Origin of the sequence: Streptomyces sp. NBC_00236 (genome assembly GCF_036195045.1) — a bacterium.
Classification (GTDB): Bacteria; Actinomycetota; Actinomycetes; order Streptomycetales; family Streptomycetaceae; genus Streptomyces.
The window spans coordinates 7,199,376-7,255,423 of sequence record NZ_CP108100.1 but is presented as its reverse complement, the minus strand read 5'-3'; the positions used below and the strand labels follow the sequence as shown (position 1 = coordinate 7,255,423).

The 56,048-nt window shown below is 71.2% G+C and carries 51 protein-coding genes (2 of these 51 cut by a window edge); 23 read left to right on the top strand and 28 right to left on the bottom strand.

Features of this window, described 5'->3' with window-relative positions:
- The 7 genes from OG446_RS32335 to OG446_RS32305 form a co-directional block, all read right to left on the bottom strand.
- On the bottom strand, nt 1-840 hold the start of the coding sequence (locus OG446_RS32335) for a CocE/NonD family hydrolase (RefSeq protein WP_328898484.1). 936 nt of this gene lie to the left of the window's left edge; the window shows 840 of its 1,776 coding nt (coding positions 1-840); its start codon is at nt 838-840; its stop codon lies off the left edge, out of view.
- 271 nt (nt 841-1,111) lie between these two features.
- Nucleotides 1,112-2,056, bottom strand: a complete 945-nt coding sequence (locus OG446_RS32330; protein WP_328898483.1) for a S66 peptidase family protein — start codon at nt 2,054-2,056, stop codon at nt 1,112-1,114.
- 14 nt (nt 2,057-2,070) lie between these two features.
- Nucleotides 2,071-4,059, bottom strand: a complete 1,989-nt coding sequence (locus OG446_RS32325; protein WP_328897337.1) for a S9 family peptidase — start codon at nt 4,057-4,059, stop codon at nt 2,071-2,073.
- A gap of 20 nt (nt 4,060-4,079) precedes the next feature.
- Nucleotides 4,080-5,423 (bottom strand): M20/M25/M40 family metallo-hydrolase, encoded by a 1,344-nt coding sequence (locus OG446_RS32320; protein WP_328897336.1) that lies wholly within the window; start codon nt 5,421-5,423, stop codon nt 4,080-4,082.
- Nucleotides 5,416-6,249, bottom strand: a complete 834-nt coding sequence (locus tag OG446_RS32315; protein WP_328897335.1) for a M55 family metallopeptidase — start codon at nt 6,247-6,249, stop codon at nt 5,416-5,418. The genes OG446_RS32320 and OG446_RS32315 overlap by 8 nt, the downstream gene beginning before the upstream one ends.
- A 106-nt stretch (nt 6,250-6,355) precedes the next feature.
- On the bottom strand, nt 6,356-7,282 hold the full coding sequence (locus OG446_RS32310; protein ID WP_328897334.1) for a ketopantoate reductase family protein: 927 nt from the start codon (nt 7,280-7,282) through the stop codon (nt 6,356-6,358).
- Between the two features lie 55 nt (nt 7,283-7,337).
- The gene (locus OG446_RS32305) at nt 7,338-8,315 is read right to left on the bottom strand and encodes a quinone oxidoreductase family protein (RefSeq protein ID WP_328897333.1); all 978 of its coding nucleotides are present in this window, start codon (nt 8,313-8,315) and stop codon (nt 7,338-7,340) included.
- 104 nt (nt 8,316-8,419) lie between these two features.
- Here OG446_RS32305 and OG446_RS32300 point away from each other — a divergent pair, with 104 nt between their 5' ends.
- The gene (locus OG446_RS32300) at nt 8,420-8,761 is read left to right on the top strand and encodes an ArsR/SmtB family transcription factor (RefSeq protein WP_328897332.1); all 342 of its coding nucleotides are present in this window, start codon (nt 8,420-8,422) and stop codon (nt 8,759-8,761) included.
- A 76-nt stretch (nt 8,762-8,837) separates the two neighbouring features.
- Here OG446_RS32300 and OG446_RS32295 read toward each other — a convergent pair whose 3' ends face one another.
- Nucleotides 8,838-9,839: an aldo/keto reductase gene (locus tag OG446_RS32295; protein ID WP_328897331.1), complete on the bottom strand. Its 1,002-nt coding sequence runs from the start codon at nt 9,837-9,839 to the stop codon at nt 8,838-8,840.
- Nucleotides 9,840-9,968: 129 nt separating this feature from the next.
- Between OG446_RS32295 and OG446_RS32290 the strand changes: the two genes are divergently transcribed.
- On the top strand, nt 9,969-10,859 hold the full coding sequence (locus OG446_RS32290) for a LysR family transcriptional regulator (protein ID WP_328897330.1): 891 nt from the start codon (nt 9,969-9,971) through the stop codon (nt 10,857-10,859).
- Here OG446_RS32290 and OG446_RS32285 read toward each other — a convergent pair.
- The 5 genes from OG446_RS32285 to OG446_RS32265 form a co-directional block, all read right to left on the bottom strand.
- Nucleotides 10,796-11,173, bottom strand: a complete 378-nt coding sequence (locus OG446_RS32285) for a hypothetical protein (RefSeq protein WP_328897329.1) — start codon at nt 11,171-11,173, stop codon at nt 10,796-10,798. The genes OG446_RS32290 and OG446_RS32285 overlap by 64 nt on opposite strands.
- 279 nt (nt 11,174-11,452) lie before the next feature.
- Complete coding sequence (locus OG446_RS32280) at nt 11,453-12,172, bottom strand: class I SAM-dependent methyltransferase (protein ID WP_328897328.1); 720 nt, start codon at nt 12,170-12,172, stop codon at nt 11,453-11,455.
- Between the two features lie 114 nt (nt 12,173-12,286).
- Entirely contained in the window at nt 12,287-14,752 is a 2,466-nt protein-coding gene (locus OG446_RS32275) for an ATP-binding SpoIIE family protein phosphatase (protein ID WP_328897327.1), read from the bottom strand.
- A 157-nt stretch (nt 14,753-14,909) separates the two neighbouring features.
- Nucleotides 14,910-17,348 carry an MFS transporter gene (locus OG446_RS32270; protein ID WP_328897326.1) on the bottom strand — a complete coding sequence of 813 codons (2,439 nt, stop codon included), beginning with the start codon at nt 17,346-17,348 and terminating at the stop codon, nt 14,910-14,912.
- Between the two features lie 188 nt (nt 17,349-17,536).
- A complete protein-coding gene (locus OG446_RS32265) occupies nt 17,537-17,980 on the bottom strand; it encodes an SRPBCC family protein (protein ID WP_148021837.1) in 444 nt (147 codons plus the stop codon).
- A 149-nt stretch (nt 17,981-18,129) separates the two neighbouring features.
- Between OG446_RS32265 and OG446_RS32260 the strand changes: the two genes are divergently transcribed.
- The 3 genes from OG446_RS32260 to OG446_RS32250 all read left to right on the top strand — a co-directional run bounded on the left by OG446_RS32260 (nt 18,130) and on the right by OG446_RS32250 (nt 21,556).
- Nucleotides 18,130-19,179, top strand: coding sequence for an Rv2578c family radical SAM protein (locus OG446_RS32260; RefSeq protein ID WP_328897325.1), 1,050 nt, complete (start codon nt 18,130-18,132; stop codon nt 19,177-19,179).
- Nucleotides 19,180-19,308: 129 nt separating this feature from the next.
- A complete protein-coding gene (locus tag OG446_RS32255) occupies nt 19,309-20,895 on the top strand; it encodes an alpha/beta hydrolase (protein ID WP_328897324.1) in 1,587 nt (528 codons plus the stop codon).
- Between the two features lie 97 nt (nt 20,896-20,992).
- A complete protein-coding gene (locus tag OG446_RS32250; protein ID WP_328897323.1) occupies nt 20,993-21,556 on the top strand; it encodes a GNAT family N-acetyltransferase in 564 nt (187 codons plus the stop codon).
- Here OG446_RS32250 and OG446_RS32245 read toward each other — a convergent pair.
- On the bottom strand, nt 21,534-22,106 hold the full coding sequence (locus OG446_RS32245; protein ID WP_443050245.1) for an adenylosuccinate lyase: 573 nt from the start codon (nt 22,104-22,106) through the stop codon (nt 21,534-21,536). The two genes, OG446_RS32250 and OG446_RS32245, sit on opposite strands and share 23 nt — an antisense overlap.
- A gap of 361 nt (nt 22,107-22,467) precedes the next feature.
- Here OG446_RS32245 and OG446_RS32240 point away from each other — a divergent pair, with 361 nt between their 5' ends.
- The 10 genes from OG446_RS32240 to pssA all read left to right on the top strand — a co-directional run bounded on the left by OG446_RS32240 (nt 22,468) and on the right by pssA (nt 34,125).
- Nucleotides 22,468-24,249 carry a 3-hydroxyacyl-CoA dehydrogenase family protein gene (locus tag OG446_RS32240; RefSeq protein WP_328897321.1) on the top strand — a complete coding sequence of 594 codons (1,782 nt, stop codon included), beginning with the start codon at nt 22,468-22,470 and terminating at the stop codon, nt 24,247-24,249.
- Nucleotides 24,250-24,349: 100 nt separating this feature from the next.
- Nucleotides 24,350-25,165 (top strand): TetR family transcriptional regulator, encoded by an 816-nt coding sequence (locus tag OG446_RS32235; RefSeq protein WP_328897320.1) that lies wholly within the window; start codon nt 24,350-24,352, stop codon nt 25,163-25,165.
- Between the two features lie 56 nt (nt 25,166-25,221).
- Nucleotides 25,222-26,031, top strand: a complete 810-nt coding sequence (locus OG446_RS32230) for a GNAT family N-acetyltransferase (protein ID WP_328897319.1) — start codon at nt 25,222-25,224, stop codon at nt 26,029-26,031.
- 357 nt (nt 26,032-26,388) lie between these two features.
- On the top strand, nt 26,389-27,726 hold the full coding sequence (gene ccrA, locus OG446_RS32225) for a crotonyl-CoA carboxylase/reductase (protein WP_328897318.1): 1,338 nt from the start codon (nt 26,389-26,391) through the stop codon (nt 27,724-27,726).
- Between the two features lies 1 nt (nt 27,727).
- Nucleotides 27,728-29,740 (top strand): protein meaA, encoded by a 2,013-nt coding sequence (locus OG446_RS32220; RefSeq protein ID WP_328897317.1) that lies wholly within the window; start codon nt 27,728-27,730, stop codon nt 29,738-29,740.
- The gene (locus OG446_RS32215; RefSeq protein ID WP_328897316.1) at nt 29,737-30,717 is read left to right on the top strand and encodes an HpcH/HpaI aldolase/citrate lyase family protein; all 981 of its coding nucleotides are present in this window, start codon (nt 29,737-29,739) and stop codon (nt 30,715-30,717) included. The genes OG446_RS32220 and OG446_RS32215 overlap by 4 nt, the downstream gene beginning before the upstream one ends.
- Before the next feature lie 2 nt (nt 30,718-30,719).
- Complete coding sequence (locus OG446_RS32210) at nt 30,720-31,247, top strand: MaoC family dehydratase (RefSeq protein ID WP_328897315.1); 528 nt, start codon at nt 30,720-30,722, stop codon at nt 31,245-31,247.
- A gap of 2 nt (nt 31,248-31,249) precedes the next feature.
- Complete coding sequence (locus OG446_RS32205; protein WP_328897314.1) at nt 31,250-32,455, top strand: acyl-CoA dehydrogenase family protein; 1,206 nt, start codon at nt 31,250-31,252, stop codon at nt 32,453-32,455.
- Nucleotides 32,456-32,636: 181 nt separating this feature from the next.
- A complete protein-coding gene (locus OG446_RS32200) occupies nt 32,637-33,284 on the top strand; it encodes a phosphatidylserine decarboxylase (protein ID WP_328897313.1) in 648 nt (215 codons plus the stop codon).
- Between the two features lie 22 nt (nt 33,285-33,306).
- Nucleotides 33,307-34,125 (top strand): CDP-diacylglycerol--serine O-phosphatidyltransferase, encoded by an 819-nt coding sequence (gene pssA / locus OG446_RS32195; protein ID WP_328898482.1) that lies wholly within the window; start codon nt 33,307-33,309, stop codon nt 34,123-34,125.
- A gap of 97 nt (nt 34,126-34,222) precedes the next feature.
- On the opposite strand, the gene OG446_RS32190 is transcribed toward pssA, so the two are convergent.
- Nucleotides 34,223-35,629 (bottom strand): glycoside hydrolase family 5 protein, encoded by a 1,407-nt coding sequence (locus OG446_RS32190; RefSeq protein ID WP_328897312.1) that lies wholly within the window; start codon nt 35,627-35,629, stop codon nt 34,223-34,225.
- Nucleotides 35,630-36,000: 371 nt separating this feature from the next.
- On the opposite strand from OG446_RS32190, the gene OG446_RS32185 reads away from it, so the two are divergent.
- Nucleotides 36,001-38,373, top strand: a complete 2,373-nt coding sequence (locus OG446_RS32185; RefSeq protein WP_328897311.1) for a discoidin domain-containing protein — start codon at nt 36,001-36,003, stop codon at nt 38,371-38,373.
- A gap of 65 nt (nt 38,374-38,438) precedes the next feature.
- Here the strand turns inward: OG446_RS32185 and OG446_RS32180 are convergent, their stop codons facing one another.
- The 5 genes from OG446_RS32180 to OG446_RS32160 are packed head-to-tail and all read right to left on the bottom strand — an operon-like array spanning nt 38,439 to nt 43,281.
- Nucleotides 38,439-39,689 (bottom strand): ABC transporter substrate-binding protein, encoded by a 1,251-nt coding sequence (locus tag OG446_RS32180; RefSeq protein WP_328897310.1) that lies wholly within the window; start codon nt 39,687-39,689, stop codon nt 38,439-38,441.
- Nucleotides 39,686-40,804, bottom strand: a complete 1,119-nt coding sequence (locus OG446_RS32175; protein ID WP_389259560.1) for a branched-chain amino acid ABC transporter permease — start codon at nt 40,802-40,804, stop codon at nt 39,686-39,688. Before OG446_RS32175 ends, OG446_RS32180 begins: the two co-directional genes overlap by 4 nt.
- The gene (locus OG446_RS32170) at nt 40,797-41,687 is read right to left on the bottom strand and encodes a branched-chain amino acid ABC transporter permease (RefSeq protein ID WP_328897309.1); all 891 of its coding nucleotides are present in this window, start codon (nt 41,685-41,687) and stop codon (nt 40,797-40,799) included. Before OG446_RS32170 ends, OG446_RS32175 begins: the two co-directional genes overlap by 8 nt.
- A complete protein-coding gene (locus OG446_RS32165) occupies nt 41,684-42,487 on the bottom strand; it encodes an ABC transporter ATP-binding protein (protein WP_328897308.1) in 804 nt (267 codons plus the stop codon). Before OG446_RS32165 ends, OG446_RS32170 begins: the two co-directional genes overlap by 4 nt.
- Nucleotides 42,484-43,281 (bottom strand): ABC transporter ATP-binding protein, encoded by a 798-nt coding sequence (locus tag OG446_RS32160; RefSeq protein WP_328897307.1) that lies wholly within the window; start codon nt 43,279-43,281, stop codon nt 42,484-42,486. Before OG446_RS32160 ends, OG446_RS32165 begins: the two co-directional genes overlap by 4 nt.
- A 348-nt stretch (nt 43,282-43,629) precedes the next feature.
- Between OG446_RS32160 and OG446_RS32155 the strand changes: the two genes are divergently transcribed.
- A complete protein-coding gene (locus OG446_RS32155) occupies nt 43,630-44,355 on the top strand; it encodes a helix-turn-helix domain-containing protein (protein WP_328897306.1) in 726 nt (241 codons plus the stop codon).
- Between the two features lie 50 nt (nt 44,356-44,405).
- Here OG446_RS32155 and OG446_RS32150 read toward each other — a convergent pair whose 3' ends face one another.
- On the bottom strand, nt 44,406-45,521 hold the full coding sequence (locus tag OG446_RS32150) for a glycerate kinase (RefSeq protein WP_328898480.1): 1,116 nt from the start codon (nt 45,519-45,521) through the stop codon (nt 44,406-44,408).
- 130 nt (nt 45,522-45,651) lie between these two features.
- Between OG446_RS32150 and OG446_RS32145 the strand changes: the two genes are divergently transcribed.
- A complete protein-coding gene (locus tag OG446_RS32145) occupies nt 45,652-46,143 on the top strand; it encodes an NUDIX hydrolase (RefSeq protein ID WP_328897305.1) in 492 nt (163 codons plus the stop codon).
- Nucleotides 46,144-46,165: 22 nt separating this feature from the next.
- On the opposite strand, the gene OG446_RS32140 is transcribed toward OG446_RS32145, so the two are convergent.
- Nucleotides 46,166-46,366 carry a DUF2191 domain-containing protein gene (locus tag OG446_RS32140; RefSeq protein ID WP_328897304.1) on the bottom strand — a complete coding sequence of 67 codons (201 nt, stop codon included), beginning with the start codon at nt 46,364-46,366 and terminating at the stop codon, nt 46,166-46,168.
- Between the two features lie 68 nt (nt 46,367-46,434).
- Here OG446_RS32140 and OG446_RS32135 point away from each other — a divergent pair, with 68 nt between their 5' ends.
- Nucleotides 46,435-47,178: an SIR2 family NAD-dependent protein deacylase gene (locus OG446_RS32135; protein WP_328897303.1), complete on the top strand. Its 744-nt coding sequence runs from the start codon at nt 46,435-46,437 to the stop codon at nt 47,176-47,178.
- Nucleotides 47,179-47,210: 32 nt separating this feature from the next.
- Here the strand turns inward: OG446_RS32135 and OG446_RS32130 are convergent, their stop codons facing one another.
- On the bottom strand, nt 47,211-47,804 hold the full coding sequence (locus tag OG446_RS32130; protein WP_328897302.1) for a CGNR zinc finger domain-containing protein: 594 nt from the start codon (nt 47,802-47,804) through the stop codon (nt 47,211-47,213).
- 86 nt (nt 47,805-47,890) lie between these two features.
- On the opposite strand from OG446_RS32130, the gene OG446_RS32125 reads away from it, so the two are divergent.
- Entirely contained in the window at nt 47,891-48,808 is a 918-nt protein-coding gene (locus tag OG446_RS32125) for an alpha/beta fold hydrolase (RefSeq protein ID WP_328897301.1), read from the top strand.
- Between the two features lie 233 nt (nt 48,809-49,041).
- Nucleotides 49,042-49,626 carry a TMEM165/GDT1 family protein gene (locus OG446_RS32120; RefSeq protein ID WP_328897300.1) on the top strand — a complete coding sequence of 195 codons (585 nt, stop codon included), beginning with the start codon at nt 49,042-49,044 and terminating at the stop codon, nt 49,624-49,626.
- A 66-nt stretch (nt 49,627-49,692) separates the two neighbouring features.
- On the opposite strand, the gene OG446_RS32115 is transcribed toward OG446_RS32120, so the two are convergent.
- Complete coding sequence (locus OG446_RS32115) at nt 49,693-50,211, bottom strand: methylated-DNA--[protein]-cysteine S-methyltransferase (protein ID WP_328898479.1); 519 nt, start codon at nt 50,209-50,211, stop codon at nt 49,693-49,695.
- Nucleotides 50,212-50,231: 20 nt separating this feature from the next.
- Nucleotides 50,232-51,719 carry an AlkA N-terminal domain-containing protein gene (locus tag OG446_RS32110; protein WP_328897299.1) on the bottom strand — a complete coding sequence of 496 codons (1,488 nt, stop codon included), beginning with the start codon at nt 51,717-51,719 and terminating at the stop codon, nt 50,232-50,234.
- A gap of 228 nt (nt 51,720-51,947) precedes the next feature.
- Here OG446_RS32110 and OG446_RS32105 point away from each other — a divergent pair, with 228 nt between their 5' ends.
- Nucleotides 51,948-52,253 carry a UBP-type zinc finger domain-containing protein gene (locus OG446_RS32105; protein WP_328897298.1) on the top strand — a complete coding sequence of 102 codons (306 nt, stop codon included), beginning with the start codon at nt 51,948-51,950 and terminating at the stop codon, nt 52,251-52,253.
- Nucleotides 52,254-52,332: 79 nt separating this feature from the next.
- Here OG446_RS32105 and OG446_RS32100 read toward each other — a convergent pair whose 3' ends face one another.
- Together OG446_RS32100 and OG446_RS32095 are read right to left on the bottom strand one after the other, a co-directional pair.
- Complete coding sequence (locus OG446_RS32100; protein ID WP_328897297.1) at nt 52,333-52,872, bottom strand: O-acetyl-ADP-ribose deacetylase; 540 nt, start codon at nt 52,870-52,872, stop codon at nt 52,333-52,335.
- A gap of 56 nt (nt 52,873-52,928) precedes the next feature.
- Nucleotides 52,929-54,362, bottom strand: coding sequence for a phytoene desaturase family protein (locus tag OG446_RS32095; RefSeq protein ID WP_328897296.1), 1,434 nt, complete (start codon nt 54,360-54,362; stop codon nt 52,929-52,931).
- Between the two features lie 186 nt (nt 54,363-54,548).
- Between OG446_RS32095 and OG446_RS32090 the strand changes: the two genes are divergently transcribed.
- Nucleotides 54,549-55,361, top strand: a complete 813-nt coding sequence (locus tag OG446_RS32090; protein ID WP_328898478.1) for a nucleotidyltransferase domain-containing protein — start codon at nt 54,549-54,551, stop codon at nt 55,359-55,361.
- Nucleotides 55,362-55,425: 64 nt separating this feature from the next.
- Here OG446_RS32090 and OG446_RS32085 read toward each other — a convergent pair whose 3' ends face one another.
- Nucleotides 55,426-56,048, bottom strand: partial view of an inositol monophosphatase family protein gene (locus OG446_RS32085; protein WP_328897295.1) — the 3' portion only. It continues 205 nt past the right edge of the window; the window shows 623 of its 828 coding nt (coding positions 206-828); its start codon lies beyond the right edge, outside the window; it ends in the stop codon at nt 55,426-55,428.

The window sequence follows — 56,048 nt, the reverse complement described above, 5'->3', positions numbered from 1 at the left end:
GCGCGCGTAGGCGAGCATGGCCGCGGTCCTGTCGTCCGGGTAGCGGCCGGAGTTGAGCAGCCGGATGGTGTCGCAGGCCTGCGCGGCGAAGTGGAGGCAGTTCAGGCTGCCGAAGCGGGACGGGTCGAGGCTGGGCGCGAGGATCGTCTGCCCCTCCCCCATCAGGTAGAAGCCGTTGGTCCACTGCCACTTGAAGACGCCGGCGGTGTCCGAGGAGACGCCTCGGGCCGCGCCGGCGTTGTTGGGGGCGAGCGCGTAGCCGAGGTCGTTCCAGGTGATGAGCGGAACGAGGGCGTCGACGCGGGGGTCGACGGCCGCGGTGGCCATCTGGATGGCTCCGCCGTACGAGCCGCCGATCATGCCGACCGTGGGGTCTCCGGGGCCGTCCTGGGTGACGAAGTCGGCCTTGGTGCCGTCGTCGGCGGCGCGCGTCCCGCCGAGGAAGTCGACGAGGGCGGCCGCCGCCCTGCCGTCCTTCTCCGGGTCGTCGAGCGTGATGAGGCAGCCGGACTTGCCGAAGCCCAGGCCGGAGTAGACGAGCCCGGCGTAGCCGCGCGAGGCGAACGCCTTGCCGATGCCGTCGGTCGAGCCGTCCGACTTGCTGCCGCCGAAGCCGTTGGTGGCGAGGACGGCGGGCACCGGGTGCAGGGCGTCGGCTCCGGCGGGGCGGTAGAGGTCGGCGTCCACGGTGCAGGAGCGGTCGCCCGCGGAGACGGTGAACCTCAGCGGGGTGACGGTGTACGCGGACGCGGCGGCCGTGTCGGCCTGTGCGGTGCCGGCGAGCGCGAGGGGTGCGGCGAGCACGGCCCCTGCGACGAGGGCGAGCGGTTTGCGGGACAGCGACTTCGACGACTTCGACCGGGACCGGAAGCGGGAACCGGGGACAGCACGCGACACGAGGACCTCCACACCGAGGACACCTTACCGACCGGTAAGTATTGGGCCGCGCTCATGCTGTGACACGGGTCATAGCCGTGTCAACGGCCACGACGTCGTTTCCTGAAGGTTGCTCAGCTTCTTCGCATCCCGGCCCCGTTCACGCCGCCGCGGCGGAACGCGGACATGACGAAGGCCCCGGCGCACGCCGGGGCCTTCGCGGTATTCCGTACGCTCAGGCCAGCGCAGGCACCTCGACCGTGAGAGTGGCCCGGCCGCCGTCCGCCGGCGCGTCCAGCACGGCGGGCACGCCGAGCGGAATCGTCAGCCCGGTGGGGCCGTGCCCGAATCCGAGCTCCTCGACGACGGGCACACCCAGCGGACCGAGCCGGTCGGCGAGCACCGCGCGGACCCGCTCGTACGGTCCGCAGCCCGCCCAGGAACCGCAGACCACCCCGGCCACGCCGTCGAGCGCCCCGGCCCGCAGCAGCTGGGTGAGGATGCGGTCGATGCCGTACGGGTCCTCGGTGGTGTCCTCGATGACCAGCAGCCCGCCGCGGGCCGAGGTACGCCCGTGCGGGGTGCCGAGGTCGGCAGCGAGCAGACTGACACAGCCGCCGTACGTGACGCCCCGGGCCCGCCCCGGCACCAGGGCTGTCGCGTCGTCGAGCCCCAGCGTCATGACCGTCTCGGGCTCGAAGAGGGTGGACCGCAGCGAGTCCTGGGTCCGCGGGTCCTTCAGGAAGGTCTCGGTGCCCACCATCGGGCCGTGCAGCGTGGCGAGCCCGGCCCGCAGGGCGAACGCCTCGTGGAGCACCGTGATGTCGCTGTAGCCGACGAACACCTTGGGTCCGGCGGCCCGCATCGCCGCCCAGTCCACCAGATCCACCATGCGGTGCGCTCCGTACCCGCCGCGAGCGCAGATCACCGCGTCGACCGACGGATCGCACCAGGCGTCCTGGAGGTCCCGGGCCCGCGCCTCGTCGGCGCCGGCGAGGTACTCCAACGCACGGTGCACATCGAGCACATGCGGCATCACGAACGGATCGAGCCCCCAGCCGCGCAGGAGGTCGAGGCCCGCCTCCAGCCGCTCGGCGGGCACCGGTCCGCTCGGGGACACCACGGCGACCCGGGCGCCCGCGCGCAGCCGGGCGGGACGGGTCAGAGGCGCCAGGCCCATGCTGCCCTCGGCGGTCACTTCTTCAGCTCCAGCAGCGGAACATCGGTACGGTCGATGCCGAACGTCTGGGCGTACAGGGAGAGTTCCGCCTCCAACGCGCTGATCATGGTCTCCGCGCGCCGGAATCCGTGCCCCTCGCCCGGGTAGGTGAGATAGGCGTGCGGGATGCCGCGCCCCTCGACCTCGGCCAGGAACCGCTCGCACTGCACGGGCGGACAGATCGGGTCGTCCTCCCCCTGGAGGATCAGGAAGGGGGTGGTGAGCCCGTCGGTGCGGTTGATCGGGGACCTGTCGCGGTAGCGGTCGGGGACCTCGGCGAGCGGGCCGACCAGCGACTCCAGGTACTGCGACTCGAAGTCGTGGGTCTCGTCGGTGCCCCAGCCGGTCAGGTCCAGGATGGGGTAGATGATCGTGCCGCAGGCGTAGACATCCGTCCCGGTCAGCGAGGCGGCGGAGGTCCAGCCGCCGGCGCTTCCGCCGCGGACGGCGAGCCTGAGCGGATCGGCGGCGCCCTCGGCGGCCAGCGCCCCGGCGACCGCGGCGCAGTCCTCGACGTCGACGACGCCCCACTGTCCGCGCAGCCGGTTGCGGTAGGACCGGCCGTAGCCGGTGGAACCGCCGTAGTTGACCTCGGCGACGCCGATGCCGCGCGAGGTGAAGTAGGCGATCTCCAGGTCGAGTACGAGCGGGGCATGGCCGGTCGGGCCGCCGTGGGCCCACACCACGAAGGGCGGCAGCTCGTCGTCCGGTCCGGTCCGGTCGGGGCTGTGCGGCGGGTACACCTGGGCGTGGATCTCCCGGCCGTCGGGCCCGGTGAAGGTGCGGACGGCGGGCTCCGGGTAGTACGACGGGTCGACCGCGTCCTCGTGCGGTGCGCCGATGATCCGGGTGTGCCCGGTCGCGGTGTCCAGTTCCACGATCTCGTAGGCGCTGCGCGGGCTCGCCGCGATGCCGATGACACGGCTGCCCTGCACGGCGAGGGTCTCGGCCCATTCGGTCCAGGGTCCGGCGATGTCGACGATCTCGCCCGTCTCCGGGTCGAGGATGCCGAGGGTGGTGGATCCCCTGCCGTGGAGTGCGGCGATGAGCCCGTTGTCCAGCGGGCAGAACCAGTTGAGCCCGATCTTCCACAACGGACCCGCGAACTCCTCCTCGCGGACGCCGAGTTCGTCCACGGTGCCGCGGTCCGGGTCGGCGCGGTAGAGATTCCACCACCCGCTGCGGTCACTGGCGAACAGCAGTTGTCCGTCCGAGGCCCAGCGGACCTGCGGTACGGATTCCTCCGGACCGCCCACGAAACGCCGGGCGTCGTGGAAGGTGCCGTCCTCGCCGATGTCGGCGAGCATCACCTCGGTGCCGTCCCACGGCATCCGCGGGTGGTCCCAGGCGATCCAGGCCGCACGCCGCCCGTCGGGCGAGACCTCGGCGCCCGTGACGAACCGGTGCCCGTCGTCGGAGAGTTCACGTACCGCGGACCGGTCGCCGGCCGCCGATCCGTCCAGTGGCACGGCGGCGATCACCCGGCGCAGTTCGGTGGGGCCCTCGCCGGTGAACTCCTCCAGGACGCACCAGACCTCGCCGGCCGGTCCGCGGTCCGGGTGCGGCCGCGGGTCGGCCCAGCGCAGTCCGCCGCCGGTCGCGGAGACGGGCGTCAGCGGCCATGGCTCGCGGGGGCCGTCGGGGGCGTAGGCGTACAGCCGCTGGTCGTCGAAGTGGACGAAGACGATCAGCGGGCCGCCCTCGGCGCGTACGGTGCCGGCCCACGGCAGTCCGCCGTACTCGATGACGCGGCTGCGGGCGTTCCACGGCGCGGGCAGCTCCGTGGTGGTGCCGTCGGCCGAGCGGCGGACCAGGGCACGCCGGCCGGCCTCGGCCGGGCGCGGCTCCGTCCACCACAGCTCGTCGCCGACCGCTCCGACGTACTCGGGCCGGCCGTCGCGGGAAGCGGCCAGCGCGGCGTCGATCGGTGACGGCCAGCTTCCGTAGGCCTCAGTGGATTTCATGATCGGTTCCCCCGAGTGGTTCAGGCGGTACGCAGGTAGTGGTCCAGGACCCGGACGCCGAAGTGCAGCGCCTCGACGGGGACGCGTTCGTCCACGCCGTGGAAGAGGGCCTGGTAGTCGAAGCCGACGGGCAGCTTCAGCGGCGAGAAGCCGTAGCCGGTGATGCCGAGCCGGGAGAACTGCTTGGCGTCGGTGCCGCCGGACATGCAGTACGGCACGACGTGGCCGTCGGGGTCGAACCGTTCGACGGCGGCGCGGAGCTTGGCGAACGTGGGCGAGTCGACCGGTGCCTGGAGTGGCACCTCGCGGTGGTGGAACTCCCAGTCGACCGAGGGGCCGGTCAGCCGGTCCAGGGTGGTGCGGAACTCGTCCTCGCCGCCGGGGACCATCCTGCCGTCGATGTAGGCGGTGGCGTGGCCGGGGATGACGTTGACCTTGTAACCGGCGTCCAGCATCGTCGGGTTGGAGCTGTTGCGGACGGTCGGAGCGACGAGGTCGGCGGCCGGTCCGATCTTGCCGAGGAGTTCGTCCACGTCGAAGCCGGGGGCATCGAGGTCGGGTTGGATGCCGTGCAGGGCGGCGATCTCGGTGATCGCGGCGCGGACCGTGGGGGTCAGACGCACCGGCCATTCGTGGTCGCCGATCCGGGCGACGGCCGCGGCGAGCGTGCTGACCGCGTTCGCGCGGTTGACCTTGGAACCGTGCCCCGCCTTGCCGTGGGCGGTGAGCTTGAGCCAGCCGGTGCCGCGTTCGCCCGCGGCGATGGGGTAGAGCGGCATGTTCGGCCCGGCGTGGAAGGTGAAGGCGCCCGACTCGCTGATGCCTTCCGTGCACCCTTCGAAGAGTGCGGCGTGCTGATCGGCGAGGAAGCCCGAGCCGTCGTCGGCGCTGGCCTCCTCGTCCGCGGTGTACGCGATCACGATGTCGCGGCGTGGGCGGATGCCGGCCCTGGCCCAGTAGCGGACGACGGCGAGGACCATCGCGTCCATGTTCTTCATGTCGATGGCGCCGCGGCCCCAGACGACTCCGTCGCGCACCTCGCCGGAGAAGGGGTGCACGGTCCAGTCGTCGGCCTCGGCCGGCACGACGTCCAGGTGGCCGTGGACCAGGAGCGCTTCGGCCGACGGGTCGGTGCCGGGGATCCGGGCGACGACGTTGGTGCGGCCGGGGGTGCGCTCCAGCATCGCCGGTTCGAGTCCCGCGGCGGCCAGCCGCTCGGCGACGTACTCGGCGGCGGGACGTTCGCGGCAGTCACCGCCGCCCCTGTTCGTGGTGTCGATGCGGATCAGTTCGGAGGTGAACGTCACCGACTCGTCGAGAGCCAGTTCGTCGACGCCGTCCTGGGTGGTGCTCGCCTCAGCCATACTGTTCCTCCACGGCGGACGACACGATGGTCGTCACCGCCTTGAACGTGCGGATACCTTCGTACATCGTCGCGCTGGTGTAGGCGACACGCCTCTCGCCGGAGGGTGCCGTGCCGGGCACGACCGTGGCCGCCGCGGCCAGGTGTTCGGCGTCGAACTCCAGCTCAACGGTGAACGGGCCGCCGTCCACCGGTGTGTAACGTCCGGCGAGCCCGGCCGCCTCCTTGGCCGCCGCACGGATGTCGGCGGCGGTGCGGGTGGGGGTGCGGCAGACCGCGGCGTAGCGCGACACGTAGTCCTTGACGGCGACCGTCCGCGCGTCGGGGGCGTAACCCCTGGCGTCCACGCAGGTCAGGTCGTCGCCGGTGACGAGGACGACGGGGACGCCGTACTCCGCGGCCACATGGGCGTTGAGCAGGCCCTCGCTCGCCCTGACCCCGTTCACCCAGACGCCGGTGATGGAGTTGGCCAGAAACGTGTGGGCCAGGACGCCCTCCGTGCCGGCTCCCGTGTGGTAGCCGATGAAGGCCACCGCGTCGACGTCACCGTGCTGGATGCCCTCCACCATGCTGAGCGACTTGTGCCTGCCGGTGATCATCTGGACCCGGTCGTCGAGCTGCTCGAGCAGCAGGTTGCGCATGGTCCAGTGGGCCTCGTTGACGAGCACCTCGTCGGCGCCCCCGTCGTAGAAGCCGAGGGCGGCCGCGTTGACGTCGGAGGTGAACAGGGAGCGGCACCGCTCCCACTGGGGTGTACCGGGCAGCACATCGGCCGGCCAGGTCACACCGGTGGCGCCTTCCATGTCGGCGCTGACGAGGATCTTCATGGTGCCACACGGTACGCGCCACAGAACGTGCAGGCCAGAGCGGCCCTGGCCTCCAGAGGTCCACTCCTTTGAAGGGGCGTGGGTCCGGTGCGCGGGTCCGGGGGCCTCAGACGGCGGAGCCGGTGCGGAGCTCGTGGACGCGCAGGTTCAGCGTGACGAGATCGAGCAGCGGGGTGGCGACGGACAGGCGCCGGGCCCGGTCCACGAGATCCCCGAAGACCTGCTCGGCCTCGGTCGGTGCGCCCAGGGTCACGTCGCGGTACAGCGAGGCGGTGAGCGGCGATCCCTCCGTGGTGAGCATCTCGGCCACGGCGTCGAGTTCCGTCTCCCGCACGGGATGCCCCGCGGCGGCCGCGACAGCGGCGCACTCGGCCAGGAGGGCGGTGACGAAACCGGGCCCGCCGGGGACGGCCCGGACATCGCCCACGGTGCCGCGCATCAGGCAGGTCAGACCCGCCAGGGTGCTGATGAACACCCACTTGCCCCACATCGCCCCGATGACGTTCCTGGACCGGCGCGCCTCGATGCCCGCGACGCCGAGGACGGCGGTGATCGCCTCGGCCCGCTCCGATGTGCCGCCCTGCTGCTCGCCGATCGTCAGTCCGGCGACCGGCGCGAGCCGCACGATGTCACCTTCGGCGTTCAGCGTGGTGATGACCCTGGCGACGCCGCCCAGCACCGCCTTCTCACCGAACCGGTCGCCCAGCCGCGCGAGGTGGGCCATGCCGTTGAGCAGCGGCACGATCGCGGTCTCCGGCCCGACGGCCGGCGCGATGTCGTCGAGGGCCGCGTCCAGGGCCGTGGCCTTCACCGAGAGCAGCACCAGGTCGTAGGGACCGGAGAGTTCGTCCGCGGTGACGAGCCGGGGCGTGAGCCTCTCCTCCTCCCCCAGTCCGGTGATGCGCAGACCGCGCTCACGGAGGACCGCGGCGCGGCGCGGACGGACCAGGAAGGTGACGTCCCTGCCCGCCTGTGCGAGCCGGGCACCGAAGTAGCCACCGGTGGCTCCTGCTCCTACGACCAGAATCTTCATCTGCGTGCACCTTTCGGGGTCCGTGATCAGGGGGCGGGGCGAGGGACGGGACCGCTCAGCCGCCGATGCGCAGGACCAGCTTGCCGGTCGATGTGCGGCCCTCCATCAGCAGGTGCGCTTCGGCCGTCCTCGCCAGGGTGAACTCGGCCGTCACGGGAAGGTCGACGTGCCCGTCGGTCACGGCTCGGAAGGCGCGTTCCGCGACGGTACGCAAAGTGGCGGGGTCGCTCGCGGCCAGCTCCAGGATCGAGAAGCCGGCCACCGACCTGCTGCCCGGGTAGAGCTCGCCCTGCCCGACGCTCCAGGGCTGTGCGCCGCTCGCGTTGCCGAAGGAGACCAGGCGCCCGAAGACGGCGAGCGCGTCGACGCCGCGGCGCAGCGTGTCCCCGCCGACCGGGTCGAGCACCAGGTCGACGCCCCGGCCGCCGGTGGCGCGGCGAACCTCGTCCGGGAAGGTGTCTCCGACGAACACCTCGTCGTAGCCGTGGTCGAGGGCGTACGCGGCCTTCGCGGCCGAGGACACCACGCCGTACACGGCTCCGGCCCCCGCGGATCTGGCCAGTTGCCCGGCCACCGTGCCGACTCCGCCGGCCGCGCCCTGCACCAGCACGCTCTCGCCGGCCCGCAGCCGCCCGACCTCGTGCAGCAGGGCGTGCGCGGTCGGCAGCACGGTGGGGAGGGTGGCACCCGTGCGCAGGTCCACACCGGCGGGGAGCGGGAAGACGGTGTCGGCCGGGGCCGCCACCACGTCCGCGTATCCGCCGCCGTCGAGGAACGCGGCAACCTCCTGCCCGGGGCTCAGGCCCTCGACCCCCTCACCGACCGCCCGCACCCGGCCCGAGACCTCCAGGCCCGGGACGAAGGGCAGTCCGGGCACCCGGTATCCCACGGATCTGGCCTTGAGATCGGCGAAGTTGACGCCCGCGTAGGCGACGTCGATGGTGACCTGCCCGGGGCCGGGCTCGGGGGCGACCCTCTCGACGAGGGTCAGCACCTCGGGGCCGCCGTACTCCTTGAACTCGATCGCACGCATGGCAGAACCGTCCCTGGGGAGATGTGTTCAACGAAAAGCGAACACTCGGACTGTACGATGTTCATCGAACACTCGGCAAGAGCCACGGACACGAGGAGCGGAACATGCCCAACCAGCCTGCGGGCAGCGGACATCGCGCGACTCCGGTCCACACGGACCCCGCGGAGGTCTCGGTTCTCGAAGCCCTCTCCGCGGTGGCCGACCCGGTCCGCCTCCAGCTGGTGCGGGAGCTGGCGGGCTCCGAGGACTGGACGCGCAGCTGCGGCAGCTTCGACGTGCCGGTCGGCAAGGCCGCACTCAGCCATCACTTCTCGGTGCTGCGCGGGGCGGGCCTGGTGGAGCAGCGCGACATGGGCGCCAAACGGGTCAACCGTCTGCGCCGCGAGGAGTTCGAGGCCCGCTTCCCGGGCCTTCTGCACCTGCTGCTCCGGGCGGACGACACCTGAGACGGCGGCCCGCACAAGGGCATCACGAAAGGGGCCGGCGCCCCGCAAGCGGAGGTGCCGGCCCCTTCGTGGTGATTCAGCGGCGCTTCGCGCCCTTCAACAGCTTCTCGATCCCGGCGAGTTCCTTGTCGCTGAACTCCAGGTTGCGGATCGCCTCGACGCTGTTCTCCAGCTGGGCGACGCTGCTCGCGCCGACCACCGCTGAGGTGACCCGGCCGCCGCGCAGCACCCAGGCCAGTGCCATCTGGGCCAGCGACTGGCCACGCGCGGAGGCCAGTTGGTCCAGTTCGCGGAGACGGCCGACCAGCTCGGGCGTGACCGAGTCGGCCGAGAGGAACGGGCTGCTGCCCGCCGCCCGCGAGCCCTCCGGGATACCGCGGAGGTAGCGGTCCGAGAGGATGCCCTGCTCCAGCGGCGAGTAGGCGATGGAGCCGACACCCAGCTCGTCCAGGGCCGTGAGCAGGCCGTCCTCGACCCAGCGGTCCAGCATCGAGTAGCGCGGCTGGTGGATGAGCAGCGGGGTGCCGAGGTCCTTGAGGATCCGGGCTGCCTCCCTCGTCTGCTCGGCCGAGTAGTTGGAGATACCGACGTAGAGCGCCTTGCCCTGCTGCACCGCCGAGTGGAGCGCCCCCATCGTCTCCTCGAGCGGGGTCTCGGGGTCGGGCCGGTGGGAGTAGAAGATGTCGACGTAGTCGAGGCCGAGGCGGCCGAGGCTCCGGTCCAGCGAGGAGAGCAGGTTCTTGCGCGATCCCCACTCCCCGTACGGACCGTCCCACATCAGATAGCCGGCCTTGGTGGACACGATGATCTCGTCGCGGTGCCGGGCGAAGTCCGTCGCCAGCGAGCGGCCCATCGCGGTCTCGGCGGAGCCGGGCGGCGGTCCGTAGTTGTTGGCCAGGTCGAAGTGGGTGATGCCGAGGTCGAACGCCCGGCGGAGGATCTGCCCCTGCGACTCCGGTGTCCGGTCACCGCCGAAGTTGTGCCACAGACCGAGCGAGAGGGCGGGCAGCTTCAGACCGCTGCGCCCGGTGCGCCGGTACGGCATGTCCTGGTAACGGCCGGCGGACGGGATGTACATGCGGGGCTCCACGGGAGAGATCGTTCCGGTTCACGACGGGATACGGCGTGCGGGGTCCAGGCTCGCGCACAATGATCCAGCAGTCCAACAGTAGATTCCGCTGGGATTCAGCACCTATATTTCTCAATCATGGAGTTGCGCCAGCTGGAACATTTCGTCGCCGTCGCCCAGGAGCAGCATTTCACCCGGGCCGCCGAGCGCGTCGCCGTGTCGCAGTCCGGCCTCTCAGCCTCCGTCCGGGCCCTGGAGCAGGAGCTGCGGACGCCGCTGTTCAGCCGGACGACCCGCAGTGTGCGGCTGACCGAGGCCGGGCGCGCGCTGCTGGTGGAGGCGGAACGCACCCTGGCGGGCGCGCGGGCGGCGAAGGACGCCGTCGACGCCGTACGGGGACTCCTGCGCGGGACCCTGTCGGTGGGCGTGGAGCAGTGCGTGGCCGGGCTGAACCTGCCGCGGCTGCTCGCCGCCTTCCACCGCGAGCACCCGCACATGGAGATCCGGCTCCGCCAGGAGGGGACGACGAACCTGGTCGACGGGGTGTCCGGCGGCCGGCTCGACATCGCCTTCGCCGCCACCGTCTCCCCCGTGGAGTGGCGGGGCGAGCTGGTCCCGCTGGCCCGTGAGCCCATGGTCCTGCTGTGCGCGCCCGGTCACCGGCTGGCCTCGGCGCACCGGGCCGGATGGGACGAGCTGGCCGGGGAGGCGTTCATCGACTTCCATCCGGACTTCGGGCCCCGCCGTGCGGCCGACGAGGCGTTCGCGGCCGCACGAGCGCGCCGCACGGTGGCGCTGGAGGTCAACGACGTACACACCTTGCTGGAGCTGGTGCGCGAGGGGCTCGGCATCGCGGTGGTTCCGCACCACTTCTCGCGCAAGCCCGAGGCCGCGAGCCTGGTGGCGGTGGCTCTCGACGGGGCGGACCAGCCGTACTACGAGAGCGTCGTGGTGCTTCCCGCCGCTCAGGCGCTGAGCCCGGGAGCACGGGCGCTGATGGCGCTCGTACGGGAGGGGACCGGGCACTGAGGCACGGCGGTCAGCGACTGAGCGCCTCGGCGAACGCCCTGTCCTCCCGTGCGACGCCCGCTGCGCGTGACGCTCGCCGTCGACGTGTCCTCACCGGTGCGCACCCGGTCGCGGAACGTCGCCCGGAGCAAGAGCGCGCCGACACCGTGACGCCGGGCGAAGGAAGGCAGGGATGCCGCGTCTGCCAGGGTGAGGGCCTCCCCGGCCACGTCGTTGACACCGATCGTCACGGTGATGTGCAGCGCCCGCGCACCGCCGAAGGCGACCCGGACGTCCCTGCCGGAGGCGGTGAGCGCCACGACGCGTGAGGCCACCGCACGGTCGGTGGCCTTCGCGCTGCCGCCCCGGAGCGGGGTCCAGGCGTCTTCGTCGACGATCCGGAAGGCATTGAAACGTTCCGGCGAACGGCGGCTCTGCCGCTCGGCAGCAGCCGGTTCCCGTTCGGTGCGCCGTGGCCTTCCTCGGCGCGGCCGTGGCTCGCCTCGGCTGGGTCGAGGACGTCGCGGCGAATCGGAAGCCGCAGCTGCTGCCATGAACGACGCCACCGGCCCCGGACGGCTCCCCGCCGGGGCCGGGGCCGGGGCGCGCCCGGATCAGCGGGCGGCCAGGACGAACCACCGCGCCGGCAGGTCGATCCGGGTTCCGTCGGGCAGGTACTCCGTCTGCGGCAGGGCCGTGTCCCCGCTGTCCAGGGTTGTCAGCCCGGCCGCCCGCAGCACCCGCGGCACCTCCTCCTCGGTGGCACTCGCCGGTTTCAGCCCGTGGTCGAAGACCCGCCGCAGCTTCTTGGGCGGACCGTCCGGGCCCTGTGCCGCCTGCCGCAGCACGTCCTGGGAGGCCGGGGTCAGTTCGGCGACGAACGCCCGGCCCCGCTCCCCCAGCAGCGTCGCCACGGCCGCCGCGACCGCGGGCCTGGCCTCGGGCTCGCTCTGGTGGATGACCGCCCGCATGTACACGTTCGTATCGCCGATCCGATCGTGCAGGGCCCGCACCGCGTCACCGTCGACGAGGTCCAACTGGACGAACTCGGCGACCCCTTCGGGGTCCGCCCGCCGGGCGTGGCCGATCGCCGCACGGGAGAGGTCCACACCGATGGCACGGGCGAACCGGGTGGCGAGATAGCGGGTCTGGGTGCCGTTTCCGCAGCCGAGGTCGACCACGGGGAGTGCGGCATCGGCGTGCGGCAGGAGCAGCTCACTGTGCGGTGCGGCGCTCAGCGAGGGGTCGGCGTCCCAGATCGCCTCGCCGGGTACGTCCGAGGTGGCCGCCCAGAACCCTTCCCACGACTCACGGTATCGCTGTGACACATCCATGCGCACTCCCAAGTCCGGTGGTACCGAGCCCATTTCGCTCAGCACCGGACTACCGCCCCACGGCCTCCGGGGCAAGGGTGTGCACCACATCGACATCCCCGGTGAAGACGTCCTTCACCAGGCTGTCGACCGGGGCCCCGGGAGGCGGGAGAGCGCCAGCTCGAACCAGACGGTCTTCCCGCGCGCCGTGGTGCTCGTGCCCCACTCCCGGGCGAGGCTGCTCACCAGAACCAGCCCGCGGCCGGACTCGTCGTCCGCGGTCGCGTCCAGGAGCGTGGCAGGGGCGGGCTCGTCGTCGGTGACCTCGCAGAGCAGAGCTCCGGTGCGCACCAGCCGGAGCCCGATGTGATGGGTACGGCCGTACTTGACGGCATTGGTGACGATCTCACTGACCATCAGCTCGGCCGCCTCCACCGCGTCCGGCAGGTCCCAGTCGAGGAGCCGGCCGCGGACCAGCCGGCGGGCCCGGGCCACCTCGCGCGGGTCCAGGGCCAGTTGCCATGCGGCGACGTCTCCGTCCGGGATTCCGTTGAGGCGGGCCATCAGCAGGGCCACGTCGTCCTTGCGGCCGCCTCTGGGGTTCAGGGCCCGGATGATCGCGTCGCAGGCGTCGTCCATGGACGCGGCGGGATGGGCGGCGGAGGCGCAGAGGGCGGCCAGCCCCGCACCGATGTCCTGGCCGCGCACCTCGACCAGGCCGTCGGTGCAGAGCACCAGCCGGTCGCCGGGACGCACCCGCACGGTGGCGGTCTCGAAGGCGACCCCGCCGACACCGATCGGGGCTCCGGTCGGCAGGTCGAGCAGTTCCGCCCGGCCGTCCTCCGCCCGGACCAGCACGGGCGGGATGTGTCCGGCGTTGGCGATCTGCAGCTCGGAGCGGATGGGGTCGTAGACCGCGTAGAGGCAGGTCGCGAGGTACTGCTCACCGAGCCGCTGGGCCAGGTCGTCGAGGTTGCGCAGCAGCTGGGAGGGAGGCATCTCCATGGTGGCCATGGTGAGCACGGCGGTCCGCAACTGACCCATCATGGCTGCGGAGTTGAGACCGTGGCCCATGACGTCGCCGACGATGAGCGCGGTCCGGGAGCCGGGGAGTTTCACCGAGTCGAACCAGTCACCGCCGACCCTGCCGAGCCGGGCGCCGGGCAGGTAGCGGGTGGCGATGTCGCAGCCGGCCATGCGTGGTTCGATCTGCGGCAGCATGCTGTCCTGGAGGGTCTCGGCGACGTTCTCCTGGTACGTGTACATGCGGGCGTTGTCGAGGACGAGCCCGGCCCGGGCGGCGAGTTCGGCGCCTGTGGTGCGGTCCATGTCGTCGAAGGGTTCGCGGCCGGGGCGGCGCATCAGCACCATGAAGCCGAGCACCACGTCACGGGCCTTGAGCGGGACGATGAGCAGCGAGCGATGCGCGATGAGGGGCCGGAGGTCGCGCTTCTCGAACTCGCCGGAGATCCGGTTGCTCAACTCCTCGCTGACGTAGGGCACGATCACGGGTTCGCCGGTGACCATGCACTGGAAGAACGGGGTGTGCTCGGGGAAGGCGATGGATTCGCCGACCGGCACGGTGTCGTCCCAGCGGCCCGGTTCGTCGTTGTGCTCGACCCAGACGCGGTGCCAGATGGTCGTGACGTCGGGCGGCCCGTCGGGGAAACCCTCGCCGGCCAGGACCGCGGCGCGCAGATGTGTACCGGCGAAGTCGGTGAAGCGCGGGACGGCGGCGCTGGTGACCTCGCGGATGGTCCGTTCCAGATCGAGGGAGGTGCCGATACGGCCGCTGACCTCGTTGAGGAATTCCAGCCGCTCACGGACCGCCGCGTACTCGAGGTCGAGTTCGGGGCGAGGTGCGGCGTGTGCGGCCGGCGCATCACCGGAACGGTCCTGCGGGCCGCCCGCGGCACGCCGTCCGGCACGCTGCGGCGCACCCCAGTCGGGCGTCACCGGGATCCGGTCGTGTCGGCTGAACTCCAGTACGGGATAGCCCAGTTCGAGTACCTGGGAGACGATCCTGGTGGCCTCACGGACGCTCATGCTGGGCAGGATCTCGGGCAGCCGCGCGGAGAGCTCCCGATAGCCGGGGAAGTCGGTGTGCAGGGCGAATCCGGGGGCGACCGTCTCACTGCCCTGCACCTCGCCCTCGCCGTCGCCCCGCAGCGGCTCGGCGTCCGCGGCGAGCACGAGCAGCCGCTCCGGGCCCGGGCCGACCAGCGGATAGGCCCACCACAGCACGTCGATGCGGCCGCGGTCCGGTTCGTCCACGCGGGCCCGGCCCGCCGCCGGGTAGGCGACGGTCCCGCTGAGGGAGCTGTCGAGCTCGGGGCCGAACTCGGCGTACGCGCTGTCCGGCAGCGGGTCACCGCGCCGCCGTAACGCCCCGCTCACCGGCAGGAGTTCACCTGCGGGGCAGCCGACGGCGTCCTTGCGGGAGACCCCGAAGAGTTTCCTCGCACCGGCCGACCAGTGCGAGACCAGGCCGTCCGCGTCGACGACGACCACGGCGAGCGGCACGCGGCCCGCCGCGGCGTCACGCGGCTGTGCCGTCCTCTGCGGTGGTGGTGTCCTCTGCGGCGGCACACCGAGGTCCATGGGCGGAAGGCTCCTTCCCCACCGCAAGGTTCTGCGGTGCGTGCGTCCACGGTACGGCCCCGCGTCCGGCGCCGCGGGTCATCGGCGGAATCACCCCCGAGGGGGTGGTGCGCCCCGCGTACCCACGTGATCCGGACGGCACACGGAACACCGTGCGTCAGTCCTCGTGGCCCAGCTGGAGATCCCGTTCCGTGCGCCCGCCGCCCGCGACCTGGAGCACGGTGGCGACCGGCGGATATCCCGCGGCGATCACGGTGTACTCGCCCGTGGACAGGTCCACGAAGCGGAACGAGCCGTCGGGGCCGGTGGTCAGCGTGTCGACCACGTTGCCCGCCGCGTCCAGGAGCGTCACCCGGGCGTCCTCGACGGGCCGCCCGCCACTGGCCCGGACGATCCCGCGCAGCACGGCGCCGCCGGCCAGTTCGATGTCCTGCCGGGTCTCCCTGGCCGCCTGCACGCTGACCGGCAGAGCGGCGGGCCGGAAGGCGGGTGCGGAGGCGGCGAGGGTGTACTCGCCCGCGACCAGCTCCGTGATCACGTACCCGCCCTCGCGCCCGCTGCGGGTGGAGGCGACGACCTCGCCGCGTACGTCGGTCAGGGTGACGGCCGCGTCGCGTACGGGGACACCGTCCGCGGTCACGACGGTCCCGGCCAGCCGTCCGGCGCCGCCGAGCACCACGTCCAGCTCCACCGGCCGTTCGCCGACCGTGACGCTGACGGCCTGCGGCTGGTGGCCGCCCGCAGCGGCGATGAGCACGTACGAACCGGCCCCGGGCACGCTCAGCGCGTACCGTCCCTCGTCCCCACTGGCGCCCCTGCCGACCTGCTGTCCCTGGACGTCGATGAGGGTGAGGGCCGCGCGTGGGACCTTCGTGCCGTCGGGATGCTGGACGCTGCCGCAGACCGGCACTCCGGATAGGTAGCCGGCGGGGTCGGTGCGGGCGGAGGGGATCGTGGTCGCGGGCTCGGCTGCGGTTTCGGGGCTGTGGTGGGACACCAGCGGTTTCTCCTTGAGGAAGAAGGCGAAGAACAGGCCGAGCACGAGGACCGGCACGAGGTAGAGGAAGATCCGGGGCATCGCGTCGGCGTACGCCTGGATGTAGGCGTCGCGCAGCGCGGGCTCCATGGCGTGGACCAGCTGCGGCGTGATCGACTCCGGGTCGGGCAGACCGGCCCCGGAGGGCAGCCGCACGGCGAGCGCGTCGGCCAGCCGTCCGGCGAAGAGCGTGCCGAACACGGCGGCTCCGACGCTGCCGCCGATCTGCCGGAAGTAGTTGTTGGCACTGGTGGCGGTGCCGAGGTCGGCGGGGCGTACGGAGTTCTGGACGGCCAGGACCAGCACCGGCATGATCAGCCCGATCCCGAGGCCGAGGACCGCCTGCGCGATGCTGTATTCGAGGCGCGGGGTGTCGGTTTCGAGCCGGGACAGCAGCCACATGCCCACCGCCGAGACGGCGCTGCCCGCGATCGGGTAGACGCGGTAGCGGCCGGTACGCGAGATCAGCTGGCCGGAGACGACGGAGGCTCCGACGATGCCGCCCATCATCGGGAGCATCAGCAGCCCGGACTCGGTGGCGGTGGCCCCGTCGACCATCTGCAGGAAGGTCGGCAGATAGCTGGCGGCGCCGAACAGCGCCACCCCGACGACCGCGCCGACCAGGGCGGTGACGTTGAAGATCGAGTCGCGGAACAGCCGTAGCGGGATGATCGGTTCGGGCGCGCGGTGCTCGACGGCGAGGAACAGCAGAGTCGTTCCGGCGGCTCCGGCGGCCAGCCCCAGAATGGTGCGCGACCCCCAGGCGTACTCCGTGCCGCCCCAGCTGGTCAGCAGAACGAGGCAGGTGGAGGCGGCGGCCAGCAGCGCGGCGCCGAGGATGTCGAGCCGGGGCCGGACGGTGGGCTTGGGCAGCTTCAGCACGACGGTGATGACGACGAACGTCACGAGGCCGAACGGCACGTTGATGTAGAAGCACCAGCGCCAGGAGGCGTGGTCGGTGAAGAAGCCGCCGAGCAACGGGCCCGCCACGGACGCCAGTCCGAAGGCCGCACCGATGAGCCCCATGAACCGGCCGCGCTCCCGGGGCGGTACGACGTCGGCGATGATCGCCTGGACGCCGATCATCAGCCCGCCGCCGCCGACGCCCTGGATGGCACGGAAGGCGATCAGTTCGTCCATGGTGCGCGACCAGCCGGCCAGCGCGGAGCCGACGACGAAGACGACGATCGCGAACTGGAAGACGCTCTTGCGTCCGAAGAGGTCGCCGAGCTTGCCGTAGATCGGGAGACCGATGGTCGAGGCGAGCAGATAGGCGGTGACCGCCCAGGACATCTTCTCCAGGCCGTGCAGCTCACCGACGATCTTCGGGAGCGCCGTCGCCACGATCATCTGGTCGAGCGCCGCGAGCAGCAGCGTGAGCATCAGCCCGACGAAGACGAGCCGGATGCGCCGGGGGTCCGTGGCCCCGTCATCGGCGGGGGCCGGGGCGACAGGCTCCGTCGCGACGGGCGGTGGCGGAGGCGCGACGGCCATGGGCACCGTCTCGGTGTGCTCCGTACCGCCCGGCTCGTCCTTCACCAGCGTGATCCCACCCACCACGTGCCGCTCCCCTCATCGCACTGCCGCCGCCCATTTCTCGCATTGCGCGACAAGTGAGGGCAAACGCGACGAGGGGGCGCTGACGGCGCACTCGGGGGGCTTATCCCCCGGTGGGAGCCACTACGGCGCACAACCAACGCGCCGAAAAAACCACCCGAACCGGTGAGGCCGGGCGGCTCCGCCGGAGACTACTTCTCGACCTCGGCGGCGAGGTTCTGCAGCAGCTCGTCGTAGATGCGGCCAAGTCCCTTGGGGGCGAAGGTCTTCTCGAAGAATCCGCCGATACCGCCGGCACCGTTCCACACGGTGGAGACGACGGCCTTGGACCGGCCCTCACCGGCCGGGGTGACGGTCCAGGTCGTGACCATCGAGGAGTTGCGGTCCTTCTCCACGAGCTGCCCGTCGGTGGGCTCGGTGACCTCCAGCAGGCAGTCGCGCACCCGCTTGCTGGTGGCCTGGAGCTTCCAGTGGACGAGGGTGCCCTCGCCGTCGCCGCCCTCACGGACCTCGTACTCGCTGAAGTGGCCGGGCAGCACCTTGCCGCGGACGTCCTTGTAGTCGGCCAGCGCGTCGAACACCGCTTCCGCGTCCGCCGCGATGATCCGCTCTGTCGTGGCCTCGACCTGCGCCATGGCTGTTCCTCCAGCACTCGGTTGTTCGGGGGTGTGCTGAGCCAACCACCTCGGCAGCCCCGCTCAAAATCCGGTCCGGGACGAAGGGGAGAAAACGATCAAGGGAACAAGTGTTCTATTCTCGGGGCAGTGCTACCGAGGAGGCGTCCATGCGCTGGGACAATCTGGCCGATAACCCTGCCGAAACCACCAAAACCGGTACCGGCGCGCTCTTCGCCGCGGACGCGGTGACGACCCGTACCTTCGACACTCCGGAATTCCGGGGCATCACCTTCCACGAAATACGGGCCCGCTCGATCGTGAACCGGGTGCCCGGCGCATCCCGGATGCCGTTCGAGTGGACCGTCAACCCCTACCGGGGCTGCACCCACGCCTGTGTCTACTGCTTCGCCCGCAAGACCCACAGCTATCTGGACCTCGACACCGGGCTCGGCTTCGACTCCCAGATCGTGGTCAAGATCAACGCTCCGGAGCTGGTGCGCCGCGAGCTGGCCTCACCCCGCTGGCACGGCGCGCACATCGCGATGGGCACCAACGTCGACTGCTATCAGCGGGCCGAGGGCCGCTACGGCCTGATGCCCGGCATCCTCACCGCCCTGCGCGACCACGCGAACCCCTTCTCCATCCTCACCAAGGGCACGCTGATCCTGCGCGACCTGGAGCTGCTGCGGCAGGCCGCCGAGGTCACCGAGGTCGGCGTCTCGGTCTCCGTCGGCTTCATCGACCCCGAACTGTGGCGGACCGTGGAGCCCGGCACCCCCTCCCCCGAACGACGCCTCGACGTCGTCCGCACCCTCAGCGAGCACGGCATCGGCTGCGGGGTGCTGATGGCCCCCGTCATCCCGTACCTCGGCGACCGGCCGGACCAGCTGCGGGCGACCGTCCGCGCGATCGCCGCCGCCGGCGCGACCTCGGTGACCCCGCTCGTCCTCCATCTGCGCCCGGGCGCCCGGGAGTGGTTCATGGAATGGCTCGGCCACCACCATCCCCACCTGGTGCGCCGGTACGAGCGGCTGTACGCGGACGGCGCGTACGCACCCACGTGGTACCAGCGCCGCATCACCCGGAACGTGCACGAGCTGGCGACGGAGTACGGCATCGGCCCCTCGCACCACGGAACGCCCCGCGGCTTCCGTGAGCGCGGCGAGCAGCGGACCCCGCCGCCCGCCGCCGAGCCCACCCAGCTGACCCTGCTCTGACCCGGGCCGCAGCCATGGGAGCAAACGGGTCATCTCTCACCGGAACAGGTCCTTCCGACCCGGAATACGGGGAGCATGCGGCGGGGGCTGCGCCGCGCGCAGCCGTGTTCCCCCACCACGGGAGGCCATATGACGAACCGTTCAGCAACTCTGTTCGCCGTCGGGGCGACGGTCGCCGGTCTGGTGACCGCCGCGCCGTCACCGGCGAGCGCCGACGGCGGCCCGCAGCGCGCCGCCTCGATCCGGTGGACCGACTGCGGCACCCAGTCGTCCCCGACGCTCCAGTGCGCGACCGTGCGCTCCCCGCTCGACCATGACGAGCCGTCGGGCCGCCAGGTCACCCTCGCCCTGACCCGGGTCCCGCACACCGCGAAGACGTTCCAGGGGCCGCTGCTGGTCAACCCGGGCGGCCCGGGCGGCAGCGGACTGTCCATGGCCGGCTTCGTCGCCGCCTCGCTGCCGAAGGCGGTGGCCGCCCAGTACGACGTGATCGGGTTCGACCCACGCGGCGTCGGCAGGAGCCGCCCGGCCCTGGACTGCGTACCGAAGTACTTCGACCCGGTACGGCCCGACCCGGTGCCGCACTCCGTCCGGGACGAGCGGACCAACCGCAACCGCGCCCGCGACTTCGCCGCCGCCTGCGGGAAGAAGTACCCGGACCTGCTCCCGTTCATGGACACGGTCAGCACGGCCAAGGACCTCGACGTGATCCGGCGTGCGACCGGCTCACGACAGCTCAACTACTTCGGCTACTCCTACGGCACCTACCTGGGCGCGGTGTACGCCAAGCTGTTCCCGGAGCGCGTCCGGCGCCTGGTCCTCGACTCGAACGTGGACCCGGACGGGGTCTGGTACGACGACAACATCAGCCAGGACTACGCGTTCGACACCCGCCACAAGGCCTTCGCCGCCTGGGTGGCGAAGTACGACGCCACGTACGGGCTCGGCAGTGACCCGGCGGAGGTCGAGGCCGCCTGGTACCGGATGCGGGACGCGGTGAAGAAGCACCCCGCGGGCAAGAAGGTCGGCGCCGGCGAGCTGGACGACACCTACCTGCCGGGCGGCTACTACAACGGCTACTGGCCCGATCTGGCCGAGGCGTTCGCCGCCTACGTCCACGACAAGGACGAGCAGGCCCTGGTGAAGGCGTACGAGCGCTTCGCCGCGGTCGACGCGGAGGGCGACAACGGGTACTCGGTCTACTCGGCCGTGCAGTGCCGGGACGCGCAGTGGCCGAAGGACTGGAACGTCTGGCGCAGCGACAGCCGGCGGGTCCACGCCAAGGCCCCGTTCATGACCTGGGGCAACACCTGGTACAACGCCCCGTGCGCGGACTGGCCGGTGGAGCCGCTGAACCCGGTGCGGGTCTCCAACCGCGAGCTGCCCCCGGCGCTGCTCTTCCAGGCGACGGACGACGCGGCCACCCCGTACGAGGGCGGCGTCACGCTGCACCGCAAGCTCAAGGGTTCCAGCCTGGTGGTCGAGGAGGGCGGCGGCAACCACGGCGTCACCCTGAGCGGGAACGCCTGCCTGGACCGATACCTGGCGGACTATCTGGCCAAGGGCACCGTGCCGCGCGGGAAGGGCGGCGACGTGGACGCGGTCTGCGCGAAGACGCCCGACCCGAAGCCGGCGACCGCCAAGTCCGCGCGCCCTGCCTCCCGTACGGACGCGAGCGGCGGCGCGCTGCACGGACTGCTCGGTTTCCGGGGCTGACAAGCTTCCGGGGCTGACGAGTTACCGCGGCTGACGAGTTTCCGCGGCTGACAAAAGGACGTTGCCGCAGTTCGGGGGCGTGCCCGAGGATGGCCGGATGACTACCGGTCCCGTCCTCGCGCACGCCTCCCGGCCGATGGTCCGGGACATGACCATCGACGACTGCGAAGCCGTCGCGAGGATCCGGGTGCGGGGCTGGCAGAGCGCCTACGCCGGCCTGATGCCGCAGGCGCATCTGGACGCGATGGACATCGCCGCGGACGCGGAGCGCCGCCGGGGCTTCTTCACGGAGGCCCGCGCCGTCGTCAACGTGGTGGCCGAGCGGGCAGGTCTCGGCGTCGTCGGCTGGGCGGCGTACGGGCCGTACCGCGAGGACGGCAGGCGGCTCCCCCGCGGTGAGGTGTACGCGATCTACGTGCTGCCGGAGCAGACCGGGACCGGTGTGGGCCGGGCCCTGATGGCGGAGGTGCTGACCCGCGGCGCGGCGGCCGGCCACCCCGATGTCGCGCTCTGGGTACTGAAGGAGAACGCGCCGGCCCGCCGCTTCTACGAACGTGCGGGGTTTCGCCCCGACGGCGCCGAGGAGCCCTTCGACGTGGACGGCGTCGCGGTGCCCGAGGTGCGCTACGTACGCCCCCTCAGCCCGCCGGCAGACTGCTGAGCGCAGCCTCGGCCGCGCCGCCGAGACGCGGGTGCGGCAGGGCCGCCTCCAGGACCGGGCGGGCCCGTACGTCGCCGAGCCGCCCGAGGCCCTCGACGCAGGCGAGGGCCACCCGCCAGTGCGGCTCGTCCGGCCCCAGCAGCCGGGACAGGGTGCTCATGAGGGCGGGCACGGACTCCGGGGCCTTCAGCTCGGCGAGCAGGCGGACCGGGTGCAGGGCGTAGGCGGTGCGCAGCGAGTTGGTGGCGAGGGCGGCGGCCGCGCGCGGCGTGCGGGGGTCGCCGAGGCGGGCCAGGGCGTGGGCGGCGCCGACGCAGCGTTCCGGGTCGCGGTGGTTGAGCAGCAGCACCAGGGTCTCGAAGGCACGGCGGTCACCACCGCAGCCGAGCCGGTAGGCGGCGATCTCCCGCGCCCAGAGCGGGCGTTCGCGCTCGATGAGCACCTGGGCCAGTTCCTCGTCGTCATCGGTGGCGAGCAGTCTGCGGTAGTCCGCCGACTCCCCTGCCTCGTCCGCCAGCCGGTGCGTCAGTGACCGGTACTCCTCATCCATGACCGTCAGCTTATCGGTGGACACGCAGCGTGCCGACGACGGCGCCGGATGTGAGGGGAGCCACAACAACCGAGGACTGGCGCGCTCGTTACTCGCCGGTTAACCTCATGTGAGCGGGACACTCCCCCCGCCGGCTCCGGTGGCCTGGTGACGCAGCCACCCGGAGTGTTTGTCGGTTCGGCAGCTTGTGAGACGTGACTCCGGGACAGAGTCCGTCGCCCTTCCCGGTCCCGGCGTGCGGTTCGCGCCGGGGACCTGAGCACCACGACAGGCAATTCCCGCACGCCCCACGCCGGTCGGGCCCTCATCGGCCGCGCGCCGCGTGCGTCCCTCAGTCGTCACTCATCCCTGGAGTCCCGTGATGGACACCCCGTTCAGCACCATTGCCGTCGTCGGCCTCGGAACCATGGGCACCGGCATCGCCGAGGTCCTGGCCCACGCCGGCCGCGAGGTCATCGGCATCGACATCGACGACGCGACCGCCCGGCGGGCCGTCGCCTCCCTGGAAGCGTCCACCGCGCGCGCCGTGCGGCGCGAGCGGATGACGGAGGAGGAGCGGCGCGGCACCCTCGCCCGGTTCCGTACCTTCTCCGACCTCCAGGCCGCGGCCGAGGCGGATCTGGTCATCGAGGTCGTGCCGGAGACGTACGAGATCAAGCAGCAGGTCTTCCGCGAGCTCGACGCGATCGTCTCCCCCACCGCCATCCTCGCCACCGGCACCAACGCCCTGTCGGTGACCCGGCTCGCCGCGGAGTCGCAGCACCCGGAGCGGGTCCTCGGCCTGCACTTCTTCAATCCGGCGCCGGCGATGAAGCTGGTCGAGGTGGTCTCCTCGGTGCTGACCGCGCCGCCGGCCGTGGAGGCCGTCACCGCTCTCGCCCGGGAACTGGGCAAGGAGCCGGTCGCGGTCGGTGACCGGCCTGGCTTCGTCGCCGACGGCCTGCTGTTCGGCTACCTCAACCAGGCCGCCGCGATGTACGAGGCGAACTACGCCTCCCGCGAGGACATCGACGCGGCGATGAAGCTGGGCTGCGGCCTGCCGATGGGCCCGCTCGCCCTGCTGGACCTGATCGGCATCGACACCGCCCGCACCGTCCTGGAGGCCATGTACTCCGCCTCGCACGACCGGCTGCACGCCCCGGCACCCGTCCTGGGCCAGCTGAGCGCGGCCGGGCTGACCGGCCGCAAGGCGGGCCGCGGCTTCTACACCTACGCGGAGCCGGGCAGCCAGACCGTCGTGCCGGACGCGCTGACTCCGGCCGAGGACGCCGGGGCGGGCGCGGGCCGTGCGGTGCGTTCGGTCGGCGTCGCGGGCTCCGGGACGATGGCGTCGGGGATCGCGGAGGTCTTCGCGAAGGCCGGGTACGGCGTCGTGCTCGCCGCGCGCAGCCAGGAGAAGGCGGACGTCGCCAAGGTCCGGATCGCCAAGTCGCTGGAGCGCTCGGTCGCCAAGGGGCGGCTGACGGCCGAGGCCCGGGACGAGACGCTCGCCCGGATCACCGCGGCGGGGTCGCTGGACTCCTTCTCCGAGGTCGACCTCGCCGTCGAGGCGGTCGCCGAGGACCTGCTGGTCAAGCAGCAGCTGTTCGCCACGCTGGACAAGGTGTGCCGGCCGGGCGCGGTGCTCGCCACCACCACGTCCTCGCTGCCCGTCGTCTCGATCGCCCGGGCCACCTCGCGGCCCGAGGACGTCATCGGGATGCACTTCTTCAACCCGGCGCCCGCGATGAAGCTGGTCGAGGTCGTCCGTACGGTCCTCACCGCGGACGATGTGCACGCCACGGTCCGCGAGGTCTGCGGGAAGGTGCGCAAGCACCCGGTGGACTGCGGGGACCGGGCCGGGTTCATCGTGAACGCGCTGCTGTTCCCGTACCTCAACAACGCGATCAAGATGGTCGAGGAGCACTACGCGACCCTCGACGACATCGACGCCGCGATGAAGCTGGGCGGCGGCTACCCGATGGGGCCCTTCGAGCTCCTGGACGTCGTCGGGCTCGATGTGTCGCTCGCCATCGAGAAGGTGCTGCACAGCGAGTTCCGCGATCCGGGCCTCGCCCCGGCGCCGCTCCTGGAGCATCTGGTGGCCGCGGGCTGCCTCGGCCGCAAGACGGGGCGCGGCTTCCGCGAATATGCCCGCCGCTGAGCCGTCCGGGCCGGGCGCCCGCTGGGGCGGGCTGCTCGGCCCTTCGGGCGGCCCGCACCCACAGGCGCGCTCTCCTGCACCGATGCAGTACGTTCACACCATGTCCCAGCCCGCCAGGTCCCCCCGTGTGTCCGCCGCGCCCGACGTCCCGGAGAGTGCCGCAGGCACCCGTGCCGCCGCCCAACGGCTCAAAATGCGCCGTGAACTGGCCGCGGCGGCGATGGAGCTCTTCGCCACGAAGGGGTACGAGGCGACGACCGTCGACGAGATCGCGGGCGCGGCGGGCGTCGCCCGGCGGACCTTCTTCCGGCACTTCCGGTCCAAGGAAGAGGCCATCTTCCCGGATCACGACGACACGCTCGTCCGGGCCGAGGCGGTCCTGAACGCCGCACCCGCGCACGAGCACCCGCTCGACACGGTCTGCCGCGGCATCAAGGAAGTCATGCGGATGTACGCGGCGAAGCCCGCGGTCTCCGTGGCCCGGTACAAGCTGACCCGCGAGGTGCCCACCCTGCGGCAGGCCGAGATCGCCTCGGTGGCCCGCTACGAGCGGCTGTTCACGCGCTATCTGCTGGGCCACTTCGACGAGCGCGACCACCACGCGGGCAACGACGATCCGCTGCTGGCGGAGGTCGCGGCGTCCGCCGTGGTCACCGCGCACAACCATGTGCTGCGCCGCTGGCTGCGCGCGGACGGCCAGGGTGATGTGGAGACGCAGCTGGACCTGGCGTTCGCCATCGTCCGCGACACGTTCGGAACGGGGATCGGCGCGGGCCGGACCGCCGGCACCGAGCCGGCGAAGCCTCCGGCCGCGTCGGTGAGCACGGAGGGCGAGGTGCTGGTGGCCGTGGCACGGACGGACGCGCCGCTGGACGAAGTGATGCGCACGATCCAGCAGGCCCTCAAGGAACGCTGACCGGGGCGCGCCGAAACCCGGTTGCCGCGGCAGTGCCCCGGTGCTGTGGTGTGCGGATGAACGATCAAACGACTGCACACCGTGAAGAACTGCTGGCCGTGTTCGACCGCGAGATGCGCGAGGGGGCCAGGCCGGACGGCCCCGGTGTCCGCGTCGAACGCACCGACGGCGTCGTACGCCAGGTGGGCACGGACCACGACTGGAACGGGGTCGTCTGGTCGTCGCCCGATCTGGACGCCGCAGGGGCGGACGCGGCGATCGCCGCGCAGGTGGCCCACTGCACGGCCCACGGCTACGGGGAGTTCGAGTGGAAGCTGTACGCCCACGACCGGCCGGCCGACCTCGGGGCGCGGCTGCTGGCGGCCGGCTTCGTACCCGACGAGCCGGAGACCCTCCTCGTCTCGCCGGTGGCGGACCAGCCCATGACCGTCCGGCTCCCGGAGGGCGTCCGGCTGCGCACGGTGCGTGACGAGGCCGATGTGGACCTGATGGCCCGGGCTCATGAGCAGGCGTTCGGCTCGGACTGGTCCCGGCTGCGGCATCAGGTGCTGGCCCGGCTGAGGGAGGACCCGGACCACTTCGTGGGGGTGCTGGCCATGGCGGGCGACGAGCCGGTGAGTTCGGCCCGCATGGAGCTGTACCCGGGCACGGGCTTCGCCGGGCTGTGGGGCGGCGGCACGGTCGAGGCGTGGCGCGGCAAGGGCGTCTACCGGGCGCTGATCGCCTTCCGGGCCCGGATCGCCGCCGAGCGCGGCTACCGGTACCTCCAGGTCGACGCGACCGAGGACAGCCGCCCGATCCTCCAGCGCCTCGGGTTCACGGCACTGGGCACGACGACTCCGTACGTCTACCGCCCCGCCTCCTGACCACGCACGTGGGGCAGATGGCGGCAAATCGCCCGCCGTGTTGCTCATGCGTGGCACCCGGATGACAATTGAGGGAAATTGCTGGCACCCAGTGCCTTGCCAGCTGTCACGGAGTGCCATACGTTGAAGTCGTCCGGGCGGCCGGCGTGCTGAGACCTCACGTACGCCGGCTGTCCCCGCAAGCCACGTGCCTGCGCGCCCGGACGCCTGCGTCACAGGCAAACCCTTCTGCTCCACCGAGCAAACAGCCGAAGCACCACCCGCCGAACCGACGGCACACCTCCACGCAACACCGCTCCCCCTGCTCCGCAGGACCCTCAAGCGTTCCCTCAAACGCCGCACCGCCGGAGGCACACCGTGAAGGAAATCCTGGACGCGATCCAATCGCAGGACAGCAGCGCCGCAGACTTCGCGGCCCTGTCCATCCCCGAGTCGTACCGCGCGGTGACCGTGCACAAGGACGAGGCCGAGATGTTCGCCGGCGTCGCCAGCCGCGACAAGGACCCGCGCAAGTCCCTCCACGTCGAGGACGTCCCGGTGCCCGAGCTCGGTCCGGGCGAGGCCCTCGTGGCGGTCATGGCCAGCTCGGTCAACTACAACTCCGTCTGGACGTCGATCTTCGAGCCCGTCTCGACCTTCGGCTTCCTGGAGCGGTACGGCAGGCTCAGCGACCTCAGCAAGCGCCACGACCTGCCCTACCACGTCATCGGCTCCGACCTGGCCGGCGTCGTCCTGCGCACCGGCCCCGGCGTCAACGCCTGGAAGCCCGGCGACGAGGTCGTCGCACACTGCCTCTCGGTCGAGCTGGAGTCCTCGGACGGCCACAACGACACGATGCTCGACCCCGAGCAGCGCATCTGGGGCTTCGAGACCAACTTCGGCGGCCTGGCGGAGATCGCACTCGTCAAGTCCAACCAGCTGATGCCCAAGCCGGACCACCTCAGCTGGGAGGAGGCGGCGGCACCCGGACTGGTCAACTCCACCGCGTACCGCCAGCTCGTCTCCCGTAACGGCGCCGGCATGAAGCAGGGCGACAACGTCCTCATCTGGGGCGCGAGCGGCGGACTCGGCTCCTACGCCACGCAGTTCGCCCTCGCCGGCGGCGCCAACCCGATCTGTGTCGTCTCCAGCGACCAGAAGGCCGAGATCTGCCGGAAGATGGGCGCCGAGGCGATCATCGACCGCAACGCCGAGGGCTACAAGTTCTGGAAGGACGAGCACAACCAGGACCCGCGCGAGTGGAAGCGCTTCGGCAAGCGCATCCGTGAACTGACCGGCGGCGAGGACGTGGACATCGTCTTCGAGCACCCGGGCCGCGAGACCTTCGGCGCGAGTGTCTACGTGACCCGCAAGGGCGGAACGATCGTCACCTGCGCCTCGACCTCGGGCTACAACCACGAGTACGACAACCGCTACCTGTGGATGTCGCTCAAGAAGATCGTGGGCTCGCACTTCGCCAACTACCGCGAGGCGTGGGAGGCCAACCGCCTGGTCGCCAAGGGGAAGATCCACCCGACGCTGTCGAAGGTCTACTCCCTGGAGGACACCGGCCAGGCCGCGTACGACGTCCACCGCAACCTCCACCAGGGCAAGGTCGGCGTCCTGGCGCTGGCGCCCACCGAGGGCCTGGGCGTGCGCGACGGGGAGCTGCGCGAGCAGCACATCGACGCCATCAACCGATTCAGGAACATCTGACATGAGCGGCCGTCAGAAGGACCGCCCGTGGCTCATGCGGACGTACGCCGGTCACTCGACCGCCGAGGCGTCCAACGAGCTCTACCGGCGCAACCTCGCCAAGGGCCAGACCGGTCTGTCGGTCGCCTTCGACCTGCCGACCCAGACGGGCTACGACCCCGACCACATCCTCGCCCGCGGCGAGGTGGGCCGGGTCGGCGTGCCCGTCTCCCACATCGGTGACATGCGCCGGCTGTTCCAGGACATCCCGCTGGAACAGATGAACACCTCCATGACGATCAACGCCACCGCGATGTGGCTGCTGGCGCTCTACCAGGTCGTGGCCGAGGAGCAGGGCGCCGATGCGGACAAGCTCCAGGGCACCACACAGAACGACATCGTCAAGGAGTACCTCTCGCGCGGGACGCACGTCTTCCCGCCCGGGCCCTCGCTGCGGCTGACCACCGACATGATCACGTACACGGTCAACCGCATCCCGAAGTGGAACCCGATCAACATCTGCAGCTACCACCTGCAGGAGGCCGGGGCCACCCCCGTCCAGGAGATCGCCTACGCCATGTCGACGGCGATCGCCGTGCTCGACGCGGTCCGCGACTCCGGACAGGTGCCCGAGGAGAAGTTCGGCGACGTGGTCGCCCGGATCTCCTTCTTCGTGAACGCGGGCGTCCGCTTCATCGAGGAGATGTGCAAGATGCGCGCCTTCGGCCGCATCTGGGACCGGGTCACCCGCGAGCGCTACGGCGTCACGAACGCCAAGCAGCGCCGCTTCCGCTACGGCGTCCAGGTCAACTCGCTCGGCCTGACCGAGGCGCAGCCGGAGAACAACGTCCAGCGCATCGTGCTGGAGATGCTGGCCGTCACCCTCTCCAAGGACGCCCGCGCCCGCGCCGTGCAGCTGCCCGCCTGGAACGAGGCGCTGGGGCTTCCCCGGCCCTGGGACCAGCAGTGGTCACTGCGCATCCAGCAGGTACTCGCCCACGAGAGCGATCTGCTGGAGTACGAGGACATCTTCGCCGGTTCGCACGTCATCGAGGCCAAGGTGGACGAGCTGGTCACCGACTCGCTCGCCGAGATGGACCGGATCGAGCAGATGGGCGGCGCCATGGCGGCCGTCGAGTCCGGCTACCTGAAGTCCGAGCTGGTCTCCTCGCACGCCGCCCGGCGCGCCCGGATCGAGGGCGGCGAGGAGAAGATCGTCGGCGTCAACATCTACGGGACGACCGAGCCGAACCCGCTCACCGCCGACCTCGACGCCGCGATCATGACGGTGGACCCCGCGAACGAGGCCAGGGTCGTCGCCGCGCTCCACGAGTGGCGCGACAACCGCGACGAGCCGCGCGCCACCGAGGCGCTGGCCGCGCTGAAGAAGGCCGCGGCGGGCACCGAGAACATGATGGAGGCGACCGTCGAGTGCGCCCGTGCGGGCGTCACCACCGGCGAGTGGTCCTGGGCCCTGCGCGACGTCTTCGGCGAGTTCCGCGCACCCACGGGTGTGTCGTCCGCCCCGGTCGCGGTGACGGCCGAGGCGGGCACCCCGCTGGCTCTCGTACGCGAGAAGGTCGCCCGGACCGCCGAGGACCTGGGAGCGGGCCGGCTGCGGCTGCTCGTCGGCAAGCCCGGACTGGACGGGCACTCCAACGGCGCCGAGCAGATCGCGGTGCGCGCCCGTGACGCCGGTTTCGAGGTCGTCTACCAGGGCATCCGCCTCACGCCCGAACAGATCGTCTCGGCCGCCGTCGCCGAGGACGTGCACTGCGTCGGTCTGTCGATCCTGTCCGGCTCGCACGCCGAGCTGGTGCCGGACGTACTGAACCGGCTGCGCCGCACCGGAGCGGGCGACATCCCGGTGATCGCGGGCGGGATCATTCCCCCCGCCGACGCCGAGGCCCTGATCAAGGCCGGTGTCGCCGCCGTATTCACCCCGAAGGACTTCGGCATCACGGAGATCATCGGCCGTATCGTCGACGAGATCCGGAAAGCGAACAAGCTCGACCCTCTGGAGGTCCCCGCATGACCACGCCCAGCCCCTCGTCTCCCGTGAACCGGCTGCGCCCGCGCCGCTCCTGCCTGGCCGTGCCCGGCTCGAACCCGCGGTTCCTGGAGAAGGCCCAGGGCCTCCCGGCCGACCAGGTCTTCCTCGACCTGGAGGACGCCTGCGCGCCGCTCGCCAAGGAGGGCGCCCGCCACCACATCGTCGACGCGCTGAACAACGGCGACTGGACGGGCAAGACCCGGGTCGTGCGGGTCAACGACTGGACGACGCACTGGACGTACCGCGACGTCATCACGGTCGTCGAGGGCGCCGGCCCGAACCTCGACTGCATCATGCTGCCGAAGGTCCAGGACGCCCAGCAGGTCGTCGCACTGGATCTGCTGCTCACCCAGATCGAGAAGACGATGGGCTTCGAGGTCGGGAAGATCGGCATCGAGGCGCAGATCGAGAACGCCAAGGGCCTCGTGAACATCGACGACATCGCGGCCGCCTCGCCCCGCCTGGAGACCCTGATCTTCGGCCCGGCCGACTTCATGGCGTCGATCAACATGAAGACCCTGGTCGTCGGTCAGCAGCCGCCCGGCTACGGCGCGGACGCCTACCACTACATCCTGATGCGCATCCTGATGGCGGCCCGTACGCACGACCTCCAGGCGATCGACGGCCCGTTCCTCCAGATCCGCGACGTGGACGCCTACCGCGAGGTCGCCGGCCGTGCCGCGGCTCTCGGGTTCGACGGCAAGTGGGTGCTGCACCCCGGTCAGGTCGACGCGGCCAACGAGGTGTTCTCCCCCTCGCAGGAGGACTACGACCACGCCGAGCTGATCCTCGACGCCTACGACTGGTGCACCTCCGAGGAGGGCGGCAAGAAGGGCTCCGCGATGCTCGGCGACGAGATGATCGACGAGGCCAGCCGCAAGATGGCCCTGGTCATCGCGGGCAAGGGCCGCGCGGCCGGCATGCAGCGCACCTCCAAGTTCGAAGCTCCGGAGGCCTGATCATGCAGTTCGGACGCACGTACGAGGAGTTCGAGGTCGGTGCCGTCTACAAGCACTGGCCCGGAAAGACCGTCACCGAATACGACGACCACCTGTTCTGCCTGCTGACCATGAATCACCATCCGTTGCACATGGACAGCAACTACGCAGAGAAGACGACCGACTTCGGCAAGAACGTAGTCGTCGGCAACTACATCTACTCGCTGTTGCTGGGCATGTCGGTCCCGGACGTCTCCGGAAAGGCGATCGCCAACCTGGAGGTCGAGTCGCTGAAGCACGTGGCGCCGACCTTCCACGGCGACACGATCTACGGCGAGACCACCGTTCTGGACAAGACCCCGTCACGGTCCAAGACCGACCGCGGAATCGTTTATGTGGAGACCAAGGGCTACAAGCAGGACGGCACGCTCGTCTGCGTCTTCCGCCGCAAGGTCATGGTCCCCACCGAGACGTACATCAAGGAGCGGGGCGGCGAACAGCCCGGCCGCCCGGAGCTGAAGCAGCCTTCGCCGAAGAACGTGGAGAAGTAGCCATGACGCGACTCGCCCAGACGGCCGGTCTCAACGAAGTCCAGCAGGAAATCCTTTCCACGGTCCGGGCTTTCGTCGACAAGGAGATCCTTCCGGTCGCGACCCAGCTGGAGCACCGCGACGAGTACCCTACCGAGATCGTCGAGGGCCTCAAGGAACTCGGTCTGTTCGGACTGATGATTCCCGAGGAGTACGGCGGTCTGGGTGAGTCGCTTCTCACATACGCGCTGTGTGTGGAGGAAATCGCCCGCGGCTGGATGAGCGTGTCCGGAATCATCAACACGCACTTCATCGTGGCGTACATGCTCAAGCAGCACGGCACGCAGGAGCAGAAGGACACCTTCCTGCCCCGGATGGCGCTGGGCGAGGTCCGCGGCGCCTTCTCGATGTCCGAGCCGGCGCTCGGCTCGGACGTCTCGGCGATCAGCTCCAAGGGCGTCAAGGACGGCGAGGAGTACGTCCTCAACGGTCAGAAGATGTGGCTGACGAACGGCGGCACGTCCTCGCTCGTCGCCGTGCTGTGCCGGAGTGACGAAGGCCACCCCGAGGGCACGCCGCCGCACAAGTCGATGACGACCTTCCTGGTGGAGAAGGAGCCCGGATTCGGCGAGGTCCGGCCCGGTCTCACCATCCCGGGGAAGATCGACAAGATGGGTTACAAGGGCGTCGACACCACCGAACTCATCATGGACGGACTACGCATTCCGGCCAATCGTGTGCTGGGCGGCACCACCGGCCGAGGGTTTTACCAAATGATGGACGGCGTGGAGGTGGGCCGCGTCAATGTGGCTGCGCGTGGCTGTGGCGTCGCACAGCGTGCATTCGAACTGGGCGTTTCCTACGCGCAGCAGCGCCACACCTTCGGAAAGCCGATCGCCCAGCACCAGGCGATCCAGTTCAAGCTGGCCGAAATGGCCACCAAGGTCGAGGCCGCGCATGCGATGATGGTAAATGCAGCGCGCAAAAAGGACTCCGGGGAGCGGAACGACCTGGAGGCAGGGATGGCGAAGTACCTCGCCTCCGAGTACTGCAAGGAAGTCGTCGAGGACGCCTTCCGTATCCACGGCGGTTACGGCTTCTCCAAGGAGTACGAGATCGAGCGCCTCTACCGTGAGGCCCCGATGCTGCTGATCGGTGAAGGTACCGCCGAGATCCAGAAAATGATCATCGGGCGCCGACTCCTCGAGGAGTACCGTTTCCAGGGTTGATTGTCCCATTCGAGGCGATTTAGCCGCGAAGAAGATCACACCCTGTCATCCTCATCCGGTGCCTTCCAGACGTCCGACTCGGCTGCTGGCTTGCCCAGTTGCGGTCAGCAACCGATAACATCGCCGGAAAAGCCGCCGTCCCCCGTTGCCAGCGCGGCATCATCCGCTACGAAGGTCATCCATGCCCGACAGCCATACCTCTGCACCACGCGGCGGGGTCCGCCTTGCACGCGGAGCTTCGCCGTGGCTCCTGCCGACCGTCGCCACCGCCGCACTCAGCCTGACCCGGGCCCGCAGGTCCGGGCGCTGGGCGGCCTTGGCCGTGCCCACCACCGCGCTCGCGGCGGGCATGCTGTGGTTCTTCCGCGACCCCGAGCGCGAGATCACCCAGGGGCGCGTCATCTCACCGGCCGACGGCGTGGTGCAGAGCATCATGCCGTGGAAGGACGGACGCACCCGCGTCGCGATCTTCATGAGCCCGCTGAACGTGCACGTCAACCGCGCGCCACTGGCCGGCACGGTGACATCGGTCGAGCACATCCCCGGTGGGTTCGTCCCGGCGTTCAACAAGGAGAGCGAGAACAACGAGCGCGTTGTCTGGCACTTCGACACCGAGCTCGGTGACATCGAGATGGTGCAGATCGCGGGTGCGGTCGCCCGCCGCATCGTCCCGTACGTCCCGCAGGGCACGAAGGTGGAGCAGGGCGAGCGCATCGGCCTGATCCGGTTCGGCTCGCGGGTCGACATCTACCTTCCGGAAGGTATCGATGTCGCGGTCGAGGTCGGCCAGGCCACCACCGCGGGGGTGACTCGCATTGACCGTGATTGATCCGGACACACAGGCCGGCTGGGTGCCGGAGGCCGAGGCCGAGGACGACGCCGAGGACATGCCGCTCTCGATGCGGCTGTCGATAGCGGACACCCTCACTCTCGGTAACGCCACGTGTGGATTCATGGCGGTGTACTTCACCACCACGGGGATCCTCATCCCGCACCTCACGGGCAGCGACGAGAGCGGCATGGCGCGGCACTCCGCGGCCACCGCCGTGATCCTCATGCTCATGGCGGCGATCTTCGATCTGTTCGACGGGCTCGTGGCGCGCAAGCTGCGGTCCTCGCCGATGGGTGCCGAGCTGGACAACCTCTCGGACCTGGTCAGCTTCGGGCTCGCCCCGGCGTACTTCGTCCTCGTGTACGGCATGGTCGCGGACGACGCACACCAGCGGGTCTCGGCGCTCGCGGCGATCGTGGTGCTGCTGGCGGTGGTGCTCAGGCTTGCGAGATTCTCCTGCGTGACCCTGAAGGACGGCATGTTCCAGGGCATGCCGAGCCCCTTCGGAGCGCTCACGGTCATCTCGATCGTGCTCCTGGAGCTGCCCTTCGTGCCGACGCTGCTGGCGATCGTCGGAGTGGCGTGGCTGATGGTCAGCCGGGTCGAGTACCCGAAGCCGCGGGGCGTGCTCGCGGTGGCGATGCTCGGCTGGATCGTGGCCGCGATGGGGCTCCTGGCCGCGTGGGCGTTCGACGCCCCCGGCGGTCAGCTGCTTCTGCAGACCGGCTGCGCGCTCCAGGTGGTCCTCGGTGCGGTCATCCCGCTCTTCGCGACCGCCCGCCGGGTGAACACCTTCCGCGACAACCGGCGCGAGGCACGCGCGGCCCAGCTGCCGTAGCCCGCACAGCACAGCAAGGACGAGGGCCCGGATGCTCCCCAGCATCCGGGCCCTCGTGCGTGCCGTCGCCCGCCCCGGCCTCGACGGGCCCGGCGCCTCAGCCGGAGCCGTACAGGTCCGTGAGGCTGATGCCGGTGGTGCTGCCCTCGCCGCCGAGCGGGGTCTGGTGGTCGAGGCTCACGAAGGCGCCGTCCTCCTGCCACAGGGCCGGCTTCAGCAGGGCGTACTTCGCCTCGTCCCAGGTCGCCCAGTCGTAGCCGAGCAGGCCGCCGGTGTCGCCGGAATTCGGGTTGAGGCACCAGAAGGTCTGGCTGATCCGGTTCTCGACGATGACGTCACGCAGGGCGTTCATCCACTTCTCGTTGGGACCGCCGTCCAGGAAACCGCCCCACTCGCCGATCAGCAGGGGCGCCGTGCCGCTCTTGTGGAGGTAGAGCCAGTTCGGGTCCCAGACGTCCCGCTCCAGCGTCGTACGGCTCCACTCGCCCTGGAACCAGGGCTGGGCGAAGACCAGCGGTCCGTAGTCGTGCGGGGAGTAGACGAGCTGGTCCTGCTGGGCTCCCAGGTCCACGGGGTGCTCCGCCGCGCCGCGCAGGTTGCCGCCCCACCAGGTGTGGTCGTAGTCCGACGCATCGGTGGAGGACCAGTTTGTTCCGTCCCGCGGGTAGACCTCGATTCCCTCGCACAGGATCAGTACGTGCGGGTTGACGGCGAGAATCCGCTTTCCGGCGGTCTCGCACGCGTACTTGAAATTGTCCTGGTCGGTGGAGCCGTCCCATTTCGCCCGGGGGCTGTCGCCCTGCTTGCCGTGCGGCTCGTTCTTGATGTCCATCGCCACCAGCGTGTCGTCGGACTTGTAGCGGTCGGTCACCCATTCCCATGCCGTGTAGAACTGCTCGGTGGTGATCGAACCCTTCCACCAGACGGGGTGGATGTGCCCGGAATTATCCGCCTCGGCACTGTGCACATCGAGCATGACCTTGATGCCGTACTTGTCCGCCACATCGAGAAAGGCGTCGAATACCTGAAGGCTCGTCTTGTCCTTCAGTTCAGGATTCGCCCAGGAATTGACCGCACTCGGTACGGTCGCCTGCCCGTTCTTCCATTCGAGGAGCAACTGGGTGGAGATCGGCACCCGGACGATATTGATTCCGCGTTGCGCCATCTGCCGAGTGAGCGTGTCCAGATTGGCCGACCAGAGGCCGTGGAAGACCCGCTCGGTGGCATTGAACCCGAACCAGTTGACGCCGGTCAGCCATACCTGGTGACCGTTCTCATCGACGATCCGATTGCCGTCGGTGTGCAGCCAGTCCGTGCCGGTCGCGGCCTGTGTACGGGATTCCGCCCGGGGTTCCGCTTGGGCCCCCTCCCCCGCCTGTGCGGCCGCCCCGCCGGCAGCCCGTACCGGCTGCGCGTCAGCCGTACCCGATAAAGCGAACAACGTGACGGCGGCCAGCCCCGCGGCCACCAGGGTTCCCTTTCGCCCGCGCCTGAACGACTTCATTCGTTTTCGCCTTTCGACCGAAGAACACGAAGGTGTGGGAGCGCTCCCAAGCATGAAGCCAGCACGCCGCCGCGCTGTCAATGGGTCGCGGCGACATCCGCGGCAAGCCACCGGCGGGAGATCCCGACTTTTCCCGCCAGGGCACACCTTCTCCACCCCGGCCGCTTCCGGGCACCGAGCACCACGACCTCGGGCCACAGGCCCGGCCGGACCGACCAACCCGCCCAGAACACCTGATTCTCACAGTGATCCGTCGCAAATTTGAGCACCAAAGACGGAATCTTGCGCAGCAGCGTGGACTTCCTTGCGTCACTGCTCCTAGCCTGTGGGGCGTCCGAAGAGCCCCCACGAGCCGCAAGGACGACCGAGACGTGACCCCACCACCCCGACGCCAGTTGCTCAGACGATCCATATCCGCCTCCCTCGCGCTGGCCATCGCCGCGTTCGGCACCGCCGCCGCCGTGGTGCTGTCCAGCGCCCCGACAGCCGCCGCGGCGGGAGTCCCGGCCCCTTCCCCGCTGGCGGTTCCCGGTCGCGGTGCGACCGTTCCGTTCAAGGAGCAGGAAGCCGAGTACGCAGCCACCAACGGCACCCTGATCGGCCCGAACCGCCTGTACGGCACGCTGCCCTCCGAGGCGTCGGGCCGGCAGGCCGTGACGCTGGACGCGGTGGGTGAGTACGTGGAGTTCACGCTCACCGCACCCGCGAACGCCATGTCCTTCCGGTACTCACTGCCGGACAACGCCGCCGGATCGGGCCGGGACGCCTCGATCGACGTGACGGTGAACGGCGCCTCGCCCAAGGCCGTGCCGGTCACCTCGAAGTACGGCTGGTACTACGGCGGCTACCCGTTCAACAACAACCCGGGAGACACCAACCCGCACCACTTCTACGACGAGGCCAGAACCATGTTCGGGTCGACCCTCGCGGCCGGCACGAAGGTCCGGCTGCAGGTCTCCTCCACCGCCGCCTCACCGTCGTTCACCATCGACCTGGCGGACTTCGAGCAGGTGGCCGCGCCCATCGCCAAGCCCTCGGGCGCCCTCGACGTCGTCGCCGACTTCGGTGCCGACCCGACCGGGTCCGCCGACTCGACCGCCAAGATCCAGGCGGCCGTCGACGCGGGCAAGGCGCAGGGCAAGGAGGTGTACATCCCGCAGGGCACCTTCCAGGTCCGCGACCACATCGTCGTGGACCAGGTGACGCTGCGCGGCGCCGGTCCCTGGTACTCGGTACTGACCGGCCGCGATCCGTCGAACCGCAGCAAGGCCGTCGGCGTCTACGGCAAGTACGCCGCACAGGGCGGCAGCCGCAACGTCACGCTCAAGGACTTCGCCATCATCGGCGACATCCGGGAGCGCGAGGACAACGACCAGGTCAACGCCATCGGCGGGGCGCTGTCCGACTCGACCGTCGACAACGTCTGGATGCAGCACACCAAGTGCGGCGCCTGGATGGACGGCCCGATGGACAACTTCACCATCAAGAACAGCCGCATCCTGGACCAGACCGCGGACGGCGTGAACTTCCACTACGGCGTCACGAACTCCAAGGTCACCAACACCTTCGTCCGCAACACCGGTGACGACGGTCTGGCGATGTGGGCGGAGAACGTCCCGAACGTGAAGAACAAGTTCACGTTCAACACCGTGATCCTGCCGATCCTCGCCAACAACATCGTCACGTACGGCGGCAAGGACATCACCATCTCCGACAACGTCATGTCGGACACCATCACCAACGGCGGCGGCCTGCACATCGCCAACCGCTACCCGGGCGTCAACTCCGGTCAGGGAACCGCCGTCTCCGGTACGACCACGGCGGCGCGCAACACCCTGATCCGTACCGGGAACAACGACTACAACTGGCAGTTCGGCGTCGGAGCGATCTGGTTCAGCGGGCTCAACGAACCGATCAACGCCACGGTCAACATCTCCGACACCGAGGTGCTGGACAGCTCCTACGCCGCGATCCACCTCATCGAGGGTGCGACGAACGGGCTGCACTTCGACAACATCAGGATCGACGGCGCCGGCACCTACGCGCTGCAGATCCAGTCGCCGGGCACAGCCACCTTCAACAACGTCGTGGCCACGCACATCGCGCAGTCCAACCCGATCCACAACTGTGTCGGCAGCGGCTTCCGGATCACCCGGGGCACCGGGAACTCCGGCTGGTACGCCGATCCGCCGGCCTGCACCGGGACCTGGCCGGCCCCGGTGTGGACCAACGGCGGGGTGCCGGGCGGCGGCAGCGGTCCGACGGACCCGCCCACGGACCCGCCGACCGACCCGACCGACCCGCCCACCGATCCGCCCGCCGAGACGGGCAACCTCGCCCAGGGCCGCACCGTCACCGACTCCGGCCACGCCGACGTGTACAGCGCCTCCCGGGCCGTGGACGGCGACGCCAACAGCTACTGGGAGAGCACCAACCACGCCTTCCCGCAGACCATCACCGTGGACCTGGGCGCGGCGAAGGCGGTCAAGCGGCTGGTCCTGAAGCTGCCCCCGGCGGCCGCCTGGTCCACTCGTACGCAGACCCTGAGCGTGTCGGGCAGCACCGACAACAACACGTTCAACTCGCTCAAGGCCTCGGCGGGTTACACCTTCGATCCGTCGAGCGGTAACCGGGCGACCGTCACCCTGCCCGGCACGTCCGCCCGCTATCTGCGGCTGACGTTCACCGGCAACACCGGCTGGCCGGCCGCCCAGCTCTCCGAACTGGAGGCCTACACCAGCTGACGCTCGGACACCCCGGGGCGGCACGCTTCACGCGTGCCGCCTCGGGGCCCTGTGCTGCTGCCGGTCTACTTCAGCGTGTACGACTTCGCCGCCGCGGCCGCCTCCGCGGGCCTGACGACCTTGAGACCGCCGGGCGTCTTGGCGTCCGGCTTCATGATCACGCTCTCCCGGGTGGAGGGAGCCGCCGGGTCGGAGAAGTCATGCGGCATCCCGAAGTCGCTGCCGAAGTCGGTGATGGTGAGCAGGGCCTTGTCGATGCCCTCACGGGTGAGGTCCTTCGAGGCGCAGGCCTTCTTCAGCGCCTCACCGAACAGACTCGCCGCGTTGTATCCCGCGATGACGCCGTTGTCGAGGCCGTCCTTCGGGTACTCGGCGCCGTACTCCTTGGCGAGCTTCGCCGGGCCGGTGCCCGGGTCGCCGATCGGGAGGGTGGAGGCGGCGACGTAGTAGTCGGCCGCCAGGGCGGGACCGGCCTGGGTCTTCAGCAGCTGCGGGGCGAACGCCGAGTTGTTGCCGACGACCGGGACCTTGAAGCCGGTGGCGGCGGCGACACCGACCAGGGAGGCCGCCTGACGCGGGCCCGCACTGACGATGACGGCCTTGACGCCGGCCTGCTTGAGCGCGGCGACCTGGGCAGTCATGTCGTTGTCGGTGGGCTTGATCTTCTGCTCGACGACGGTCAGGCCCGCCTCCTTCGCCGCGTACTTCGAGCCGGCCAGGGCGTTCTCGCCGTAGTCGCCCTCGAAGTAGACATGACCGATCTTGTCGCCCTTGGCGATGCGCTTCTCGGCGAGCAGGTAGTCGATCAGGTTGATCGTCTCGACGTCGTACGTGGCGCCGATGACGCGGATGTACTTGCTGCCCAGCAGGTTCGCCGACCAGGCCTGCGGCAGGACGAGACCCTTGTCCTGGCCGTCGATGCGCTGCTCGACCGCGGCCACGAACGGCGAACCGATGAACTGGACGAAGCCCAGCACCTTCGGCGCCAGTTCCGTGTAGCCGGCGATGGCCTTCTGCGGGTCGTATCCGTGGTCGCGCACGGTCAGTTCGACCTTGCGCTCGCAGATGCCGCCCGCGGCGTTGGTCTGCTTGACCCACAGTTGCTGGGCCTGGGTGACGCTCTTGCCGAGCGAGGCGTAGACCCCGGTCATGTCGGTGAGCGCGCCCAGCGAGATCACCTTGTCGGTGACGCCCTGGCCGGTCTTCACGCCGGCCTTGTCCTGGGTCCCCTCGTCGGAGGACTTGGCCTTCTCGCTGCAGCCCACGAGGGTGAGGGTGAGGGCCGCGCACACGGCCCCGAGCACACGCAGTTTCATTTCTTCTCCCCTGAATTCTTCATCAGACGTGTCAGGCCGCCGGGCAGGAACAGGACAGCCGCGACCACCGCGGCGCCGTACAGATAGCGCGATGCCTCGCCCGGAGCCAGACCGCCCGTACCGGGGGCGGAGACCAGGGGCAGAGAATCGCTGTAGTGGGTGAGCAGTTGCGGCAACAGCGAGACGAAGGCGGCCCCGACGACCGCTCCCGCCACGGTGCCGAGCCCGCCGATGACGATCATGGCGAGGTATTCGAGGGACAGGACCATGCCGAAGTACTCGGGCACGGTCCGCTGGAAGACCAGCGCGAGCAGGACGCCCGCCAGTCCGGCGTACATCGAGGACAGGACGAAGACGCCCGCCCGGTAGCGGGCCACGGGAACGCCCATCACACCTGCCGCGATGCGGTGGTCCCGGATGGCGTTGAGCGCCCGGCCCGGCCGGCCGCGCAGCACGCCGCGGGCGAAGAGGCCGCTCAGGAGCAGGGCGAGCAACGCCGCGTACCAGAGCTTCTCGGAGGACTGGAACGGCACCCCGGCCACGAGGACCTCGGTGTCGTCGAAGCCGAAGCCGAAGAGCGAAAGCGGTGGGACGGCACGGCCGTTGAAGCCGCCGGTGAGGGAGCCTGCGTTGAACAGCACATGCTGGCCGATGAAGATCAGGGCCAGCGTGGCGATGCCGAGATAGGCGCCGCGCAGCCGGCTCGCGATGGGGCTGAACAGTCCGCCGGCCGCTCCCGCGAGGAGGACCGCGAGCACGGCGGCGAGCCAGCTGGGCAGGCCGAGCCCGGAGAGCTCGTGCCCGTTCTCCGTACTGCTCTCCCCCGCCAGGACGCAGTAGCCGTAGGCGCCCACCGCGAGGAAGAAGGCGTGTCCCATGGAGAGCTGGCCGGTGGCGCCGGTGAGGAGGTTGAGCCCGATGGCGCCGATGGCCGCGGCCATCGCGAAGAGTCCGGCCTGCAGCCAGAAGCGGTCCAGGTAGAACGGGAACGCGAGGAGCAGCACCGAGCCGATGGCCCAGAGGTAGGTACGCGGGTGGCGCAGCCGGGCGGCGAGGTCCGTCCCCGGCGTGGTGAGGCGGGTGCCCGCGGTCTCGGTGGTCGTGGTCTCAGACACGGGCGAGCTCCTTCGTACCGAAGAGTCCCGCGGGCCGCAGGAGCAGCACGATCACCATCACCAGATAGGGGGCGAGGTCGCCGATGCCGCGGCCCAGGAAGGAGAGGTCGCTCTGGTAGCCGGTGGCGAGCGATTCGGTGACGCCGACGATGAGGCCTCCTGCGAGTGCCCCGGTCGTCGAGTCGAGTCCGCCGAGGATCGCCGCGGGGAAGGCCTTGAGTGCGGCCAGTGAGGTGGCCCGCTCCAGTCCGGGTGTGGGGAAGACGGTGAGGAAGAGTGCGGCCACCGCGGCGAGTGCTCCGGCCACCGCCCACGCGGCGAGCGAGACCCGGCCGAGCTTGATCCCCATCAGGGCCGCGGTCTGCGGGTTCTCGGCGGCGGCCCGCATCGACACACCCCACGAGGTGAAGCGGAAGGCCAGGAGGAACGCCGTGATGAGCAGAGCGGCGGCGAGGAACGCGGCGATCCGCGTCTCGGCGAGGGTGACGCCGCCGATGGTGACGACACCGTTCCCCCACGGGTCGCCGAGTGCCAGCACGTCCGTGCCCATGCGCCGGGTGAGTTCGGTGGTGAGGAGGATGTCGACGCCGATGGTGACGATGGCCAGGACGCTGTGGTCGCTGCCCCGGTAGCGGCGCATCACGAGGAACTCGATCGCCGCTCCGACGACGGCCGCTCCCGCGATGCCGACGGCGAGTGCGGGCCAGAAGCCGATGTCGTCGTGGAGGACCGCGGTCACGTAGCCGCCCGCGAGCAGCAGGGAGGCGTGGGCGAAGTTGACGACCTCGGTGGCTTTGAAGATGACGACGAAGCCGAGCGCGATCAGTGCATAGACCGAGCCGATGGAGAGGCCGCCGAGGAGGAGTTCGATGAAGGTGGTCATTCCTGTGCCCCCAAGTAGGCCTGGACGACGGCCGGATCGTTCTGGACCTCGGCGGGGGTGCCGTCCGCGATCCTGCGTCCGAAGTCGAGTACGGTCACGGCGTCCGCGAGCCGCATCACCACTCCCATGTCGTGTTCGACGAGGACGATCGAGATGCCGAGGCTCCTCCGGACCCCGGCCACGACCGCCGCGGTGCGCCGCCGTTCGTCGGCGGTCATCCCGGCGACGGGTTCGTCCAGGAGGAGGACCTGCGGCTCCATGCACAGCGCGCGGCCCAGTTCGACGAGCTTCTGCTGTCCGTACGGGAGCGCACCGGCCGGCCGGTCCAACTCCTTCTCCAGGCCGATGAACTCGGCGATCTCGCGCACCCGTTCCAGATGGCGGCGGGCCTCGCGTGCGGCGGACGGCAGACGCAGTCCGCTGGCGACGAACCCGGCTCGGGTGAGCCGGTGGCGGCCGAGGAGCAGGCTGTCGGTGACGGTGGCGTGCGGGGGCAGCGCCAGGTTCTGGAAGGTACGGGCGACGCCGAGTTGGGCGATCTTGTGCGGGGCGAGTCCGGTGAGTTCCGTCGTGCCGAGGTGGACGGTGCCGGATGTCGCCCGGTACACCCCGGACAGCACGTTGAAGGTGGTCGACTTCCCTGCCCCGTTGGGGCCGATGACGGCGTGCACGCTGCCCGGCTCGACGGTGAAGGAGACGCCGTCGAGTGCGGTGAGTCCGGCGAAGCGGACGGTGACGTCACGGACGGCGAGTGCGGCCGGGGCGGTGGTGACCGGGGCTGCTTCCTGGGCGGTGGTCATGCGGACCACCTGCTCAGACTGCGTACGGACCCGGCGGCCCGGTCCGCGTCCTCGGCGGCCGTCTCGTCGACGACGCCCAGGTAGCGGCGGCGCACCTCGTCGGAGGCGGCGAGTTCGTCGGCCGGCCCTTCCAGGGTGACCTCGCCGACCTCCAGGACGTAGGCCGTGGAGGCGAGCCGCAGGGCGATCGCCGCGTTCTGCTCGACGAGCAGGACGGAGGTGCCCGAGGCGTTGATCTCCTGCACCGTCTCGGCGATGCGCTGCGCCATCAACGGGGCGAGCCCGAGCGAGGGTTCGTCGAGCAGCAGCAGCCGGGGCCGGGCCATCAGGGCCCGCCCCATCGCCAGCATCTGCTGTTCGCCGCCCGACAGCAGCCCGGCGCGCTGGTGCGCCCGCTGGGCCAGTACCGGGAACAGCTCGTGTACGCGGGTCAGCGCGCCCGCCGACGCCTTGCGCCCGCCGCGGGCTCCGAGGGCGCCCGCCCGCAGGTTGTCGGCCACCGTCATGCGGGCGAACACCTGTCGTCCTTCGGGCACCTGGACCACTCCGGCGGCCACCACCTGGGCGGGCCTCAGCCCGTCGAGGGGGCGTCCGTCGAAGCGGACGGTGCCCGTACCCGTCCCGCGGTGGAAGCCGAGGGTCCGCGAGATGGCCCGCAGCAGCGTGGTCTTCCCGGCCCCGTTGCCGCCGAGTACGGCGGTGATCGCGCCGGCCGGCACATCGAGGGAGACGTCGCGCAGGGACCGTACCGGGCCGTAGCCCACGGACAGTGCGCGGATCTCGAGCGTTGCCATGCGTCCTCCTCCTTCCGCCTTGTCTTGGAATCGACGTGTCGATTCGTGGTGCGCAGGGGTTCCGGTCCGGTCGTGGCCGGCGGTGTCCGCCTGGGCCTGCCCTGCCCTGCCTGTGTCTGTGTGGGGCCACAGACCAGCAGCGGGCGGGCCGTGCGTCCACGGTCACCGGCCGAAACGCTGCGGGTGCCCCGTGCGGAAGGCGGCCGGTTGTGCACGCGCACAGAGGCGGGGCGTGTGCTGTCGCCCCCGGCCCGGACCGGTGTCATCCTCACGACGGCGGTCCGGCGGAGCGGGCCGGGGCCCGGGCAGGGAATCGGCCCCCAGGGGCGTGCGGAGAACGGAGCGGGTATGCGGCAGCGCGGGGACGAGCGGGGGTGGGCGCTGCTCGACGCGCTGCTGGACGACGAGACCGGGCAGGACCTCGCGGCGCTCGCCGGTGCGGTACTGGGGCTGCCGGAGCGGGGCCGGTACGCGGTGGCGGTGGTCGCGGAGCGCGGGTGCGCCTGGGACCGTCCGGCCGACGCGCACGGGATGCGGCTGCTGTGGCGGTCGCGCCCGGACCGGGAGATCGCGGTGGTGGAACTGGGCGAGGCGGACCCGGCCGCCGTCGCCGTGCTGTTGTCCGGGACGGGCCCCGGCCCCGGTGGGGTCAGTCCGGTGGTGGACGGCCTGTCCGCCCTGGGCGCGGCCCGCAGGCTGGCCGATGCGGCGCTGCTGACGTGCGGGGAGGGCGGGGAGGGGGTCGTCTGCCTGGACGGCAGGGTCCCCGAGGCCTTGGTGGCGGGCCAGCCGGCCCTGGCGAGCTACCTGGCCACGGACGTGTTCGGGGCGCTGCTGGCTCGCGACCCGACGGACCGGGCGCTGCTGGTGTCGACGCTCGACGCGTGGGTGGAGTGCGGAGGATCGGCCGGGCGCACGGCGGTACGGCTGTGCTGCCACCGGAACACGGTGCTGAACCGGTTGCGGCGGCTGGAGGAGCTCACGTCACGGTCGTTGTCGCGGCCGCGCGAGCTGGTGGAGCTGATGCTGGCGCTGGACGCGGTGCGGCTGGGTTTCAGCCCGCCGGGCGAGTGAGGGGCGTGGTCCGGTCGCTGAGCTCCCGGACCACGCCCCTCCTCGTCGTCTCAGCGCAGGAAGTCCCGCGCGATGGACTCCGCCACCCGTTCCAGGAGCGGCCCCGCCTCGGCCATGCAGACCGCGGGGTCCGGCTCCAGCTCCGTGAGCGCGTACGCGCGGCGGATGCCCGCGCCGCCCAGGGCCTCCGGTGCGAGCGCCAGGCGTCCGCACACCGCGACGACCTCGATGCCGGCCGCGCGGGCTGCCGCGGCGACGCCGGCCGGGGCCTTGCCGTGCAGCGTCTGCGCGTCGAGTGAGCCCTCGCCGGTGATGACCAGCGTCGCCCGCTCCAGCGCGGGGGCGAAGCCGAGGACGTCGAGCATCACCTCGATCCCGGGCCGGAACCGCGCGCCGAGCGCGACGAGCGCCCCGTACCCGATGCCACCCGCCGCCCCGGCCCCGGGCAGGTCCGCCTGCTCCGGCCCGAGCACGGAGGCGTAGTGGGCGAGCGCCGCGTCGAGCACCGCGACGTCGTCCTCGGTCGCGCCCTTCTGGCGGCCGTACACCTCGGGCGCGCCCTTGGCCCCGGTGAGCGGGTTGTCGACGTCGCTCGCGAGGATCAGGTCGACCTCGCCGAGCCGAGGGTCGAGCCCGGACAGGTCGGCCGTGGCGAGATCGGCGAGGCCGCCGCCGCCGGGGCCGACGGGCTTGCCGTCCGCGTCCAGGAAGCGGGCTCCGAGTGCGGCCAGCATGCCCGCCCCGCCGTCCGTGGTCGCGCTGCCGCCGACGCCGAACACGATGGTCCGCGCGCCCGCTTCGAGGGCGGCGAGCAGCAGCTCACCGGAGCCGTACGTGGTGGCCGTGAGCGGGGCGAACACGCCCGCCGGCAGGTGCTGGAGGCCCGAGGCCTCGGCCATCTCGACCACGGCGGTGGTGTCGCGCACCGCGTACGCGGCGGTCACGGGGTCGCCCAGCGGCCCGGTGACCCGCGCCTCGCGGCGCTCGAATCCGGCGGCCACCGCGGCCGCCACCGTGCCGTCGCCGCCGTCCGCCACGGGCAGGGTCTCGACCCGTACCTCGGGGGCGACGCGCCGCAGCCCGGCCGTCACCCGCTCCGCGACCTGTACGGCCGTGAGCGAGCCCTTGAACTTGTCCGCCGCGACGAGCACGCGTGCGGTCTCCATCACTGCTCCGTCCGTCACCTTGATTCCCTTTGCTTTCGAACAGGCAGTCGCGCCGCCCCGACCCTATCCGCAGCACCCCCTCCCTGCCCATGGGTGTCCGGGCCCTGGACCCGGCCACTACGCTGCCGACGTGACCACCAATGACTACGCCGCGTACATCGCCGGTCTCCCGAAGGTCCTGGCCGGTGCGGCCTGCCTCTTCCGTGACGCGCGGGGCCGGGTGCTCCTCGTCGAACCGAACTACCGGAAGGGCTGGGCGCTGCCCGGCGGCACGATCGAGTCGGCGGACGGCGAGACTCCGCGGCAGGGGGCCCGACGCGAGTCGGCCGAGGAGATCGGCCTCGACCTGGAGCCGGGCCGGCTGCTCGCGGTGGACTGGACGCGCGGCACGGCGCGTCCGCCGATCGTGGCCTATGTGTACGACGGCGGGGTGCTGGACGAGAAGCAGCTGAAGGCGGTCCGGGTCCAGGAGGAGGAGCTCCTGTCGTGGAAGCTCGTCGAGCCCGCGGACATCGGCCAGTACCTGCTCGGCAACCTGCGCGGGCGCGTGCGTGCGGCACTGAATGTGCTGGAGTCCGGCGCGGGAACGGTGGAGCTGGAGGACGGCAGCCCCGTCGGCTGACGAGCCGGCCCGGATCCGCCGGTCAGCCCTGCTGCTCCGGCGGCTTGATCCCGTCCTCGCGCACGGTCTCCTCGCGCGCCGCCGTCCGTGCCTCCGTGCGGTGGCCCCGCGCGATGTAGTCGCGTACGACGAGTTCGACGGCGTCCTGAGGGCTGCCGACGCCCGCGAGCACCATCACTTCGACCACGAGTTCCGCGTCCAGACTGACCGATACCTTCGCCATGGCGGGGGACGTCAGCAGTACGCGATATCGCCTCGCGCGGTGCGGCGTACGCTGCGTACGCTCCCCGCATGACACTCGTGGCGATCCTCAGCGGCGCCGGCATCTCCACGGACTCCGGCATCCCCGACTACCGCGGGCCGAACGGCCTCTGGCGCAAGGACCCGGAAGCCGAGAAGCTCGTCCGGTACGACCTGTACATGGCCGATCCGGAGATCCGCCGCCGTTCCTGGCAGATGCGCCGCACCACCGCGGCGTGGAACGCCGAGCCGAACGCGGCCCACCGCGCGGTGGCCGAGCTGGAACGGTCGGGCGTGGCCGTACGTGTCATCACTCAGAACGTCGACGGTCTGCACCAGGCGGCCGGTCTCTCCGCGCGCAAGGTCTTCGAACTGCACGGCACCGCACGCCAGGTGGTGTGCACCCGCTGTCACGCCCGCTCGACGATGGCCGATGCCCTGGCCCGGGTGGAGGCGGGGGAGCCCGATCCGCCGTGCGGCACGTGCGGCGGGATTCTCAAGGCCGCCACGGTCATGTTCGGTGAACGGCTCGACCCGGTGGTGCTGGGCAACGCGATGGCGGTCGCGAAGGGCTGCGAGGTGTTCATCGCGGTCGGTACGACGCTCCAGGTGCAGCCCGCCGCGTCACTGGCCGGGACGGCGGCGGAGCACGGGGCGCGGCTGATCGTGATGAACGCCGAGCCGACGCCGTACGACGCCCTGGCGCAGGAGACGATCCGCGAACCGATCGGCACGGCACTGCCCGCACTGCTCAAGCGGCTGACGGACGAGGCCGGCACCGCTTCGGGGGCCTGACCTCCGGGAGACCTCGTGCCGCTCCGGTCCCCCTACCGCGGGACGTCCGGCCCCTCCCCCTTGTGGCGCCGGTAGTAGCGGGCCACCCGCGCACGGTTGCCGCAGCGCGCGGCGGAGCACCAGCGGCGGCGGGGGTGGGCGGGCACGAACAGCATCGTGCAGTCCTCCGCCTCGCACTCCCGGATGCTCGCGAGCGCCGGACCCGCCAGCAGCTCGGCCGCCTCCTCGGCCAGGACCGCGGCCACCCGCACCCCGAGCGGGCCGGAGCGGCGGGCCGGCGCCACGACGCTCTCGCCGTTCCATTCCGCGTACCGCACGGCGGGGGCGGCGAGCTGGGCCTCGTTGAGTCCGCGCAGTGCCGTTTCCGGCGGGCGCTCGCCGCGCCGGGCCGCCGCGACGGCCGCGGCCGCGGCCGCCCGGACCGCGCGTACCGCCCCCAGATCGTCCGGGGTCGCCTCCCGCGCCCCGGCGGCCCCGGGCAGCCGTTCGCCCTCCAGCGCCAGCCAGGCCAGCAGACCGGCCGTGTCGGCCAGGTGATCGACCGGGGGGCCCTGGGCCGCGTGCGGCAGCGTGTTGAGGAGGTCCAGGGCGAGCAGCTCGCCGGTCAGGGGCTCATCACCGTTCATGTCGCTAACGCTAACTCACGCTCTTGACGCATTAGAACCCTCCGGCGTAGAACTAATGCATCGGGCCAACCAGGAGGCATGTGAACATGGCGATTCAAGCTGTTCCGCACATCCGTCACCGGCACATCGAGGTCGACGGAGTCCGTGTCTTCTACCGCGAGTCGCTGCCCGTGGGTGCGACGGACGACGCCCCCGTCATGCTGCTGCTGCACGGCTTCCCGTCGGCCTCGCACCAGTTCCGCCGGCTGATGGACGCGCTGGGCGCCCACTACCGGCTCATCGCCCCGGACTACCCCGGGTTCGGCCACAGCGACGCCCCGGCGTCCTCGACCACCGGCGGCCCGTTCACGTACACCTTCGACCGGCTCGCCGACATCACCGAGGGCTTCGTGCGGGAGCTCGGACTGTCCCGCTTCGTGATGTACGTGTTCGACTTCGGCGCCCCCGTCGGCTTCCGGCTCGCCGCCCGCCACCCGGAGTGGATCGCCGGTCTGGTGGTGCAGAACGGCAACGCGTACGCGGAAGGGCTGTCGCAGCAGGCCCGCGACTTCATCGCGCTGCGCCCGGAGGTCCCCGGCGCCGCCGACACCGTGCGGTCCCTGCTGACCCTGCCCGCGACCCGTGGCCAGTACGAGGGCGGCACGGCCGACCCCGAGCTGGTGGCGCCGGACGGCTGGACGCTGGACCAGCACTTCCTGGACCTGCCGGGCCGCACCCGGCCGCAGCTGGACCTGGCCTTCGACTACCACTCCAATGTGGCGCTCTACCCGCAGTGGCAGGACTGGCTGCGCAAGCACACCCCGCCGGCGCTCGTCGTCTGGGGCACGGGCGACATGTTCTTCACCGAGCCCGGCGCCCGCGCCTATCTGCGCGATCTCCCCGACGCCGCACTGCACCTCTTCGAGACCGGGCACTTCGCCCTGGAGGACCACCTCCCGCAGATCGCGCCGCTGATCGCGGACTTCCTGGACCGCACCTGGGAGGCCGAGGCCGGCGTGCGGTAACGTTGACGGCTGCGAAGGGGAGTAGCCCTGCAAACCGGTCGTCGACACACTGGAACCTCCGGGTTCCCGGTGGCCGGGCTCGTGGATCATGACGGGCGGGCGAGACCTTCGGTCAGGTATGACACGCCCACGCCCCGTGGGCGGTGCCGTCATGCCGGGCCGAGTGGTCCTCCGAAAAGCCCCAGTGGCACTTCGCGGATCCGGGGCCCGGCTCCAACAGAAAGCCACCCGGAATGCATCTCGACCCCCTGGCGATCATCACCGCTTTCGGGCTGATCTTCCTCGCGGAACTCCCCGACAAGACGATGTTCGCGTCGCTGGCCATGGGCACGCGCATGCGCCCGCTCTACGTCTGGTTCGGCACGTCGTCCGCGTTCATCGTCCATGTCGCCATCGCCGTCGGGGCGGGCGGCCTGCTCGGCCTGCTGCCCGACTGGATCGTCAAGCTCGTCTCCGCCTCCCTCTTCGCCTTCGGCGCGTTCATGCTGCTCCGGGCCGACGCGGAGGACGACGACGAGGACGGCGGCCCCAAGACGGTCACCGGCTTCTGGCCGGTGTACTCCACCGCGTTCATGGCGGTGTTCATCAGCGAGTGGGGCGACCTCACCCAGATCACGACGGCCAACCTGGCCGCGAGCAACGGCGCCTGGTCCACGGCGATCGGATCCGCCGCCGCGCTGATGTCCGTATCGGCTCTGGCCCTGCTCGCGGGACGGTTCATCGCCAAGCGCGTACCCCTGAAGACCGTCCAGCGCATCGGCGGGGTCTGCATGCTGGGGCTGGCGATCTGGACGGTCATCGAGATCTTCACCGGCTGACCGGCCCTGAAGGACGAACGAAGGGCTCCGCGTGTCGTCTGCGCGGGGCCCTTCGCCGTACGGTTCCTAGAACAGTGCCGGGGAGCTGTCCTCCGTACCGTTCTCGAAGGCCAGCAGCCGCTGCTTGCGGTCCAGCCCGCCGCCGTATCCGGTGAGGCTCCCCGAGGCCCCGATCACCCGGTGGCACGGCACGATGATGCCGACCGGGTTCTTGCCGTTGGCCAGCCCCACCGCGCGCGAGGCGCCGGGCTTGCCGAGGTTCTCCGCCAGTTCGCCGTACGTACGGGTCTCACCGTACGGAATCCGCTGGAGTTCGGCCCAGACGCAACGCTGGAACGGGGTTCCGGCCAGGTCCAGCGGGAGAGTGAACTCCCGCAGCTCTCCGGCGAAGTAGGCGTCCAGCTGCTCGACGGCCTCGTCGAAGGGGCCCGCGTCGGGCTCGCCGAAGGTTTCCTCGGGCGGCCGGTGGCGCTGACCGGTCATGTAGAGGCCGGCGAGGACCCGGTCGGTGGAGACGAGGGTCAGCGGGCCGTACGGACTGTCGATCACCGTGTGCTGCCGGGTCGGCCGGGACTGCCGGGTCACCGTGCTGGTGCGTGTCGTGGTCACGAGGAACTTCCTTGTGCGGGAAGGTGGTTGATGGGGTGGTCGTCGACGGTCCACAGGTACTGGACGGCATAGGCCCGCCATGGCCGCCAGCCCGCCGCGCGTGCGGTGAGCGCGGCCGGTGTCGACGGCAGGCCGAGCTGCTCGGCGGCCCGCCGGATGCCGAGGTCCGTCGGCAGGAAGGCGTCCGGGTCGCCGAGCGCCCGCATGGCGATGACCTCGACGGTCCAGGGGCCGAATCCGGGCAGCGCGGTCAGTTCGGCCCGCGCCTTCTCCCAGTCGGTGTCGGTGCCCAGCCGCAGCGAGCCGTCCGCCAGGGCGCCGACGAGCGTGGTCAGGGTGCGGCGGCGGCTGCGGGGCAGGGCGAGCTGCTCGGGGTCGAGCCCGGCCAGCGCCCGGGGCGCCGGGAAGAGGTGGGTGAGGCCGCCCTCCGGATCGTCGACGGGAGTGCCGTGGGCCGTGACCAGCCGGGCCGCGTGCGTACGGGCGGCGGCGGTGGACACCTGCTGGCCCAGCACGGCCCGGACGGCGAACTCCGCACCGTCGACGGTCCTCGGCACCCGGCGGCCCGGCGCCTTGTCCACCAGCGGGGCCAGCAGGGGATCGGCCTGCAGCTGCTCGTCGACGGCCACGGGGTCGGCGTCCAGGTCCAGCAGCCAGCGGCACCGGCTGATGGCCAGGGTGAGATCGCGCGGGTCGGTGAGCGCGAGCCGGCAGGCGATGTGGTCGGGGTGCGGGGTAAGGGCGACGATGCCGTGCCCGTGCGGCAGGTCGAGCGTGCGGCGGTAGGCCCCGTCGCGCCACTCCTCGACTCCGGGGACGGCCGTCGCGGCGAGGTGCCCGAAGAGGTTGCTGGGGTTCAGCGGGGCGCGGTACGGCAGCCGCAGCGCTATCGTCCCGGGCGTGGCCGGCTGCCGCACCGACCGGGAGGCGCGGCTGCGCAGCTCCCCCGGGGCGAGGGCGAAGACCTCGCGGACGGTGTCGTTGAAGGTGCGGATCGAGGCGAACCCGGCCGCGAAGGCCACCTCGGCCATGGGCAGCCCGGTCGTCTCGATGAGCACCCGCGCGGTCTGCGCCCGCTGTGCCCGGGCCAGCGCGAGGGGTCCGGCGCCCAGCTCCGCGAGCAGTTGCCGTTCGATCTGCCGGGCCGAGTACCCGAGCCGGGTGGCCAGACCGGGGACGCCTTCCCGGTCGACGACCCCGTCCCGGATGAGGCGCATGGCGCGGGCCACGGAGTCGGCGCGGGCGTTCCACTCGGGCGATCCGGGGCTCGTGTCGGGCCGGCACCGCTTGCAGGCCCGGAATCCGGCCTGCTGGCAGGCGGCGGCGCTCGGGTAGAAGCTCATGTTCTCGACCTTCGGCGGCACGACGGGGCAGCTCGGGCGGCAGTAGATCCGGGTGGTCAGGACCGCGGTGAAGAACCAGCCGTCGAACCGGGCGTCCTTGGACTGGACGGCCCTCACGCAGCGCTCGGTGTCGGTGTGCATGGTTCAAGCATGGGCCACCGGCAGGGCGAGGGCTGGCGAGAATCCGACATCAGCCTTCAGCTGCCAGGACTTCACCGGCTGCCAAGCCGGAGGCCCTGAAGTTGACAGCCGACGTCCCGGTGAGAGCCTTGAAGGGATCTCGACATCCATGGGCGGGCCTGATGCCCGCCGACCCGCGCGGACCTGATTGCCCGGCCCCGTAGCGGGGAACACGAGGGAGGGTCCTTCATGACGGACACGCCCGCGCCGATCTGTTCGCATCTGGACCAGGTCAGACGTGTCACCCCGGACAGCCCCGACTCCTGCCCGCAGTGCGTCGCTCAGGGTGACGCCTGGGTGCATCTGCGCGAGTGCCAGAGCTGCGGGCACGTCGGCTGCTGCGACTCCTCCCGCAACAAGCACGCCACCGCGCACCGGGAGGCCACCGGCCACCCCTTGATCCGCTCCTACGAGCCGGGCGAGACGTGGTGGTGGTGCTACGAGGACCAAGTGACCTTCGACGTCGACGGTATCGGGCCCGCCAGGGCGGCTTGAGCACGGCCGGGCGGCTTGAGCACGGCCGGGCGGCCCGAGCACGGCCGGGCGGGCATTGCGGAGGTTCGCCCACCCGCTGTCAGCCCCGTGCGGCCGCCAGCGCCTCCTCGAACTCCACGTACGCGTGCGCGTCGAAGAGCACGAACCGCACCTCCTCGACGGGCGCCGCGGCCTCCGCCAGTACGGTGCGGACGGCGATGCGGGCGCCGTCGTCCATCGGCCAGCCGTAGATGCCCGTGGAGATCGCGGGGAAGGCGATGGTGCGTGCCCCCAACTCCGCGGCGACGCGCAGCGCTTCGCGGTAGCACGACTCCAGCAGGGCAGAACGGTCCTCGGCGCTGCTCCAGACCGGGCCGACCGTGTGCACGATCCAGCGGGCGTCCAGTTTCCCGGCGGTGGTGGCGACAGCCCGGCCCGTGCGCAGCCCCTTGCCGTACTTCGAGGCGCGCAACTCCCGGCAGGCGGCCAGGATTTCGGGGCCGCCCCGGCGGTGGATCACACCGTCCACCCCGCCGCCGCCGAGCAGGGAGGAGTTCGCGGCGTTGACGACGGCGTCGACGGACTGCCGGGTGATGTCGCCCCGTACGAGGGTGACGGTGACGGCGGAAGGTGTGCGCATCCGGCCATCATGCCGTGGTACGCGGGTCCGTGGCGGCCGACCGCCCGCGGCGGAGGTCAACGGCCGCCGGACGGCCCCGATCGGCGCAACCGCCGCCACACCGCCTTCGCCGCGTGGTGACCGGACATGCCGTGCACGCCGGGGCCGGGCGGGGTCGCCGACGAGCAGATGTAGACGGACGGGTGCGCGGTCGCGTACGGAACCCTGGCGAGCCGGGGACGGATCACTGTCTGCAGCCCGGCGAAGGCACCGCAGGCGATGTCCCCGTCGACGTAGTTCGCGTTGCGCACCGCGAGTTGGGGCGGGCCCGTCACCGCGCGGGCGAGGACGATGTCGCGGAAGCCGGGGGCGAACCGCTCCAGTTGGCGTTCGATGACGTCGGTGGCGTCGCCCTCCCAGCCCGCCGGGACGTGTCCGTACACCCAGAAGACCTGCTTGCCCTCGGGGGCGCGGGACGGGTCGGTGAGGCTGGGCTGCGCGGTGATGAGGAAGGGCACGCTCGGGTCCCGGCCGGTCACCGCGGCGCGCAGCGCGGTGTCGATCTCGCCGGCCGTGGGGCCGATGTGGACCGTGCCGGCCCGGCGGGCCTCCTCGGCGGTCCAGGGGACGGGGCCCGACAGCGCGTAGTCGATCTTGAAGCAGGAGGCGCCGTAGCGGTAGCCCCGGTAGGCGTTGCCCAGTCCGGCGATCCGGGCCAGCGCGGTCGGTGAGGTGTCGAAGACGTAGGCGCGGGCGGGCGGCAGCTCGTCCAGCCGCTTGACCTCCGTGCCCGTACGGATGATGCCGCCCTGCTCCCGCAGGTACGAGGCCAGTGCGTCGGAGATGGCCTGCGAGCCGCCGCGCGGCACCGGCCAGCCCTTCTCGTGCGCGGCCAGGGCGAAGAGCAGGGCGATGCCACCGGTGGCGGGACCGCTGGTGGGGGCTATGGCGTGGGCGGCGAGTCCGGCGAGGAGGCCCCGGGCCTTCTCGCCCCGGAAGCGGCGGGACAGGAGCGTGGCGGGCTGGATCGCGTCGAGTCCGAAGCGCGCCCAGCGGTACGGGTCCCGGGGGAGCCCGTCCCACGGGGTGCGCAGGAAGTCCTGGGCGAGTGTGTCCCAGTGACCGCGGAAGGGCGCGAGGAGTCTGCGGTACGCCCCCGCGTCCTGCGGTCCGAGCGACATGGCCGTCTCCCCCACCGACGTGGCCAGCACGGCTGCGGAACCGTCCGGGAACGGGTGGGCGAGAGCCAGCGGCGGTTGCAGCCACTCCAGGCCGTGCTTCGCCAGGGGCATCGCGCCGAAGGCGGGTGAGCCGATGCCCAGCGGGTGGACCGCCGAGCAGGGGTCGTGCCGGAAACCGGGCAGCGTGAGTTCTTCGGTGCGGGCTCCGCCGCCGACGGTCTCCCCGGCCTCGAAGACTTCCACGGCGAAGCCACGGCGGGCCAGTTCGACTGCGGCGGTCAGTCCGTTGGGGCCCGCCCCCACCACGACGGCATCGAGCATCGATGGCACCTTCGGACTCCTTTGTCAGCCGACGGTCTGAGAGCCCAGGATATTCGCAGGCACCGACACTTCGGGAGCGGGTACGGTGCCCGTCCCATGAATACTCCGAACCACGCCCGTCCGGCGCACCCGAACCCGTCTCCCGCCCTCTCCCCGGAGGCGGAGGGATCCGCTCTGCGACGGAGCATCGACGAGATGGCGGAACGGCTGACCGCGGTACCGGGTGTCCGCGCCGTCGTGCTCGGAGGCAGCCGGGCCCGCGGCACCCACCGGCCCGACTCGGACTGGGATCTGGGCCTCTACTACCGCGGCGCACCGGACCTCGCCGCGCTGACCGCGCTGGCGTCCGCGTTCCAGGGCTCCCCGGTCGAGGTGGCCGGGCCGGGCGGCTGGGGGCCGTGGGTGAACGGCGGGGCGTGGCTGCGGGTGGACGGTGTTCCGGTCGACTGGATCCTGCGCGATCTGGACCGGGTCGAGGCGGTCTGGTCCGACTGTCGGCAGGGACGGTTCGAGGTGGGCGTCCAGCCCGGGCATCCGCTGGGCTTCTGGTCCCCCGCCTACGCGGGCGAGGTTGCGCTCGGGCGCGTACTCGCCGACCCTCATGGCGAGTTGACGGCACTTCAGCAGCAGACGTCTGACTACCCGGAGCCCCTGCGCGAGGCGCTTGCCGAGGCGGCCTGGGAGGCGGAGTTCTCGGTCGGGTCGGCCCGTAAGTCGGCACCGGGCGGTGACCGGCTCCATGTAGCGCTCTGTCTGTCCCGGGCGTTCGGCATCCTCGCCCAGTCGCTGCACGCCCACCACCGCACCTGGTGCCTGAACGAGAAGGGCGCGCTGGCCGCCGCCGCTGCCCTGCCGGACACGCCCGCGGACTTCGCGGCACGGGTGGGCGAGGCGCTGTCGGGGCTGGACCCCTCGGCCGTGGAGACGGCCGCGACAGTCGTGAGGGACGTGCGCGAGGTCCTGCGGAAGGGTGTCGCCGACGGGAGTCGAGGACCTCGGTCGCGCTGAAGGGCCCGGAACGCCGAAGGGCCCGGGCGCAGCGCGCACGATCACCGCGCCCCGGACCGCTTGCTCAGGCCTCGGTGCGCAAGGCGGCCAGGATGCGGTCGGCCGTCGCACGGTCCCGGGCTGCCGTGAAGGGCAGGTCGTTGCCGCCGGCGATACGGAACGGCGCACCGGACAGCGTGGCCTGGGCGCCGCCCGCCTCGGTGACCAGGAGGAGTCCCGCCGCGTGGTCCCAGGCGTACTCCCAGTTGAAGGCGAGCGCGTCCAGCTCGCCGCGGGCGACGGCCAGGTATTCGAGGCCGGCCGAGCCGCAGGGCCGTGCGTCGATGCCTTCGGTGCGCAGGCCGAGCAGGGCCTGCTTCTGCGCGTCGGTGGTGTAGTCGGGGTGCGACATCGCCACGTGCAGTACGGCGTCGGGCGCGGGCGACCCGGAACGTATCGGCGCGCCGTTGAGCGTGGCGCCCCGGCCGCTGACCGCGACGGCCATCTCGTCCAGGGCGGCCGCGTAGGTCCAGGAAGCCAGCAGCTCGCCGCGGTGGGCCAGGGCGACCAGGGTGCAGAACCCCGTTTCGCCGCGGACGAACTGGCGGGTGCCGTCGACCGGGTCGACGATCCACACGGGGGCCTCGCCGCTCAGCGCCTCGTACACCTTCGGGTCGGCGTGGACCGCCTCCTCGCCGACGACGACGG

Excerpts from the sequence above, each read along its gene's own strand:
- OG446_RS32275 (WP_328897327.1), bottom strand. The coding sequence starts at position 14,752 with ATGGACCTCGGTGTGCCGCCGCAGAGGACACCACCACCGCAGAGGACG.
- OG446_RS32320 (WP_328897336.1), bottom strand. The coding sequence starts at position 5,423 with ATGGCTGAGGCGAGCACCACCCAGGACGGCGTCGACGAACTGGCTCTC.
- OG446_RS32295 (WP_328897331.1), bottom strand. The coding sequence starts at position 9,839 with ATGTACATCCCGTCCGCCGGCCGTTACCAGGACATGCCGTACCGGCGC.
- OG446_RS32110 (WP_328897299.1), bottom strand. The coding sequence starts at position 51,719 with ATGCACACCGACACCGAGCGCTGCGTGAGGGCCGTCCAGTCCAAGGAC.
- OG446_RS32170 (WP_328897309.1), bottom strand. The coding sequence starts at position 41,687 with ATGACCACCTTCATCGAACTCCTCCTCGGCGGCCTCTCCATCGGCTCG.
- OG446_RS32130 (WP_328897302.1), bottom strand. The coding sequence starts at position 47,804 with ATGAACGGTGATGAGCCCCTGACCGGCGAGCTGCTCGCCCTGGACCTC.
- OG446_RS32155 (WP_328897306.1), top strand. The coding sequence starts at position 43,630 with ATGCGGCAGCGCGGGGACGAGCGGGGGTGGGCGCTGCTCGACGCGCTG.
- OG446_RS32215 (WP_328897316.1), top strand. The coding sequence starts at position 29,737 with ATGACCACGCCCAGCCCCTCGTCTCCCGTGAACCGGCTGCGCCCGCGC.
- OG446_RS32310 (WP_328897334.1), bottom strand. The coding sequence starts at position 7,282 with ATGAAGATTCTGGTCGTAGGAGCAGGAGCCACCGGTGGCTACTTCGGT.
- OG446_RS32315 (WP_328897335.1), bottom strand. The coding sequence starts at position 6,249 with ATGAAGATCCTCGTCAGCGCCGACATGGAAGGCGCCACCGGTGTGACC.
- OG446_RS32190 (WP_328897312.1), bottom strand. The coding sequence starts at position 35,629 with ATGAAGTCGTTCAGGCGCGGGCGAAAGGGAACCCTGGTGGCCGCGGGG.
- OG446_RS32120 (WP_328897300.1), top strand. The coding sequence starts at position 49,042 with ATGCATCTCGACCCCCTGGCGATCATCACCGCTTTCGGGCTGATCTTC.
- OG446_RS32250 (WP_328897323.1), top strand. The coding sequence starts at position 20,993 with ATGACTACCGGTCCCGTCCTCGCGCACGCCTCCCGGCCGATGGTCCGG.
- OG446_RS32230 (WP_328897319.1), top strand. The coding sequence starts at position 25,222 with ATGAACGATCAAACGACTGCACACCGTGAAGAACTGCTGGCCGTGTTC.
- OG446_RS32090 (WP_328898478.1), top strand. The coding sequence starts at position 54,549 with ATGGCGGAACGGCTGACCGCGGTACCGGGTGTCCGCGCCGTCGTGCTC.
- OG446_RS32180 (WP_328897310.1), bottom strand. The coding sequence starts at position 39,689 with ATGAAACTGCGTGTGCTCGGGGCCGTGTGCGCGGCCCTCACCCTCACC.
- OG446_RS32205 (WP_328897314.1), top strand. The coding sequence starts at position 31,250 with ATGACGCGACTCGCCCAGACGGCCGGTCTCAACGAAGTCCAGCAGGAA.
- OG446_RS32165 (WP_328897308.1), bottom strand. The coding sequence starts at position 42,487 with ATGACCACCGCCCAGGAAGCAGCCCCGGTCACCACCGCCCCGGCCGCA.
- OG446_RS32255 (WP_328897324.1), top strand. The coding sequence starts at position 19,309 with ATGACGAACCGTTCAGCAACTCTGTTCGCCGTCGGGGCGACGGTCGCC.
- OG446_RS32160 (WP_328897307.1), bottom strand. The coding sequence starts at position 43,281 with ATGGCAACGCTCGAGATCCGCGCACTGTCCGTGGGCTACGGCCCGGTA.
- OG446_RS32125 (WP_328897301.1), top strand. The coding sequence starts at position 47,891 with ATGGCGATTCAAGCTGTTCCGCACATCCGTCACCGGCACATCGAGGTC.
- OG446_RS32200 (WP_328897313.1), top strand. The coding sequence starts at position 32,637 with ATGCCCGACAGCCATACCTCTGCACCACGCGGCGGGGTCCGCCTTGCA.
- OG446_RS32150 (WP_328898480.1), bottom strand. The coding sequence starts at position 45,521 with ATGGAGACCGCACGCGTGCTCGTCGCGGCGGACAAGTTCAAGGGCTCG.
- OG446_RS32300 (WP_328897332.1), top strand. The coding sequence starts at position 8,420 with ATGCCCAACCAGCCTGCGGGCAGCGGACATCGCGCGACTCCGGTCCAC.
- OG446_RS32240 (WP_328897321.1), top strand. The coding sequence starts at position 22,468 with ATGGACACCCCGTTCAGCACCATTGCCGTCGTCGGCCTCGGAACCATG.
- OG446_RS32140 (WP_328897304.1), bottom strand. The coding sequence starts at position 46,366 with ATGGCGAAGGTATCGGTCAGTCTGGACGCGGAACTCGTGGTCGAAGTG.
- OG446_RS32210 (WP_328897315.1), top strand. The coding sequence starts at position 30,720 with ATGCAGTTCGGACGCACGTACGAGGAGTTCGAGGTCGGTGCCGTCTAC.
- OG446_RS32325 (WP_328897337.1), bottom strand. The coding sequence starts at position 4,059 with ATGAAATCCACTGAGGCCTACGGAAGCTGGCCGTCACCGATCGACGCC.
- OG446_RS32265 (WP_148021837.1), bottom strand. The coding sequence starts at position 17,980 with ATGGCGCAGGTCGAGGCCACGACAGAGCGGATCATCGCGGCGGACGCG.
- OG446_RS32220 (WP_328897317.1), top strand. The coding sequence starts at position 27,728 with ATGAGCGGCCGTCAGAAGGACCGCCCGTGGCTCATGCGGACGTACGCC.
- OG446_RS32105 (WP_328897298.1), top strand. The coding sequence starts at position 51,948 with ATGACGGACACGCCCGCGCCGATCTGTTCGCATCTGGACCAGGTCAGA.
- OG446_RS32290 (WP_328897330.1), top strand. The coding sequence starts at position 9,969 with ATGGAGTTGCGCCAGCTGGAACATTTCGTCGCCGTCGCCCAGGAGCAG.
- OG446_RS32330 (WP_328898483.1), bottom strand. The coding sequence starts at position 2,056 with ATGGGCCTGGCGCCTCTGACCCGTCCCGCCCGGCTGCGCGCGGGCGCC.
- OG446_RS32235 (WP_328897320.1), top strand. The coding sequence starts at position 24,350 with ATGTCCCAGCCCGCCAGGTCCCCCCGTGTGTCCGCCGCGCCCGACGTC.
- OG446_RS32305 (WP_328897333.1), bottom strand. The coding sequence starts at position 8,315 with ATGCGTGCGATCGAGTTCAAGGAGTACGGCGGCCCCGAGGTGCTGACC.
- OG446_RS32135 (WP_328897303.1), top strand. The coding sequence starts at position 46,435 with ATGACACTCGTGGCGATCCTCAGCGGCGCCGGCATCTCCACGGACTCC.
- OG446_RS32100 (WP_328897297.1), bottom strand. The coding sequence starts at position 52,872 with ATGCGCACACCTTCCGCCGTCACCGTCACCCTCGTACGGGGCGACATC.
- OG446_RS32280 (WP_328897328.1), bottom strand. The coding sequence starts at position 12,172 with ATGGATGTGTCACAGCGATACCGTGAGTCGTGGGAAGGGTTCTGGGCG.
- OG446_RS32245 (WP_443050245.1), bottom strand. The coding sequence starts at position 22,106 with ATGGATGAGGAGTACCGGTCACTGACGCACCGGCTGGCGGACGAGGCA.
- OG446_RS32260 (WP_328897325.1), top strand. The coding sequence starts at position 18,130 with ATGCGCTGGGACAATCTGGCCGATAACCCTGCCGAAACCACCAAAACC.